The sequence below is a fragment of the Catenovulum agarivorans DS-2 genome (genome assembly GCF_000568405.1).
GTDB classification, from domain to species: domain Bacteria; phylum Pseudomonadota; class Gammaproteobacteria; order Enterobacterales; family Alteromonadaceae; genus Catenovulum; species Catenovulum agarivorans_A.
Genome location: NZ_ARZY01000012.1, coordinates 1 through 57,671, shown reverse-complemented (window position 1 = coordinate 57,671; position 57,671 = coordinate 1). Strand labels below are relative to the sequence as shown.

Annotated in this window: 48 protein-coding genes and 1 tRNA gene; 32 read left to right on the top strand and 17 right to left on the bottom strand. The window is 40.2% G+C overall.

The genetic code is table 11. The features are described from left to right. Nucleotides 1–257: 257 nt before the first annotated feature. The 3 genes from DS2_RS19795 (at nt 258) to DS2_RS08130 (ending at nt 4,911) form a co-directional block, all read left to right on the top strand. Nucleotides 258–3,029 carry an SIR2 family protein gene (locus DS2_RS19795; protein WP_051479730.1) on the top strand — a complete coding sequence of 924 codons (2,772 nt, stop codon included), beginning with the start codon at nt 258–260 and terminating at the stop codon, nt 3,027–3,029. Nucleotides 3,030–3,083: 54 nt separating this feature from the next. Beyond that, nucleotides 3,084–4,226: a hypothetical protein gene (locus DS2_RS08135; protein ID WP_035014230.1), complete on the top strand. Its 1,143-nt coding sequence runs from the start codon at nt 3,084–3,086 to the stop codon at nt 4,224–4,226. Between the two features lie 190 nt (nt 4,227–4,416). Then, on the top strand, nt 4,417–4,911 hold the full coding sequence (locus tag DS2_RS08130; protein ID WP_035014229.1) for an REP-associated tyrosine transposase: 495 nt from the start codon (nt 4,417–4,419) through the stop codon (nt 4,909–4,911). A gap of 19 nt (nt 4,912–4,930) precedes the next feature. Here DS2_RS08130 and DS2_RS08125 read toward each other — a convergent pair whose 3' ends face one another. From DS2_RS08125 to DS2_RS08110, 4 genes are all read right to left on the bottom strand, one after another. Further along, on the bottom strand, nt 4,931–5,581 hold the full coding sequence (locus DS2_RS08125; RefSeq protein WP_035014228.1) for a zeta toxin family protein: 651 nt from the start codon (nt 5,579–5,581) through the stop codon (nt 4,931–4,933). Between the two features lie 2 nt (nt 5,582–5,583). After that, nucleotides 5,584–5,841: a hypothetical protein gene (locus DS2_RS08120; protein WP_016955354.1), complete on the bottom strand. Its 258-nt coding sequence runs from the start codon at nt 5,839–5,841 to the stop codon at nt 5,584–5,586. 116 nt (nt 5,842–5,957) lie between these two features. Continuing rightward, a complete protein-coding gene (locus tag DS2_RS08115; RefSeq protein WP_035014227.1) occupies nt 5,958–6,413 on the bottom strand; it encodes an RES family NAD+ phosphorylase in 456 nt (151 codons plus the stop codon). Further along, nucleotides 6,410–6,847, bottom strand: coding sequence for an antitoxin Xre/MbcA/ParS toxin-binding domain-containing protein (locus DS2_RS08110; RefSeq protein WP_035014226.1), 438 nt, complete (start codon nt 6,845–6,847; stop codon nt 6,410–6,412). Before DS2_RS08110 ends, DS2_RS08115 begins: the two co-directional genes overlap by 4 nt. A 134-nt stretch (nt 6,848–6,981) precedes the next feature. On the opposite strand from DS2_RS08110, the gene yeiP reads away from it, so the two are divergent. Next, nucleotides 6,982–7,548, top strand: a complete 567-nt coding sequence (gene yeiP, locus DS2_RS08105) for an elongation factor P-like protein YeiP (protein WP_035014224.1) — start codon at nt 6,982–6,984, stop codon at nt 7,546–7,548. 114 nt (nt 7,549–7,662) lie between these two features. Here yeiP and DS2_RS20420 read toward each other — a convergent pair whose 3' ends face one another. Then, entirely contained in the window at nt 7,663–7,839 is a 177-nt protein-coding gene (locus DS2_RS20420) for a DUF6435 family protein (protein WP_152537571.1), read from the bottom strand. Between the two features lie 320 nt (nt 7,840–8,159). Here DS2_RS20420 and DS2_RS08100 point away from each other — a divergent pair, with 320 nt between their 5' ends. The 3 genes from DS2_RS08100 to DS2_RS19790 all read left to right on the top strand — a co-directional run bounded on the left by DS2_RS08100 (nt 8,160) and on the right by DS2_RS19790 (nt 15,431). Beyond that, nucleotides 8,160–9,194, top strand: coding sequence for a response regulator (locus DS2_RS08100; RefSeq protein ID WP_035014223.1), 1,035 nt, complete (start codon nt 8,160–8,162; stop codon nt 9,192–9,194). A gap of 61 nt (nt 9,195–9,255) precedes the next feature. Continuing rightward, a complete protein-coding gene (locus DS2_RS08095) occupies nt 9,256–10,050 on the top strand; it encodes a substrate-binding periplasmic protein (RefSeq protein WP_035014222.1) in 795 nt (264 codons plus the stop codon). Further along, on the top strand, nt 10,047–15,431 hold the full coding sequence (locus DS2_RS19790; RefSeq protein WP_051479729.1) for a response regulator: 5,385 nt from the start codon (nt 10,047–10,049) through the stop codon (nt 15,429–15,431). Before DS2_RS08095 ends, DS2_RS19790 begins: the two co-directional genes overlap by 4 nt. Here DS2_RS19790 and DS2_RS19785 read toward each other — a convergent pair. Further along, a complete protein-coding gene (locus DS2_RS19785) occupies nt 15,428–16,552 on the bottom strand; it encodes a peptidylprolyl isomerase (RefSeq protein ID WP_051479728.1) in 1,125 nt (374 codons plus the stop codon). The two genes, DS2_RS19790 and DS2_RS19785, sit on opposite strands and share 4 nt — an antisense overlap. Before the next feature lie 127 nt (nt 16,553–16,679). Beyond that, nucleotides 16,680–17,276, bottom strand: coding sequence for a nucleotidyltransferase family protein (locus tag DS2_RS08080; RefSeq protein WP_035014221.1), 597 nt, complete (start codon nt 17,274–17,276; stop codon nt 16,680–16,682). A gap of 158 nt (nt 17,277–17,434) precedes the next feature. Here DS2_RS08080 and DS2_RS08075 point away from each other — a divergent pair, with 158 nt between their 5' ends. Further along, the gene (locus DS2_RS08075) at nt 17,435–18,115 is read left to right on the top strand and encodes a PilZ domain-containing protein (RefSeq protein WP_035014220.1); all 681 of its coding nucleotides are present in this window, start codon (nt 17,435–17,437) and stop codon (nt 18,113–18,115) included. Nucleotides 18,116–18,146: 31 nt separating this feature from the next. On the opposite strand, the gene DS2_RS19780 is transcribed toward DS2_RS08075, so the two are convergent. Continuing rightward, nucleotides 18,147–19,001 carry an inositol monophosphatase family protein gene (locus DS2_RS19780; RefSeq protein ID WP_160168550.1) on the bottom strand — a complete coding sequence of 285 codons (855 nt, stop codon included), beginning with the start codon at nt 18,999–19,001 and terminating at the stop codon, nt 18,147–18,149. A 174-nt stretch (nt 19,002–19,175) separates the two neighbouring features. Between DS2_RS19780 and DS2_RS08065 the strand changes: the two genes are divergently transcribed. The 13 genes from DS2_RS08065 to wecB all read left to right on the top strand — a co-directional run bounded on the left by DS2_RS08065 (nt 19,176) and on the right by wecB (nt 37,514). Further along, on the top strand, nt 19,176–19,955 hold the full coding sequence (locus tag DS2_RS08065; RefSeq protein ID WP_035014219.1) for a hypothetical protein: 780 nt from the start codon (nt 19,176–19,178) through the stop codon (nt 19,953–19,955). Between the two features lie 89 nt (nt 19,956–20,044). Continuing rightward, entirely contained in the window at nt 20,045–21,235 is a 1,191-nt protein-coding gene (locus tag DS2_RS08060) for a DUF3095 domain-containing protein (RefSeq protein WP_035014218.1), read from the top strand. A gap of 73 nt (nt 21,236–21,308) precedes the next feature. Beyond that, a complete protein-coding gene (locus DS2_RS08055) occupies nt 21,309–21,746 on the top strand; it encodes a hypothetical protein (RefSeq protein WP_152537570.1) in 438 nt (145 codons plus the stop codon). A 106-nt stretch (nt 21,747–21,852) separates the two neighbouring features. After that, a complete protein-coding gene (locus DS2_RS08050) occupies nt 21,853–23,190 on the top strand; it encodes a TolC family protein (protein ID WP_035014268.1) in 1,338 nt (445 codons plus the stop codon). Beyond that, nucleotides 23,190–24,734 carry an efflux RND transporter periplasmic adaptor subunit gene (locus tag DS2_RS08045; RefSeq protein WP_035014216.1) on the top strand — a complete coding sequence of 515 codons (1,545 nt, stop codon included), beginning with the start codon at nt 23,190–23,192 and terminating at the stop codon, nt 24,732–24,734. The genes DS2_RS08050 and DS2_RS08045 overlap by 1 nt, the downstream gene beginning before the upstream one ends. Continuing rightward, entirely contained in the window at nt 24,734–27,847 is a 3,114-nt protein-coding gene (locus tag DS2_RS08040) for an efflux RND transporter permease subunit (RefSeq protein WP_035014215.1), read from the top strand. The genes DS2_RS08045 and DS2_RS08040 overlap by 1 nt, the downstream gene beginning before the upstream one ends. 56 nt (nt 27,848–27,903) lie before the next feature. After that, entirely contained in the window at nt 27,904–28,308 is a 405-nt protein-coding gene (locus DS2_RS08035; protein ID WP_035014214.1) for a MerR family DNA-binding protein, read from the top strand. Nucleotides 28,309–28,323: 15 nt separating this feature from the next. Continuing rightward, entirely contained in the window at nt 28,324–30,549 is a 2,226-nt protein-coding gene (locus tag DS2_RS08030) for a heavy metal translocating P-type ATPase (RefSeq protein WP_035014213.1), read from the top strand. Nucleotides 30,550–30,668: 119 nt separating this feature from the next. Further along, nucleotides 30,669–31,499 carry an ion transporter gene (locus tag DS2_RS08025; RefSeq protein WP_035014267.1) on the top strand — a complete coding sequence of 277 codons (831 nt, stop codon included), beginning with the start codon at nt 30,669–30,671 and terminating at the stop codon, nt 31,497–31,499. Nucleotides 31,500–31,564: 65 nt separating this feature from the next. After that, entirely contained in the window at nt 31,565–33,724 is a 2,160-nt protein-coding gene (locus tag DS2_RS08020) for a multiheme c-type cytochrome (protein WP_035014212.1), read from the top strand. A 74-nt stretch (nt 33,725–33,798) separates the two neighbouring features. Continuing rightward, nucleotides 33,799–35,685, top strand: coding sequence for a diguanylate cyclase (locus DS2_RS08015; protein WP_035014211.1), 1,887 nt, complete (start codon nt 33,799–33,801; stop codon nt 35,683–35,685). A 69-nt stretch (nt 35,686–35,754) separates the two neighbouring features. Then, a complete protein-coding gene (locus DS2_RS08010; protein WP_035014210.1) occupies nt 35,755–36,216 on the top strand; it encodes a hypothetical protein in 462 nt (153 codons plus the stop codon). 179 nt (nt 36,217–36,395) lie between these two features. Then, a complete protein-coding gene (gene wecB / locus DS2_RS08005) occupies nt 36,396–37,514 on the top strand; it encodes a non-hydrolyzing UDP-N-acetylglucosamine 2-epimerase (protein ID WP_035014209.1) in 1,119 nt (372 codons plus the stop codon). A 47-nt stretch (nt 37,515–37,561) separates the two neighbouring features. Here wecB and DS2_RS08000 read toward each other — a convergent pair whose 3' ends face one another. Then, nucleotides 37,562–39,211 (bottom strand): glycosyltransferase family 2 protein, encoded by a 1,650-nt coding sequence (locus tag DS2_RS08000; RefSeq protein ID WP_152537569.1) that lies wholly within the window; start codon nt 39,209–39,211, stop codon nt 37,562–37,564. Nucleotides 39,212–39,414: 203 nt separating this feature from the next. Next, nucleotides 39,415–40,482, bottom strand: a complete 1,068-nt coding sequence (gene ald, locus DS2_RS07995) for an alanine dehydrogenase (RefSeq protein WP_035014207.1) — start codon at nt 40,480–40,482, stop codon at nt 39,415–39,417. A 140-nt stretch (nt 40,483–40,622) separates the two neighbouring features. On the opposite strand from ald, the gene DS2_RS07990 reads away from it, so the two are divergent. From DS2_RS07990 to DS2_RS20550, 6 genes are read left to right on the top strand one after another with little or no spacing between them, the layout of a single operon-like run. Then, nucleotides 40,623–43,337 carry a DNA translocase FtsK gene (locus DS2_RS07990; RefSeq protein WP_035014206.1) on the top strand — a complete coding sequence of 905 codons (2,715 nt, stop codon included), beginning with the start codon at nt 40,623–40,625 and terminating at the stop codon, nt 43,335–43,337. 2 nt (nt 43,338–43,339) lie between these two features. Beyond that, nucleotides 43,340–43,966 (top strand): outer membrane lipoprotein chaperone LolA, encoded by a 627-nt coding sequence (lolA, locus tag DS2_RS07985; RefSeq protein WP_035014205.1) that lies wholly within the window; start codon nt 43,340–43,342, stop codon nt 43,964–43,966. Nucleotides 43,967–43,988: 22 nt separating this feature from the next. Beyond that, entirely contained in the window at nt 43,989–45,317 is a 1,329-nt protein-coding gene (locus DS2_RS07980) for a replication-associated recombination protein A (RefSeq protein ID WP_035014204.1), read from the top strand. A gap of 2 nt (nt 45,318–45,319) precedes the next feature. Beyond that, entirely contained in the window at nt 45,320–45,694 is a 375-nt protein-coding gene (gene crcB, locus DS2_RS07975) for a fluoride efflux transporter CrcB (protein ID WP_081754226.1), read from the top strand. Between the two features lie 18 nt (nt 45,695–45,712). Next, nucleotides 45,713–47,005 carry a serine--tRNA ligase gene (gene serS, locus DS2_RS07970; protein WP_035014202.1) on the top strand — a complete coding sequence of 431 codons (1,293 nt, stop codon included), beginning with the start codon at nt 45,713–45,715 and terminating at the stop codon, nt 47,003–47,005. Between the two features lie 18 nt (nt 47,006–47,023). Next, on the top strand, nt 47,024–47,161 hold the full coding sequence (locus DS2_RS20550; protein WP_160168549.1) for a hypothetical protein: 138 nt from the start codon (nt 47,024–47,026) through the stop codon (nt 47,159–47,161). A gap of 16 nt (nt 47,162–47,177) precedes the next feature. Here the strand turns inward: DS2_RS20550 and DS2_RS07965 are convergent, their stop codons facing one another. The 6 genes from DS2_RS07965 to DS2_RS07940 form a co-directional block, all read right to left on the bottom strand. Continuing rightward, entirely contained in the window at nt 47,178–47,513 is a 336-nt protein-coding gene (locus DS2_RS07965) for a TusE/DsrC/DsvC family sulfur relay protein (RefSeq protein ID WP_035014201.1), read from the bottom strand. A 76-nt stretch (nt 47,514–47,589) separates the two neighbouring features. Next, entirely contained in the window at nt 47,590–47,877 is a 288-nt protein-coding gene (locus DS2_RS07960; protein ID WP_035014199.1) for a DsrH/TusB family sulfur metabolism protein, read from the bottom strand. A gap of 9 nt (nt 47,878–47,886) precedes the next feature. Then, nucleotides 47,887–48,249: a sulfurtransferase complex subunit TusC gene (gene tusC, locus DS2_RS07955; protein WP_035014198.1), complete on the bottom strand. Its 363-nt coding sequence runs from the start codon at nt 48,247–48,249 to the stop codon at nt 47,887–47,889. Next, on the bottom strand, nt 48,249–48,632 hold the full coding sequence (tusD, locus tag DS2_RS07950; RefSeq protein WP_035014197.1) for a sulfurtransferase complex subunit TusD: 384 nt from the start codon (nt 48,630–48,632) through the stop codon (nt 48,249–48,251). The genes tusC and tusD overlap by 1 nt, the downstream gene beginning before the upstream one ends. 79 nt (nt 48,633–48,711) lie before the next feature. Then, nucleotides 48,712–49,380 (bottom strand): Bax inhibitor-1/YccA family protein, encoded by a 669-nt coding sequence (locus DS2_RS07945; RefSeq protein WP_035014196.1) that lies wholly within the window; start codon nt 49,378–49,380, stop codon nt 48,712–48,714. Nucleotides 49,381–49,813: 433 nt separating this feature from the next. After that, nucleotides 49,814–50,014: a hypothetical protein gene (locus tag DS2_RS07940; protein WP_035014195.1), complete on the bottom strand. Its 201-nt coding sequence runs from the start codon at nt 50,012–50,014 to the stop codon at nt 49,814–49,816. 341 nt (nt 50,015–50,355) lie between these two features. Between DS2_RS07940 and DS2_RS07935 the strand changes: the two genes are divergently transcribed. Next, nucleotides 50,356–50,446, top strand: a tRNA-Ser gene (locus tag DS2_RS07935). A 389-nt stretch (nt 50,447–50,835) separates the two neighbouring features. Here the strand turns inward: DS2_RS07935 and asnB are convergent. Then, nucleotides 50,836–52,506, bottom strand: coding sequence for an asparagine synthase B (gene asnB, locus DS2_RS07930; RefSeq protein WP_035014194.1), 1,671 nt, complete (start codon nt 52,504–52,506; stop codon nt 50,836–50,838). Nucleotides 52,507–52,926: 420 nt separating this feature from the next. Between asnB and DS2_RS07925 the strand changes: the two genes are divergently transcribed. From DS2_RS07925 to DS2_RS07915, 4 genes are all read left to right on the top strand, one after another. Then, nucleotides 52,927–56,799, top strand: coding sequence for an immunoglobulin-like domain-containing protein (locus DS2_RS07925; protein WP_035014193.1), 3,873 nt, complete (start codon nt 52,927–52,929; stop codon nt 56,797–56,799). Beyond that, entirely contained in the window at nt 56,796–56,963 is a 168-nt protein-coding gene (locus DS2_RS20545) for an immunoglobulin-like domain-containing protein (protein WP_160168548.1), read from the top strand. The genes DS2_RS07925 and DS2_RS20545 overlap by 4 nt, the downstream gene beginning before the upstream one ends. After that, nucleotides 56,905–57,432 (top strand): immunoglobulin-like domain-containing protein, encoded by a 528-nt coding sequence (locus tag DS2_RS07920; protein WP_160168547.1) that lies wholly within the window; start codon nt 56,905–56,907, stop codon nt 57,430–57,432. Before DS2_RS20545 ends, DS2_RS07920 begins: the two co-directional genes overlap by 59 nt. After that, on the top strand, nt 57,317–57,671 hold a 355-nt coding region (locus DS2_RS07915), incomplete at its 3' end, for an immunoglobulin-like domain-containing protein (protein WP_419177438.1). The genes DS2_RS07920 and DS2_RS07915, both read left to right, overlap by 116 nt.

Genomic DNA, 57,671 nt, shown 5'->3' with positions numbered 1-57,671 from the left:
GAGTTGCCTTCAATTTTGTTTGCGCGTCGACCAACTCGAAAAATAGCGTCCGATAAATGAAGCTAATGTAGGTTAGATAAACTAAAGGCGCATCTAACGTTTTTTGTTTATGGGTCGTTTGTCTCTATCAAACTCGCAGTTATATTGAACTTGTAGATACAAAAAAACGTCAGTTCAATGTGCTGTTTTTATTGGAATTTTTACGGTTGTGGTATATGGTTTGTTGTGTGCAAAAATAAATTCATCAAGGATGAAATATGTCATCAGCTAAAAAACATCAATTCCCTAAATCTATACTTGCCCACTTAAATAAAATTGCTGAGAGGTTATATGCTGGCAGAGCATCTGTATTGGTTGGCTCCGGGTTTAGCCGTAATGCAAGCAACAATTTCCCTCTCTGGGGAGAATTGGGAGATCGGTTGTATGAGCAAGCACATGGATGCGAGCCAAACGAAGATGCTAAAAGATATTCGAGTTTATTGCGTATTGCAGAAGAAGCTGAAGCGACTATCGGCCGTCCAGCGTTAGATGATTTACTTAGAAAATTGATCCCTGATGAGAGTGTTGAACCGTCTGAATTACACTCAAAACTGCTTGAGTTACCTTGGGTTGATGTATTCACGACCAACTATGATACATTGTTGGAGCGTGCTACTGATAACGTTACAAAACGAAAATATACACCAGTCCACAATAAGCTTGATTTAGCGTCTGCCTGTTCTCCACGAATCGTTAAACTTCATGGTAGTTTCCCGTCACAAAGACCTTTTATTTTAACCGAAGAAGATTATCGTACTTACCCTGAAAAATTTGCGCCATTTGTTAATACAGTTAGGCAATCATTTATGGAAAATACGATTTGTTTAATTGGATTTTCTGGGGACGACCCCAATTTTCTGCAATGGATTGGGTGGCTGAGAGATCAACTAGAGAGCCAAAATACCCAAAAAATTTATTTGATAGGTGTATTTAATTTGACGTCGGCTAGGCAGAGCATGTTAGCGAAACAAAATATTAATATTGTTAACATTGGACTTTGTAGCGGAGAAGACTATAAAGATCATGGCCTTGCTTTAAACAAAGTTATTGAATACTTAAACGATCAAAATGTTTACCACCTCGATTGGCCTCATTCCGATAGCATGACTTTTCCTGAACATCAGAAAATGAATCCAACTGATTCACCTCAAGAGTTTAAAAAATTATTGTCAGTTTGGCAGGAAGCGCGAAAGAATTATCCAGGGTGGTTAATCTTACCAAATGCCAACAGGGAAACACTTTGGTTTCAAACAAATCACTGGGTTCAATTTTTCGAGAGTAAAGAAGGCGATTCTAATTATTTTACGGATGATGAATTAGATATTTTATTAATGGCTGAATTATTGTGGCGTTTAGATAGATGCTTAGTTCCACTCATCTCTGATTTATTGGCCAATACATGCGAGGAATTATTGAAAAAATATGAACCTTTTGAGCAAAAGGTTAGCAAGGCATCAACTAATGGCCGGCCGAATAATATTCATAACAGGGGTTTTAACTGGAAGTTAATTCAAAAAGCATGGTTAGAAGTTTTTCTGTCATTATTTCGATTTTATCGTGAAGATGGGAAACTCGAAGAATGGGAAAAACTTAATGCACAAACAAATGTCTTTTTTGCTTTTTTAAGTGAAGAACAAAAACAATTTGTGTATTACGAAAGATATTTATTTGCTGTTTTCACTTTTGACATCAAAAAAGTTCACGAAGCAATTAAAAGTTGGCAGTCTGCACCAACATTACCTTATTGGCAAAGCAAACGAATTATGGCGCTGGCTGAGTGTGGTGTTCTTGACGATGCAGATAAAAAAGCAAAGTTAGCATTAGCTGCAACAAGAAAAAAGGCGATTTCAGATATTAATGGTTTGAGTTGCTTGTACGCAAGTCATGAGGCCTACCAAATTCTAATCTACAGAAGTTTAAGAGATATTAATCACGATTCATTCAGGGATCCATCGCCAGAAACACCAGAAGAACGTAATCAAATCAAAGAGCTGTTTGTTACACAGCGGCAAAATTCAAGAGATAGTGTTTCCGCGATAGGCGCGTCCACAATAAAGTACGAGCACGAACCTGTCGCTCTTAATCCTGAAGATGATTGGGAAGATTTGTTAGCAAATAAAGAAAAGGGTAATAGTCGTTGTGAAGAATGGAGGCGATTATTGACGGAGGTTCGGCAGAATAATAAAAATCTTGAAAATAAAATACTGCGGGAACGGTGGGATGAGTTACTGGATAAAAGGGTTGATCCTTGGGGGGAAATTAAATTATTCGAATTTAAACTATCTATTTCTGTTGATTCGCCAAGCACAAATACAATTAAACCAAGTTTCGATATTGGTAGGCAAACATCAAGCTCTCATCATAATAATGGTTACGGTTCTCTGGTAAAGGCTACTTCAATCCTACGTTTTTCTGAAGAAATAGGTTTACCCTTTGCTGTTAAAAATTGGCATTTGAACACTAAAAAAAGCGCAGAAAATAGTTTGAAATTCATTCAAAAAGATTTGCCGTTTTGGACTATTGCAACTTTAGTGCGAACAGGTGAATTAAAGGTTGTAGATAATTTATTCAGTCGAGAGTTTATATTCGCCTTTCCAACGGGTGAAATTGATTTGCTCATTAACCAATGTATACAAGCACTGAATGATTCGGCAGCAGAGCTCAGTTTGTTGGTCGATTACAGCCAGTCCAATTTAGCATCTCGTTTGGCAAAAATTTTACCAGAGGTAGTTTCAAGGCTGTGCTGTAAAGCGAGTTACAATACGAGAATTGAAGTGTTAGATTTTGTGGTAAAAACGTATAAATCTTCCCACAAACGAAGATATATGAACTTTGGACATTTGGTTAGGCGTTTAATTGAATCTTTTACGGATATTGAACAATATCAATTGATTCCGAAGCTACTGGAAATCGATTTTCCAGAAGATATAAATCCAAGAACCGAAGACGATTTTTTCAATCCGTTTTTGAGATTGAATATTAAAAAGTAGGCCCTATCAGATGAAAGCTCGTTAGGGCTTGATAGAGATAAAATTCGCACATTATTGGATAATTTAACTACAAAAAATCAAGCAAAGCGTGAATGGGCAATAGCAAGCTGTGACACTTTAATTTCGCTTGATTTACTTAATAGTGAAGAGCAGAACAAATTTGCAGATGGTTTATACCAACAAACTGATAAATTTGGTTTGCCTGAAAAATCTATTTACTACAGATTTGCATATTTAAACTTACCTAAACCTCAAGATGTCGATACTTTGGCAAATTTTAAAAAGTATATTTATACCGAGACTTTTCCCATTAGAGGTAAGGAAAATGGGTTTAGTTTGTTAGGTGGCAAAATTAGTTTGTTAGATGAGATAGCTGGTGCAAGTCGCCCTCATATAAACATCTGGGGGCAAGACGATATCAAATATTTTGCGCATAAATTGATTGAGTGGTGGGATACAGACAAACAATGGGTCGAACAAGAAAAAAATGAGCCAAAAGAACGGTATTTGTTTTTTGGGGGTGACAAAGAGTTTAATCTGAGATTCAACGAAGTAGTCAAAATTCTTAGCTCGGTAGTCTTACCAAAATTAGATAATAATGAGCAAGCAATAATTCTAGAATTAACCCGCATAATAGTAGGAATGGAAGAGCTAGGTATAAATACCTTAAAGGCTGAAGCTGCGTTTTGTGATTTAAAACCAGAAAGTGTTGATATTGTTTTAAATAAAATTGAAACAAATATGCTGTCATGTGATATCGAAGTTCAAAGAGATGCACTTCTAGCGATTCCAGTTATGTTAAAAACTCAAAGCGGTAAGGAATACCAAACAGACTTAACTGAAATGTTGGGGCAATTTATTACTTGGAATAATACAAACATGCTTACGCAAGCTCTTTGGGTTGTAATTGATATCGTAAAAAATAATCCTCAATCGTTTACCTCAAATTTAGATAAAAAAGTTCAAAATAGATTGTTGAGATTATTGACCGAGACGAATCCGAGTACTCAAGAGTTAAATATCGAGTTTGAATTTAAAATAAATTTAAGAAGCTGTGCCGTAAGGTTGGCTTCTGCGTTGAAAGACTATTATTCACTCAAAAATATGACTATACCGAACGTTGTTAATGATTGGTTTGATATATCTAAATCTGACATTGAATTTTCGGAAGTTAGGAATGCCTGGGAGAAATATTAAATTTCGCTCAAGGGGAGCTGGGCCAAGCAGTTACAAGTGGTGTTTTGTTCTAAGTGGGAAGTGAGCTCAAGATAAGACGGCTGTTCAGTGAACGGATGCCAATCTTCGACTCACCTCAAAATTGTCAGGTGCGCCTCTGGCTTACCAGACCTACAATAGGATGTGGCAAAGATAAAAATGGAGGGCAGGGATGCGGTATAGAAGGATGTATGTGGAAGGTGGGTCATATTTTTTTACGGTGAGTTTGCAGGATAAAAAGAGTCAGTTGCTGGTTGAGCAAGTGGATTTATTGCGTGAGGCGGTACGTCGAGTAAAGCAGCAGAGGCCGTTTACAATTGAAGCTTGGGTGGTGTTGCCAAATCATTTACATGCAGTCTGGACTTTGCCTGAAGGGGATTGTGATTATTCTGGGCGTTGGCGCGAAATCAAAAAACGATTTCGCTATCTTTTATCTAAATCGGAAATGTCATCTGGCACAAGATCACATTTTACTGATAGCCCAATCTGGCAAAAGCGGTTCTGGGAACATACCATTCGTAATGAGGCTGATTTGATCAACCATATCAATTATGTACATATTAATCCGCTAAAACATGGTTTGGTTTGTCAGGTAAAAGACTGGCCCTATTCGAGTTTTCATCGTGCTGTGGCTGATGGGTATTATTCAATAAATTGGTGCGGTTAAACATCAGGCCACCATAGATTTACGAATACTCAATCAACCTCAGTAAATCCTTATCCCACTTGCTTAGTACATATTCTTGAAACCAAATTGGGGCAATTTGGTTGTATCTCGATTGGTCTATTTTTAATAGGTTATTTTCTGATTTTTCGGCAAATAATTCTTGGGTAAACGAGTTGTCAAAAAAGTAAGCTCTGTGGCAAATTGAAGCCATTTCAAATAGCTGCTCTAGGCTAGCAAAATAGCGCTTTACAATTTTGTCGGTTGGTACAGGGTGGCCTCCTGTTTTAACTCGTGCAGAAACACGCTCAATATTGACGTCAGGGTCGTTAATGCAAGTGTAGTACAGGTAAGTTTTAAAGCCTTTGGAGTTTGCCGTTTTAATATAGTCGAGGTGGCTCGCATGGCTCATCACAGATTCATAGGTTAAAGATAAACCCTGTTCTAAATACTTGTCACGCAACCCTACACATATATTTTGTGCTGCTTTATATCTATCATCGTCAATAAGTGGCTTGGCAGAATTTGTTGGTTTGAAGCCTTTTAAAGTGTCTGCGACGTCATCTGGGTTTATATATTGGCCAAAATGTACGTCTTGGTGTTGTTGAAGCGTTTTGAAAAGGGTCGTTTTACCAGAACCATTCGGCCCTGCAATTAATCTTACTCTAGGCATGTTTAGCCAAGTTGAAGAGGATGGAAGGTTGCAGGTGTTGAAGTTGATTTGCGTTCAACCTTTGTTTTACTGCCATCTGGCGCAATTTTTACCACACTACCGTTCTCAATTACAGTTATTGCAACACCTTGTTGTTTAGCCAGTTTTTGTGCGGCTACAGAGCCGTAATGGGCATAGGTACTAAGTTTTTTCCAATCACCTAACGCATTTTTTTGACTGCGGCTTACCTTAGCTTTTTTATTCACAATTACGTTTGGCATTGAGACACCCTCAGTGTTTAACTTTGAATTGATTTTAACACAACTTCCATTTAGTACTAGGCTAAAGTTTATTCAGTTTTCAGAGGTGTCTGGAGAGGCGTATCAGTAGCTATGGCTCAAACCAATCTTGAATCTATACTAATTTCAATTTCTTCAACTGACGCTAACACAGTTTTCATTGCTGGATGTAAGGGGTTTATTAAATAGTTATATTCACGCGGTACGATTACGCTTGGTACTTGTAAGGCTAAACTCTTTCCACTTTTGAGCCACTGATCACCAATTACGGCTGTTTGTGCTGGTGCAGGCTCTGCTTGCCAATTTTTAGGTAGTGTACCTAATGTCATTATTTCTGTAGTTGGAAGTTTTGATTTTAGCAGGGTGTATGAGTTTAAAATTGCATCTGATTCCAAGTGAACCAGAATTTCCAACAAGGCTAAAGATTCACTGCTTGCAGCATAAATACAGGCTTTGCCTTTGTTATTCCAACGGCCGCCAAATAAACGTGCGCCTTCACCATCAAAAGCTGAAGCTGCCCATTTCTTTTTAACAATTCTATAGATGGCTATCACGCAAATACGCCGTGTTCTAGTCGTCCGATTAGGTCTAACACAGCTTCGCTCTCAGCGCTGGTGCCTAACATTTCAATCGGCTTTTTTCCACCTAAGCCTTTAACTGGGCGTTTAAGCCATTGATTAGCGGCCGTAAGGTCACCTTCAAATAATTCAACCGCGGCGTTCACCACTTCGGTGAAGCGGTAAAACTTATCGCTTTCTTCACGATTAAAATGTCCCGCTTTTGCCCGCCTTGCCAATGTAGCAGGTGCCAAATGAATAACATTGGCAATTTCTTTTTTATCTAACTGAGTTAACTCTGATATTTGTCGAAAAACATCAAATGATAATCCTTTGTTGAGTGCTGCGTACAATTCATTCCCACGTGGTGGAATACCTACACTGTCCCAAACGCTCGTTGTTTCTTCAATAATTGGATTAAATTGATTCATAGATGCACTCCTATCAAATGATAGATTTTAATATATCACATGATGTAAAAAAATCTAACTAAACTCTACTTGGCGACGCTTACGCTTTCTGCTAAATTCGCGAAAATTTTCTATAAGCGTTTAAGGGCTTAGTTATGCCAAAGGCAAGTGAAATTAAAAAAAATATGGCCATCGAGTTTGATGGTGGTGTGGTAATTGTTCGAGATATTGAGCGCTCTGTGCCACAAGGTAGAGCTGGTGGAAGTTTGTACCGTATGCGCATGTACAATGTGGTTACGGGTGGCAAAATTGACCATACATTTAAAGCCGAAGATATGCTGAATGTGGCTGATTTAGCGCGTCGTCCTGTGACTTTCTCTTATATGGATGGTGATGAGTTTGTATTTATGGACAGCGAAGACTATACGCCGTACCACTTAAATAAAGAGACCATTGAAGAAGAAGCTAAATTTATTGCTGACGATACCCAAGGTTTGGTTGTGGTATTGGTTGAAGGCAACCCAGTAATGGTTGAATTACCACCGAGTGTTGAGCTAGTGATTACTGAAACCGCACCATCAATTAAAGGTGCATCTGCTAGTGCACGTACTAAACCTGCTACTTTGACCACAGGTTTGGTTATTCAAGTACCAGAGCATATTTCTACTGGTGACCGGGTAAAAGTGAACACTGAAGAAGTTCGTTTTATGGGTCGAGCATAAAGTTTGCTAAAACTAAAGCGACGCAATGTTGCTTTAGTTGTTTTCCCGCATATTTTATATTGCGTTTTATTTATTTCACACAAAAGTCTACTTTGCTTGTTTAACGGTTTATACTTACTGGCTCGAATTTTTTAGCTGTTCAATTTCTTCAGCTATTTTCTCTGCCTCTGCGGTTAGCATGGCATAAGACCTGATGTCCCCATTTCTTTGCGCCCACATCGCTTGTTCAAGTTTAGCTGCATATAGTTTATTCAGTTTTTTGATTGGATCTTTTTTGAAAAATGACAACATATTTAATGTCCTGCTTATAATTTGTTAGTTGTTATTAGTACGGTGTGCAGGTGGTTTAGGTTTAATTGTTATAAGCGAAAGTGTCGCAATGTGACTTTCGTTCTGTTTGTAACTACCCATGGTCATTTTATCGTCATATCCATCAGTTAGAAGATTACTATAATCTACAAAATCTGCTAATCTTTGTGTGGGCAGGGTGAAAATTGCACTTTAAATAGAGATGTATAGCTCGAATTAAAGTTCAAGCACCGCTTCGCTGTGTTGGGCCCAACTGACTTAACTAATTGCTTTAGTTAGTGGTTTTTGTATGGAGACGCATTATGACAGAACAAACCAAAGCAACCATATTAGTGGTAGACGATACACCTGACAATATTGCAATACTCTCAGGTATACTTAAGCATGAATATAAGATAAAAGCCGCCTTAACTGGCAAACTAGCGCTACAAATTGCCCAAGGACAAGACAAACCCGACTTAATATTACTTGATGTCATGATGCCAGAGATGGATGGTTACCAAGTATGTCAAGCGTTAAAGTCAAACCCTGCTACCGCGCATATTCCAATTATTTTTGTTACTGCAAAAACTGAAACGCAAGACGAGCAACATGGATTCGAATTAGGAGCAGTCGACTACATCACTAAGCCTGTTAGCCCAGCAATTGTATTAGCGCGCGTTCACTCGCAATTGTCGTTATATAATCAATCTCGCCATTTAGAAGCTTTAGTTAAAGAACGAACCCGTGAATTAAATGAATCTCGTATCGAAATTATTCGTAGGCTTGGTCGCGCTGCCGAATATAAAGACAACGAAACTGGTACACATGTTATTCGTATGAGTTGGTTTGCACGTTTTCTGGCTGAAGCAATGGGTCAACCAGAAGAGTGGTGCGAACTTTTGTACAATGCAGCGCCGATGCACGATATTGGCAAAATAGGTATTCCTGATCGCGTTTTATTAAAGCCAGGAAAATTAGATGCCGAAGAGTGGGCCATTATGCAAAAACACACGCAATATGGCGTTGATATTATCGGAGACCACCCGTCACCCATACTGCAACTAGCACGAGAAGTTGCTTTAACCCATCATGAAAAATGGAATGGCAAAGGTTATCCATCTGGCTTGGTTGGAGAAGATATTCCATTGTCTGGTCGTATTGTCGCAATTGCTGATGTATTTGATGCATTAACCAGTGAGCGTCCCTACAAAAAAGCTTGGTCAGAAGAACAAGCTATCGCTTTGTTGCAAGAGGAAGCTGGCCAGCATTTTGACCCTCAACTTGTTCCATTATTTATTGAATGTTTGCCTAGAGTTCGTGAAATTCAGCAAAAGTATAAAGATCAAATAGACTAATTTGTTTAATTAACTAAGCATTAAACGTGGTTAAACAAATAGCAAAAACAAGGTGAAGACAATGCGTTACTGGGTTAGCTTTTCACTAAAGCTTGTAATGATTTTTTCAGTACATTTGGCCGTTGCAAATGATAAGGTTAAAACCCTGCGTGTTGGGGCACCGCAAGACTTCCCACCTTTTTATTACGTGGATAACAACGGCGTATTCAAAGGGGTATCGTACGAGGTATTTAGTTTAATTGCTAACCAATTGAATTACCAAATTGAGCTGACTCGATATCCGAATATGCGTTTGCTGCTGGCTGAATTAGAAGCTGGCCAGCAAGATGTGGTGATGAATTTGTCGGCTACCGATGAACGCAACAAAATAGCGCTGTTCACGAAAACGCCACACATTTATGAAACTCAAGACTTAATTGTTCGTGCGGACAGTTCGGTGGCATACACAGGCCAATTATTGCAGCTTGCGCCCTATAAACTAGGTGTTATATACGGCTGGACTTATGGTGACCAGTTTGACACCGCCAAATATCTTAAAAAGCGATTTGTAAACGATTCGCAAGAGCAGCTAAGAGGTTTATTTGCAGGCCGTTATGATATTGCCCTTAATAATCAACATTTCTTTCGCAAGCTGTCGGATAAATTGGGGTTGAATAGTGCATTTAAAGTATTAACGCCCAGCATTTATAAGTTGCCCGTTTCTATCGCAGTTTCTAAAAAACATCCACAGGCAGAGGCGTTAATCAAACAAATTGAACAACAAGTGCAAGTTTTAATAAAAACGGATGCTTATAAACAAATTTTACAGCGCAATGGCTTTAAGTATGAGTCTGTGATTTTGGGAGATGCGCTATGACTGGAAAAAATAGCCACTTGTGTAAATTTTTAGGGTTTATTGGATTAACCGTCTCTGTGTTGTTAGTTGGTTTAACCAAGGTAGCTGCGGTACAAAAAAACCAAACTCAAGACTATATTCATTTTGTTGAATTAACTTCAGAAGTTAAATTGCAAGAAGAGGTTCTAACCAGCTCATTAGTCACCTACGCTTACACAGGCGATGAAAAATGGCAGGAAAAATATGCTGGTGCCGTACAAAAGCTAGCGCAATCTTTGGTTGATTTAAAGCTCATTCTTAACAATCAATACGCTGGGTTGTATCAGTCTTTGCTCGATGTGAATCAAGCTTTATATAACCACGAGCACTTGGTTATTGCTCAAGTGAAACAACAACAATTGACTGTTGCACGTGGCTTGTTAAATCAAGCTAATTACAAAGCTGATAAACAAGCGTTTTCTCAAATACTGAGTCAGTTGGTGGAGCAATTTGAGAACGCCTTTAGTGTAATTGAGCCAAACAAAAAATTAAATTTAACCGTACAGCAAAAAAATTGGTTGTTGCAAAACAAGCATATGCGAATTGGCGTTGATCCAGATTGGCGACCTTTTGAGTTTGTTGATCTTGCTGGACAACATCAGGGCATTATCAGTGACTATCGAAAGATAATAGAACAAAAACTCAATATTAACTTTCAGGTTGTTGACGCTGATTCGTGGGAAGATGTTATGAGCATGGCCAATGCTCGTCAGATTGATGTCATACCTGGATTAGCTAAAACGCCACAGCGGAGTGAAAACTTACTTTTTTCTGATCCTTATTTAAAAATTCCGACTGTGTTGGTTACTCGCCGAGAGGTTCCAAAGATTAAAGGGTTGGCCAATGTTAGAGCACTTAAAGTTGGCGTTGTAAAGGGCTATGCCAATACCGAGTGGGCGCAAGCGCAATACCCTGATATTAACTACGTATTTGTTGATTCGATAAGCAAGGGTTTAAAAGCCGTTTCTGAATCGCAGTTAGACGGGATGCTTGCCAACAAACTCAGTGCAATCGAAAGAGTAAATGCATTGGCGTTAACAAATTTAAAAGTTAATTTTGATACTGAATTTGTTTTTGAAGTAGCTATGGGGGTGCGTAAAGACTGGCCTGAGCTAGTTGAAATTCTCAATTTAGTGTTGGCTACAATCACGCCTGTTCAACGCGAGCAAATCCGCAGAACTTGGCTAACTAAGCAATTAGAAGAGCAAGTCGTTTTATCAGACATTAAAAATATTCAACAAGGTCATGAATTTCCACTCGTGCAGTTGGTTGTTATCACCCTAGGTTTAGCAGTGGCGTTTCTTGTTCTAGCTTTGTATTTAAGCAAAAACAGTGGTGAGGTTTTGTCGTTTTTTCAGTCGGGCAGGTTGCGAATGTTTGCTATGTTGTCTCTGGCTGCAGTGTTGGTGGTGGTATTTGCTCTGACTTGGAACTCGCTGCAGCGCGAGGAAAGTATTGCCAAACAACGAACAGGACAAACATTAACAACTGTACTTAGGTCTACACATGCGACTTTAGATAACTGGGTTAAAGATAGGCTTAGATTAATATCTTTAATTGCCAGTGAATCTTCATTGAATACCTTGTTTTCTGAGGCTACTCGAGCGAGTGAAGAACCAAGCGCATTATCCGATTATCGCTCTTTACTTGAGCTGGATGATTTAAACGCCAAAAATTGGAAGATTTATATGCTGTTAACAGATGGAACAGCCGTATTTAAAGGCACGCCATCATTTACGCATATTCAAAGCCAAATAAACAAGGTTGTGTTTGGTGGCCGCCCGTTATTTTTACCTCCTACTCGGCGTTCACCACAAGACCCTGCTTATTTATACTTTGCAGCACCTGTATTGGACTATTCTGGCAAAGCCATAGCGGCTGTGGTGGCTGAAATTGATCCGAATGAAGAGTTTTCAAACATTTTTAAAAACGGGCGGATAGGTCAAACTGGTGAAACCTATGCGATAAATCAAGCTGGTTATTTAATTAGCGAAAGCCGCTTTAATGATGAATTGATTGCTAGATCACAGCTCCAACCTGCTCAATCGAGTTTACTGAATGTCAGAGTTGCCAACAACTCGGAACTGACTGTCGCGGCTCAACAGGTTTTATATGGCACTAGCAATGTTCGAACTGAAACTTATGTAGATTTTAGAGGAAAACCCGTCTTTGGTGCATGGGTGTGGAATGATGAACTTAAGTTAGGGGTTATCTCTGAAATAGATGAGCAGGAGGCAATGCAAGCCTTTAGCATTTCGCGTAATACCCTGTATTCAGTGTTAGGCGTTACGCTATTTTTGTCATTTAGTTTAATGGCGATCAACGCATGGGTTGCAGAGCGTGCTAACCGTTCTTTATTGAAAGCCCGCGATGAATTAGAAGAAAAAGTTAATGAACGCACTGCTGATTTAACTAAAAGTCAAACGCAACTGTATAACTTAATTGAGTCTGCGCCTGATCCTATGGTAGTCACCAATGCCAAGGGGGCGATATCTATTGTGAATCGGCGAGCCGAAGAAATGTTCGGCTATGAGCGCGCTGAATTGTTGGGGCAAAACGTTGAAATACTAATGCCAGCAGAATACCGCCAAGCGCATGTAAGCTATAGAGCAAGCTATTTAAAACGTCCCGAATTCAGAGGGATGCGGCAAAACCGCAACTTAGAAGCATTGACTAAAACAGGTCGGTTGATTCCAGTTGAGATTAGCCTTAGCCCGATTGAATCGGACGAAGGTTTATTGGTTGCAAGCTCTCTTCGCGACATTACCGACCGTAAAGCGGCTGAAAAAGCCATTGCTGAAAGTAGACAGCTATTGCAAACCGTTATTGATAATTCGCCGGCGCTTATCTATTTAAAAGATTTACAGGGCCGTTATATGCTGGTGAATAAAGAATGGAGAAAGATAACTAAGTTAGATTTAGATGATTTAGTCGGCCTTACCGACAAACAGCTCTTCCCAGCAAAAATAGCGGATAAATTCATCGAAAATGACCTTAAAGTTGCACAAAGTTTAGAAACATTGCAAACAGAAGAGACGTTGACGCGTGAAGATGGACGAGTGGAAATATTTATGTCGTATAAATTTCCTGTGCATGATGCCGATGGAAATTTAATGGCGGTAGGCGGAATTTCGACCGACATTACCGAGTTAGTGCAAGCCCGAGAATATGCGAATCAGGCGAATCAAGCAAAGAGTGACTTTTTGGCGAATATGTCACATGAAATTCGTACACCAATGAATGCGATAATAGGTATGAGTCATCTCGCATTGCAAACTGATTTAGATCAAAAACAACGAAGTTACATTGATAAGGTCCACCGCAGCGCCGAAGCGCTATTGGGCATTATTAACGATATTTTAGATTTTTCAAAAATCGAAGCTGGCAAACTCAACATCGAAAAAGTTCCGTTTAGGCTAGAGGATGTCCTTGATGATTTAACCAATTTAGTTGGTTTAAAAGCAGAAGAAAAAGGCATTGAATTACACTACAGTGTTGCAGCTGATATGCCATTAGCATTAATTGGTGATCCGCTAAGGTTAGGGCAGATACTGGTCAATTTGGGTAATAACGCGGTCAAATTTACCGAAACTGGCGGTGAAGTGGTTGTCAGCTTGTGGGCAGAAGACGTTGAACAAGAGCAAATTGTATTAAATTGCTGTGTAAAGGACACAGGTATCGGCATGAGTGCCGAGCATCAAAACAAACTGTTTCAATCGTTTTCACAAGCTGATAGCTCGACTACCCGTAAATACGGTGGTACTGGCCTAGGCCTAACAATTTGCAAAAAACTTACTGAAATGATGAATGGCGAAATTTGGGTTGAAAGTGAGTTAGGCCACGGTAGTGAATTTTGCTTTAAAGTGTTAATAGACAAACAAAAAAATGCACAAAATAATTATAGTGTTGATTCTGCTCGGTTGGGAGCGTTACGTATTCTAGTAGTTGATGATAATGCAACTGCACGTGATATTTTTACCACCATGCTTACAGGGTTCGGTTTTAGAGCGGAACAAGCGCAAGATGGTCATGATGCGTTAGCGATATTGCTAAATACAAGTGAAGCAGACCCATTCCATTTGGTTATTATGGATTGGAAAATGCCAGGGATGGATGGCGTTGCAACCGCGCAACAAATTCAAGCCAAGCTTAGTTATGTACCTTCAATTATTATGGTGACGGCATATGGCAAAGAAGATGCGATTGATGCGGCATCAGAGCTAGATATCAAGGGCTTTTTAACTAAACCCATCACGCCTTCAAGCATGTTAGATGAAATTTTATTGGCAATGGGTAAAGAGGTCGCTCGCCCTGCCAACACAGACACAACCGATGAGTTGGCAAAACAAGCCGCTGAAAGTTTACAAGGTGCGAAAATTTTATTGGTAGAAGACAATGAAATGAACCAAGAGCTAGCGGTTGAGCTATTAAATCAAAACCATATATCGGTAGAGTTGGCAAACAATGGCCAAGAAGCCGTCGATATGTTGGATAAACAAGTTTATGACGGTGTATTAATGGATTGCCAAATGCCGATAATGGATGGCTATACTGCAACGCGAATCATTCGTGAAAAAGCGAAATTCAAAGACTTCCCAATTATCGCAATGACTGCGAATGCAATGGCAGGCGATAGGGAAAAAGTGATTGATGCAGGCATGAATGATCATATCGCTAAGCCTATCAATGTTGATGATATGTTTATTGTGATGGCCAAGTGGATAAAGCCGGCTAAGCCAATCAAAGGGCAGGGGCCAGTTGTTATTGAAAATGACGACAGCATCAGCGTGCCCGAAATAGAGGGGATTGATAGCACCAAAGGGTTAGCCACTACTCAAGGCAATAAGAAATTATATTTGAAGCTATTACAGAGCTTTTACAACAACAGCAAAAACTTTGAACAAGAGCTAACACAAGCGATTGACGCGGATAATGTTGATTTAGCTAAAAGGTTAGTGCATACGCTCAAAGGTACTTCAGGCAATATTGGTGCAGAACAAACTCACCGAGCAGCAAAAAGCTTAGAAGAGGCAATATCCAGTTCTGATGCAGCGCTTGAGGTACATAAGCAAACGCTTTTACAAGCACTTAATAAAGTATTGACTGCTATATCTGCTGCTGATTTGACGACTGAAAAACAAGTGCAAAACTTTGATGAAGAAAAAGTTGCAGAGTTAATGGCGGAGTTAGAGTCGGCTATCGCTGATTTTGACACTTCAGCGGTCGATGTTGTAGAACAGTTGCTTCCAATGTTTGCTGGAAGCAACCAAGAGGCTTTGTTAGCAGAGTTGGCACAAGCAATAAATCAATTTGACTTTACCGCAGCACAAGCTTTGCTGGCCGAGTTTAATCAGGGGGACTAATTAAACTTTTTTCTAAAACCCAACAAGCCAAGTGCGGCTAAAATAAAACCAAATGAGAATGAGCCGCCAGAGCTTTCTTTTTTCGCTGCACTTTCTGCTATGCTTAATTGACTGCTAATGGTCGTTGCTTCACTTAATACTTCTTGATAGGTGTCAACCATTTGGTTGCGGTAATCAATAATCGTTAGTACTGATTCACCATTGGTTTGGCCATTTTTAGCATCGGTTAAAATGTCTTCCGCTTTTGTTTGAAGCGTGTCTAAAGCGCTTAATGCTACTTCAATTTTTACCACTGCGGCTGAAGCTGTTTCACCTTTTTCATCAGAAATCGCTGCGGCTGCAGTTTGTGCTGTTTTGGCTAATGCTAGGTTATTTTCAGATGTCTCAATAAGCGTTTCAATTGCTGCTATACCGTCTTCAATGGTATCGATATTTTCTTGATAAATTAATGTGTTCGCAACAGGTTGCAAGTCATCAGCTGTATCTTCTGCAGAATCTAACACTTCAATATCACTAATAATAACTAGATATTCAGTTTCAATAGAGTTTGCATCGTCTGGTACATTATCTAATGGAATTGTGTCAAACGGACTGCCTGCATTATAAATTTCTAGCGCATTAATTTTTTCAACAATATCCATACCTTCAGTAACTTGACCAAAAACGGTAAAACCGCTGGCTTGAAGGTCTAGGTTTTCTACGTTGTCGTCATTTAGGTTGATAAACCAGCCTGAAGTTGCACTGTGCTCCTGGCCTGTTTTCGCCATCGCAATTGTGCCTTTAACGTTTGACCATAAAGGTTCGTTCTCAACTACCTCGCCTGATTCAATCGAATTAAACTGAGGTTTAGTTTGTTCACCTTGCATGCTCCACGAGTAGCTGCCGGCTTGTACAATAAAGTCTTTTACTGAACGATGAAATACTGAGTTATCGTAAGAATCGTCATTTACATATTGCAGGAAATTTTCGACCGTTTTAGGAGTAGTTTGGTCAAATAAATTTACTGTGATATCACCTTGGTTGGTTTTTATTTTGACTATGGTTGCGAATGCTGAGGTAGATAAAATAGAAGCGCTTAACAAAGATATTTTGGCAAAGTTTACGATTGATTTGTAATTCATAAGTAAAAACTAAGTTATTAAAATTAAAGAACGGCTAGATTAGAGCATCTGTAGTAGAAAGGCCAGTAAAAAGCCACTTTGTTAACAATTGATAACAAATGGGTACATTTAAACTTTATTATGTCGGTTAACCCATTTTGTGCGCTAGGTATTGGCGTAACTGTTGTTGAGTATCTATATCAATAGCTGCACTGTCGAGCGTACAGGTTACCGAGTTAAATTGTCTGCTATTCAATAGCTTTTTGGCTCCTTTGTCGCCAGCTAATTTACACAACTCTGCAAAAGTGGTGTGACGAAATATTGCAGGAACCCCCTTAGTATGATTGTATTGGGCACAGCTAATATCGGCCTGTTGATTGGTAAAAGTATCGAGCAGTTGTTGGTATTCTGCACCCGTGATTGCGACTTGGTCGGCAAGGGTAATCAAAATCGCATTGTATTTGTCTGTTAGCTTCGACACCGCAAATGCAATGGAATTGCCTATGCCCGCTTGCCAGTTGGGGTTGTATAGTATGTTGATGTGTTGATTTGTATGCTGTGCAAAGTATTGACTGATTTGCTGGTGCCAATGGCCGGTGATGATATATATATCGTCAATATTGGTTTGCTGGAGTGACTTATATACAAGGCGCAGCAGGCAGCTTTCGCCAATTTGGGCGAGGTGTTTACAATCTTTAAATCGGCTGGATTGCCCCGCGGCCATGATTACAGCTGCAATTTTCATAACTTGCCGTTAATTAAGTGTAATTTTGCCTATTATACCCAATCAAGTATATGCATGTTACTTAAAACCAATGTTTTTGTTAACTTATTGAAATCGCTTGCGCATTTGCTGTGCCTATGCCTTAATTAGTGCTAGTGCAGTGAGGCGGAGACTAAATATTGAGTTTATTGTTGGAACTTAAACCGGGTGCACCGATTAGTGTGACTTATTTAGATACTGGTCATAAAATGCAAACGGTACAAATGATCTACGTTGGTTTGATCGACCAGGAATATTTAATTTTAAAGTTTCCAGACAAACGTGCGCTGGTCAATCATAAATTTGGCTTAGTTCCTGGCACGCATTTAACCCTGCGTACTATGGTTGCAAAAGACATGCTTCACGCCATTTCATTTAAAGCACCATCATTAGGTGTATCCAAACTAAGAGAGCCTCTGTTATTGGTTGCGTTTCCTTCACAGACTCACAGTCAGCAACTGAGGTCTAAACCAAGATTGAAAGTTGAGGCTATGGCTGGGGTTAGATTGCTTAATAAAGATTTTGAGTTTCTAACTATGGTGAGTGATTTTTCGTTAACTGGTTTGAAGTGTGAATTTAATCTAACTGAAGCGCAAGAAAGCCAGCTAAACAAAAACACTATCTCTGAGCTGGTTGATGAACGAGTGAGCATTGATTTTGGGGTAAATGATGATTTTGAATCAGATTTCCAGCTGTATGGCATGATCAAAAATGCACGTATTCAAGATAAAGCTTTGTTAGGAATACAGTTTGAGAATAACGATGAATCTATGGTTAAGTCGGTATTTGCCATTCTATTAATGCGATTACATGGTTTGTAATCGCATTAGAATATTAGGCCGCAGCAGGTATTTATTTAATACATGTAACAAGCGCTTGGCTAAACTGTTGGTCTTTAGAGGCAATCATCATTTGCCTTGAGCGCGCTTGGCCTTGCTTGAATTTAGAAAAGTCATAGTCTTGGGTTATATTAAAGCTCAGTGGCGTTCCATCGATAAAACTTTGGTAAAACCCTAAATTACGCAAAATTGCACTGCCAGCTGCAGCATCCCAAATATTTAATCCTGCACAAATTCCTGCCATTCGACCTTGTGCCAAATAAACGTAAGGAAAAACAATACTGTAGTATGTTGTAACCCCACGGGTTAACCCTTCTACTTGTTTTGTTTTTGCGATTAATTGGTTAATAACCAATACACGTGATGGGTGGTCGCAGTTATTCTTAAGCTCTGGAGACAATTCAACCAATTGTTCAAATTTAGGCAGTTCACCAACGCCTTTTCCGTACAATACCTTACCTTGGTGAGTGATAATGGCTTCAAACGTGCCCGGCAATATGATACAGCCTTCGGCCAACTCGCCTTTGTCAGCAAAACCAATGGATATACCCCATAAAGGTGTTAAAGAAGCATACGGCACTGTACCGTCTATTGGGTCGATAATGTAGCAGCTGCCTGCCAGTGCTTGGTCTAATTGAGCTTGACTAAGCTCTTTAATGGTTTCTTCGCCAATTACGTAAGTATCATTGTCTGGGTTTGCCAAAGCCGCAATTGCTGTGTCTTCTACAAGTTTGTCAGCTTGAGTAACAATCGAATTGTCTGGTTTAATTTCTGTGGTGAGTTTTTGTTGCTCGGCAACTGCGATATTCGCCAGCTTGCAAGCTGTTGAATATACAAATTGTGCGTCCCAAATTGAGTTTGTTGGCAAAACAGCGTCCTTTAAATAATTAACCTTGGTTTTTATTGTAAAGCTTTTAACTACAACATCAAAGTTCAACTGGTTTAGCAATAAAACTGGAAAAATTTTTAGACATAAACCAAACTATTTAAACTAACAATGAATGAGTGAGCGGTCCATTCGATACAAAAAGGATTAAGGGCTATGTTTAAATATTCTCAAGCAATTTTACTCTCTTCGATTGTGTTACTTTCTGCCTGTAAGTTAGATATATCATCTGACGGCGACGATGATATGGATGATGACTCTGGTGGTGATCCTATTGTTACTTTACCCTCTGAAGTTATGGGTGTAGAGGCAAACATGCAATTTACCCATGCGAACGCGGGTGCGCCCTATAACTTAGACCAACTTGCTGATTTTACCTTTTCGAGCTCAGGTACCTTGTTTATTGATACGAACCCTGAAGCTGATGATGGTGATGAATTGCAACTAGACAAAGTTGAAATGATTGGCAGTGAATATGTTTGGATGGACGAAACTAATGGCTTCAACTACGCCGTTTCGCTCACTGGTAGTGGTATTCATGAAATTAATGTTAGCGGCTCTGCAGGTAGTTTTTTGGGCCAGTTTACCCATTATGTTGAGCCAGGGTCTGATATACCCAATGCAGACTTAGTGGTTAAGTACGCGGGTAGTTATAATGTCACGGCCAGTTCTGGCACACATTCTAGGGGCACAGTTAGCATAGGCACCGATTTAACGATTGATTTTGATACAGACGTCGCCTTTACTGAAGACGATATTCAAAATATTTCAGATCGAACTTTTATCCAAGATGAACCTAGAGTGCAGCTCAGTTATGGGGCAGATGATGACGCAGATGTCATTAATCTGTATTTAAACGCTGATCTCACTGCGGTTATTCAAATTCAATATCGTAATCGTAATCAGTCGATTGATGTGCGAGCCGACGTTCAATAAAAATTTATTTAGGATAAAGTTTATTTGCTTGCATCATACTGGTTATATTTTGTATGGTGCAAGTCTCTGATGTATAAGTGAACTTATCCATGCAAAATGACTTGTTTTATCAAGAGTTAGACCAGTTCAATTTATTTAGCGAATTTGCCGAACCACAACATTATCAGCCTGTTCCGAATGATTGGTTTGTTGTTATTACCGATGTGGTAAATTCAACTCAAGCTATTCAAGACGGGCGATACCGCCAAGTGAATGCTCTTGGTGTTGCATCTATTGTTGCGATTATGAACAGCATTAAACCATTGAAAGTACCTTATATTTTTGGCGGTGACGGTGCTAGCGTTTGTGTGCCTAGCTCGGTGCTACAGCAAGTTAAACAAGCTTTGCAAGCAACAGTGATACTCGCAAAACAGCAATTTTCATTAGAAATCAGGGCCGGGGTTGTTCCGGTATCAGATATTCGTCAGCTGGGTAAAGATATCCGTGTTGCTAAGTTTCAACCTAAAGATCATTTTTCGCAGGCTATGTTTGATGGGAATGGATTGTCAGCGGCAGATAGCCTAATTAAACAAGCGAACTCTCAGTATTTAATTGAGCCAGTTGAATCGGATTCTTTGGACAATAATGACCTGTTTGAAGGGTTTGAATGCCGCTGGAACGAAATTCCGAGCCGTTCGAAAGAGCATATTGCATTATTGGTTCAAGCACTACCCAATGAACAATTCTCTTCTGACCAAATTTATCAAATTGTATTAATGGCAATTAATGGCTGTTATGGTGATGAACTGGCATATCATCCAATTACCCCAAAGCAAATGTCGTTGTCGTCCAAAGTGGCTGATTTACAAAACGAAGCAAAAATTCGTAGTGGTTTTGTTGGCAAATTAACAAAATATAAATACATAGCTAAATTAAAACTGCTCAGGCATGTTGGCAATTATTTGATGAAAAATAAAGTTAAAACTGATGCAACAGAGTGGGGGGGTTACAAACAACGTTTAGTCGAAAATACTGATTTTCAAAAGTTTGACGATATGTTGCGCATGGTAATTTCTGGCAACGAAGAACAAAGGGTACAGCTAGAAAATAAGCTTAAGCAATTGCAGCAAAGTGGTTTGTTGGCTTATGGCATTCACTCGGCACCGAGTGCACTAATTACTTGTATGGTGAATGATTATAATCATGACCATGTACATTTTTTAGATACCACTAGAGGTGGTTATGCGATGGCGGCGAAACAGCTTAAAAGCCAGTTAGCGACTTTAAAATCAGTAGAATAAGCGCTAGACTTAATATGCCTAAACCTCAGGTGAACTAACTTCCATATGGGACTTAAACAAGAGTATGCTGCAATTGGCTAATTTAAAATCAAAACTACTGGCTTGTTTTGCTTTACTAACTATGTTGGTAGGCCAAGCCGCAGCTGTTGATATGCAAAACTGCCAAATGCATATGTCATCCAGTTTAACCGCGGATACACCGACTAAATCAATACCGTACTCTAAACATCAAGTTTCAGAATATCAAGGCCATGGCCATACAATACATGCTGGGCATGATATGCAGATGATGAAAGATGCACACCAAGGTATGGATAGTAGTGCTCATGACTGCTGTAAAACGGCTAAAGCTGAATGCCAATGCCCTCACCAGATTTGTCACAACACTGGTATTGTCTTAAATGAATTAGCAATCAGCCAGCTAGTGGCCATGCCCAATAAAATTACTAACTCTATTAACCACTTTATTTCACAACCTTCAGCTAGTTTATATCGCCCACCGATAACTTAATAGCCTAGGATAGATCTATCCAAAATTTACTTTAACTGCCAAGCATTTTATTTATCTAACTAAATGATGTTTGTGCTATGTGTTATTTAAATATGCGATTTTTCAAATGGTTAACAAGTTATTTATTTATCCCGTTTTATTACTGTGCTTATCGGTTCTTGCAAGTGTGCCGACGGCTGATGCAAATCAAACGAATCTCACTTCTATTCATCAACATAAATTGTCATTAGACGCTTTAATTACCAAAGCGGTCAAACAAGACTTATGGCTTAAGAGTAATCAATTGTCAGAGCAGGCCGCTAATGCACAAAGTGTTGCGGTGGATAATTGGGCCGACCCAAATTTTTCGATTGCTTTAGCGAATGTGCCAATTGATAGTTTGTCACTTAATCAAGAGGGCATGACTCAAGTTAAGTTTGGCGTTAGCCAAATGTTGCCACGTGGCGACTCACAACAAATTCAGCAACAGCAGTGGCAAAATGTTGCTGCACTGCACCCAATTCAGCGCCAGCTCCGCCAGCTACAACTTACCCAGCAAATCAGTTTACTTTGGCTTGAATACGCACTGGCACAACAAATTGAACAGCGCATTAACCAAGACCAAGTGTTGTTTGAACAAATGGTTGAATTAGCCAAAGCGCGTTATGCCAGTGCAATAGGGCAAACCCGTCAACAAGACATTATTCGCGCTGAATTAGAGTTATCACAGTTGCATGAAAAACGTTTATTGCAGCAACAAAAACAACAAAATATACAGGCGCAATTAGCTCAATGGCTGCCAGATATTTTTAGCTATCAGCTTGATACTACAGCAGCTGAAATTGTGTTAAACCAACCTGACATGAGCACAAATTGGCGTTTTCAGCAAATGTCAGTGATTAAAAAATTGATGCAGCATCCGCAAGTACAACTATTGGATAATCAATTTAAAAGCCGCGCATTGGATGTGCAATTAAGCGAACAAGCGTATAAACCGCAGTGGATGGTGAATGCGAGTTATGCTTACCGTGCCGATGGTGCACAAATGGATAGAGCGGACTTTGTTTCAGTGGGCGTGAGTTTTGATTGGCCAATTTTTGCTAGCAATAAACAAGATCAAAACAACAAAGCCGCCATAGCTAAAGCTGAAGCGGTAAAAACCGATAAGCAATTCTTGTTACAAACTATGTATGGACAAGCATTAGCAGCAGCTGAATCTTATTTGCTATTACAGCAGCGCCATCAGCTCTATCAAGATACCTTACTCGACCAAAGCAAACAGCAAGCACAAGCCGCCATTACCGCATATACAAATGATGATGGTGACTTTGCTGAAGTAGTGCGCGCTCGTATTGGCGAACTCAATACGCATATCCAAAGCTTGCAATTACACACCCAAAAGCTGCAACAAATTGTCCAGCTTAATTATTTCTTCCCAGTATTATCAATTCAGGAGGCTAACTAATGGCTAGCATCTTTTCTCGACCGTTTTTATTTGGCCTCACTTTAGGTGGGCTTGCTGCATTTTTGCTTGCTTCTATTGTTATGCAAACTACATCTGAGTCACATTCAGATATGGCACCAACCTCAAATGCTGAAACAAGCACTGAAAAAAAGCCTTTGTATTGGGTTGCGCCAATGGATGCAAATTATCGCCGTGACAAACCGGGTAAATCACCTATGGGGATGGATTTAGTCCCAGTATATGAAGAAAACGCCAACAACCAATTTGGCGAAGGGGTTGTGAGTATCTCGCCCGAAGTGGTGAATAATTTAGCGGTTAAAACCACCCAAGCTAAGTTGGATGTTTTAACTTTACCCATTACTGCATCCGCTGTGGTGGAATATGACCAAAATTCAATTGTGCATGTGCACCCCAGAGTAGAAGGTTGGTTAGATAAACTTTATGTTAAAGCACAAGGTGAACCAGTTGAAAAAGGTCAGCCGCTTTATACTTTGTATTCGCCGCAATTGGTTAATGCCCAAGAAGAATATTTAATTGCGTTAAAACGTGGGCAAAACCCATTAATAAAAGCTGCTAAAGAGCGTTTGCTTGCATTGCAATTGCCAAAAGAACTCATCGAAAAGCTGAATAACACTCAAGCTGTGCAAGCTTATATTACCTTTAGTGCGCCGCAAACCGGTGTGGTAAATCAACTGCCGATTCGCGAAGGTTTTTATGTCCAGCCGGGTACCACCATCATGAGCATAGCGACCTTAGATAAGGTATGGGTAGAAGCGCAATTTTCAGCGAAGCAGAGTCCATTGGTTAAAAATAATCTAGCCATTAACTTTGTAGCTGATGCACTGCCACAGCAGCAATTTAGTGGGCTTGTTGATTATATTTACCCGCAGGTGGATGAAAAAACGCGTTTAGTTCGCGCGCGTATTATATTGGATAATGCTAAACATCAATTAAAAGCAGGCATGTATGGCAGGGTAGCAGCTCAAATAAAGAGTGAACAAGCGCAAATATTAGTGCCGTTACAAGCGGTTATTCAAACCGGTAAACAAAATCGTGTTGTGCTTGAATTAGCCAAAGGTCAGTTTAAGTCAGTCGAAGTAGAGTTAGGTCATCAATCAAATCAGTTTGTTGAAGTCTTATCTGGTGTAATGGAAGGGGATAAGGTTGTTACTTCTGCACAGTTTTTATTGGACTCTGAATCTAGCAAAAGCTCTGATTTTTTACGTATGCAGCCTAGTGAAAATGAGCATTCGGCTCACTCTATGCCAGCTGAACAACAGGTTGCTCACCAAGCCGTGCAATCGGCAACTGTTATGGGCGTGATTAACTCAATAGATGCTCAAAGCCGAATATTAAATATCAGTCGCGATGCAATTGAAAAATGGAACAGACCGCCAGCAACTATGGATTTTATTGCTGCCGATTCGATAGATTTACACCAATTCAACTCTGGTATGTCAGTGCATTTTACCTTTGAAATTCACGATGATTTCGTTATTACCAGTATGATGGAAATGGATATTATGCAGCATGGAGGCCACTAATGATTAGCGCAATTATCCATTGGTCAGTACACAATCGATTTTTAGTGTTGTTGTGTACCTTTATCATTATTGGTGCTGGGATATTCTCGTTAAAAAATACCCCAGTTGATGCTATCCCAGATTTATCCGATGTGCAGGTTATTGTTAAAACTAGTTATCCGGGGCAGTCGCCACAAGTAGTGCAAGACCAAATAACCTTTCCGTTAACCTCGGCATTTTTAGCAGTGCCTGGGGCAAAAACAGTTAGGGGGTATTCATTTTTTGGTGATTCGTACGTATACATCATTTTTGATGATGACACTGATTTATATTGGGCGCGCAGCCGAGTGCTGGAATATTTAAGCCAAGTTGCGCCCAATTTACCCGACAGTGCCAAAGCGCAACTAGGGCCAGATGCCACAGGTGTTGGTTGGATTTATTTATATGCTTTGCAAGATAAAACTGGCCAACACGATTTAGCCGAATTGCGCTCAATTCAAGATTGGTTCTTAAAATATGAATTACAAACAGTTGCTGGTGTTGCCGAAGTTGCGCCAATTGGCGGCATGGTGAAACAGTACCAAGTAGAAGTAGATCCAATCAAACTCGCCAATTACGGCATACCGCTACAACATGTGCAAATGGCGATAAAACGTGGCAATGGTGAAACGGGCGCTTCGGTTATTGAAATGGCTGAAGCCGAATACATGGTCACCACCACAGGTTACATTCAATCAATTGGTGATTTAAAAGCCATACCATTAGGCATAAACAGCAATGGCCAACAGTTAACCATTGCAGATGTGGCAAATGTGCAGTTTGGCCCACAAATGCGCCGAGGTATTGCTGAGCTAAATGGTGAAGGTGAAGTGGTTGGCGGTGTTGTAGTGATGCGTTTTGGCGAAAACGCGCAAAAAACCATTGAAGGGGTAAAAGCCAAACTTGCCGCGCTAGCACAAAGCTTACCCGCTGGAGTGGAGATAGTGCCTGTTTACGATAGATCGCAACTTATCAATAACGCAGTGGATAATTTATGGCACAAATTGATGGAAGAGCTGGCTGTGGTTGCCATTATCTGTGCGGTATTTTTATTTCATTTGCGTTCGTCTATTGTCGCAGTGGTCAGTTTGCCTCTTGGCATTTTAGTCGCTTTTATCATTATGTATTTTCAGGGGATTAACGCCAACATCATGTCGTTAGGTGGCATTGCGATTGCCATTGGTGCAATGACAGATGGTGCTATTGTTATGATTGAAAATATGCACAAACATATGGAAAAAACACCGCTGACAGAGCAAAACCGCTGGCAAATTGTTGCGCAATCAGCCAGTGAAGTAGGGCCTGCACTCTTTTTTAGTTTATTGATAATCACAGTCAGTTTTCTGCCAGTGTTTATTTTAGAAGCCCAAGAAGGCCGGTTATTTGCGCCATTGGCTTACACCAAAACCTATGCAATGGCTGCAGCCGCTGGTTTGGCGATTACCCTTATTCCTGTGTTAATGGGTTATTTTGTGCGCGGTAAAATATTGCCAGAAAAGAAAAATCCACTAAACCGCTTGCTTATCGCCATCTATATGCCGGTGTTAAAACAAGTAGTGACTTATCCTAAAACTACTTTGCTGTTAGCGTTGCTGATAACTGTGGTTGGTTTTTATCCCATCAACAAAATTGGCAGTGAGTTTATGCCACCTTTAGATGAAGGTGATTTAATGTATATGCCAACTACATATCCGGGCATCTCTATTGGTAAAGCAAGGCAAGTTTTACAACAAACCGACAAGCTTATTCGCACCATTCCTGAAGTGCAAAACGTATTTGGCAAAATTGGGCGGGCTGAAACCGCAACAGATCCTGCACCACTGACTATGATAGAAACCTTTATTCAGCTTAAACCTCGTAGCGAATGGCGAGCAGGAATGACTACGGATAAGTTGATAAAAGAGCTTGATCAAGTGGTTAAATTACCGGGTTTAACTAATGCTTGGGTGATGCCAATTAAAACTCGTATAGATATGTTGGCCACGGGTATTAAAACCCCTGTTGGGATTAAAGTTGCTGGACCTGAGCTTGAACAAATACAACAAATTGGCCAGCAAATAGAGCAAATTCTAAAACCTGTTGCAGGCACTGCATCTGTATATTCTGAGCGAGTAGCGGGTGGCCGATATTTAAAATTGGATATTCGCCGCCAAGATGCAGCGCGTTATGGGTTAAATATTCAAGATGTGCAGCAAATTGTTGCAAGTGCAATTGGCGGGATGAACTTAAGTTATAGCGTAGAAGGACAAGAGCGTTATCCAATTAATTTGCGTTTACCACAAGATTATCGCGATTCCCCTTACCAATTGGCGAATATGCCAATTGTCACTGAGCAAGGCAAACAACTAATCTTATCTGATATTGCAGATATTAAAGTTGAAGATGGCCCACCTGGGATAAAAAGCGAAAACGCTCGTATAAATGGTTGGACATTTATTGATATAGAAAATATAGATATTGGCAGTTATGTTAACCATGCGCAGCAAGTATTGGCCGAGCAACTTAAATTACCAGCTGGTTATTCGATAACTTGGGCTGGCCAATACGAGTATATGCAGCGTGCGCAACAAAAACTAAGTTATGTATTGCCGCTTACCCTAGGCATTATCTTAGTTTTGTTATATCTCAATTTCAGAAATGTCACAGATGTATTATTGATAATAGGTACTTTACCTATGGCTATGATAGGAGGCTTATGGCTGCTGTATTTAGAAGGTTTTAACTTCTCTGTCGCCGTTGGGGTTGGCTTTATCGCACTTGCTGGGGTGGCGGTCGAAATCGGCGTTATTATGCTTGTTTACTTAAATCAAGCTGTTGCACAGTTAAAACAAGATACAGCCGCTATATCTGCTGAGCAATTCCAACAAGCTGTTATGCAAGGCGCTGGCTTACGTGTTCGCCCTGTCATGATGACAGTTGCGACCATAGTAATTGGCTTAATCCCTATTTTATATGGAACTGGTACAGGCTCAGAGGTGATGAGTCGCATAGCCGCACCCATGGTTGGTGGCATGACCAGCGCAGTTGTTTTAGCTCTGTTGGTATTACCGGCAATTTATACTTTAGTTAAACAAAAATCCTTGACCTGTGTGTAACACGCAGGTCTAAGCTGGTGTTAGTTTAAAAAGTTACAATTGTATTAGGAGTGACTATGTTACAGGTTAACGAACTAGCGAAAGTGCTAAACACCACGGCGGATACAGTTAGATATTATGCTCGTTTGGGTTTAATAACTGCGACTAAATCGACCAATGGTTATAAATTGTTTAATAGCGAACAGCAGGCAAGATTAAGTTTTATTTTATCGGCTCGGCAGTTAGGGTTTTCGGTAGCTGATATTAGTGAAATTTTAGACAAAGCTGATTGTGGGCAGTCAGCTTGTCCAACAGTACGCAAACTCATAGAGCAACGTTTGTTAGAGGTTGAAGAAAAAATTAAGCAGATGCAGCAATTGCATCAAAAAATGACGCTGGCGCTGGAAAGCTGGCAAGACCAACAAGATCAATTACCTGACGGTGAACATATTTGTCATTTAATTGGCTCGTTTGAACAATAAACTATGGGGCGGATGATGACTAAATACAATTTAGCAATTGATGGTGCATCTTGTGCTTCTTGCGTCAATAAAATTGAAACAACTCTGAATAAACAAGCAGGTGTTGCGCTAGCAAAAATGAATTTTGCTGATCGCACAGTTGAAGTTGAAGCTAACGGTCATGTTGATGAGTTAATTAAAGTAGTCACACAATTAGGTTACGGTGCCAAATTAATTGCCAGCGAAAACCAAGCTGAGCAACTTGCACAAAATCAGCAGCAAACTATAGAAGATTATCGAAAAAAATATATACAAGCGGCTACTGCTTTGGCTTTTGGTGCTGGCTTAATGCTGTATGAATGGTTTGGTGGCAGTATGCAAATAACCAATAGCTTGCAGCAAATAATATGGTTCGTGGTTGCTGTGACTATTGCGTTAGTCATGTTTATCTCAGGCAAACATTTCTACCTAAGTGCATGGCAAAACCTTAAGCATAAACAGGCTAATATGCACACTTTAGTGTCGTTGGGCACGTTAACCGCTTGGGGTTACTCATTTTTAGTTGTCGTTTTGCCAGAGCTTTTTCCGCAAAATGCTAAATTTATGTATTTTGAAGCAGCCGTGGTTATTATTGGTTTAGTTAATTTAGGTTTAGCTTTAGAGCTAAAAGCACGCAGTAATGCATCTGATGCCATTAGCCAACTGATTCAATTGCAAAGTAAAACAGCTTGGGTTGAAAGAAATGGTAACACGCAAGCCATAGCACTCGAGCAGGTACAACAGGGCGACTGTGTTTTGGTTAAACCCGGCGAAAAAATACCTGTTGATGGTGAAGTGCAAAGTGGTGCCAGTTATGTGGATGAGTCTATGTTAACTGGCGAGCCAATCGCAGTTAGTAAAATGGCTGGCGACAACTTAGTTGCTGGCAGTATTAATCAAACCGGCACACTTAAATTTATTGCCAAACGAGTCGGGCAAGACACTTTACTTGCACAAATTATTGCAACAGTAAAACAAGCACAAAACACCAAACCTCAAATAAGTCGGCTGGTGGACAAAATAGCCAGCGTATTTGTACCAGTGGTGATGTTAATTGCCATTGTTAGCGGTATTGTTTGGTGGCTGATAGGGCCTGATCCCCAGCTAGCATATGCTCTAGTTATAACAACTTCGGTATTAATCATAGCTTGCCCCTGCGCTTTAGGTTTGGCTACACCTATGTCAATTATGGTGGGGGTAGGGCACGCGGCTAAATTAGGTGTCTTGTATAAAAATGGCGATGCTATTGAGCGTGCTGGCAAAATTACCACTTTGGTTTTAGACAAAACTGGCACTATTACCCAAGGCAAACCGCAAGTTAGCCAAGTGCATTTTATGAAAAGTGATATTGATGTAGATGATTTACAGCGTATTGCGAGTGTGGAGGCTTTATCCGAACATCCATTAGCTCAAGCTATGGTTAATTATTTAACTGGCGAATATGCAATTAAACCAATAGATGTAAGTGAATTTTCAGCAACTGTTGGCAAAGGTGTGGTCGGTATATGTCAGGGCAAGCAGGTGTTAATTGGTAATATTAGTTGGTTGCAAAATAATGGGGTAGCAACTGACTCCCTTCTTCTGCCTGACAAGATTCAGCAACAAGCAAATACGCTGGTGTATGTTGCGATAAATAAGCAATTACACAGCGCATTTTGTATAGAAGATAAAATTAGGGACGACAGCTTAACTAGCATTCAAAGCTTGCAACAACGAGGTATCGAAATTGTGATGTTAACTGGCGACAACCGAGCCGTTGCCAATAAAGTTGCTAGTTCTTTGGGGATTGACAAGGTTTATGCAGAATTAAGCCCTGTAGATAAGCGCGATATAATTGCTCAAATTAAACAACAACAGCCACAATCAATAATCGCTATGGTGGGGGACGGCATTAACGATGCCCCCGCACTGGCAACCGCAGATATTGGTTTTGCTATGGGGCAAGGTACAGACATCGCAATGCAAAGTGCTGATATAGTGTTGATGCGCGGCTCACTAAGCACAGTGATAGGGGCAATTGATGTTAGCCAAGCTACTTATACAAACATCAAACAAAATTTATTTGCGGCATTTGCCTACAACAGTGCGGCAATACCGATTGCTGCAGGTGTGTTATACCCAAGTTTAGGCTTTATCTTAAACCCAATGATAGCTGGGCTTGCAATGGCTTTGTCGTCGGTAACTGTGGTGTTAAATGCCAATAGATTGAGGGTGAAGAGCTAGATTAAAATTTTTGTAAAGAGCACAGGTTTTTCTATTGAATATGCTAAAATCGCCGCAATTTTTATGACCAACCTTGTTCATTTTTGGAGCATATGTAAGTGGAAAACACCTGTGCAAATATGAGTCGATTTGAGATTATTCAGAATCGTTTTGAGCAGATTAAAAGCAATAAAGCTTTTGAGATTTTTGTTATATCCGTCATTGTTATTTCCGCACTGTTAATTGGTGCAAAAACCTACCCATTACCTGATAGTGTTCATCAACTTACGACCATTTTAGATTATTTTATTACAGTATTTTTCTTAATTGAGATTTCTATCCGCTTTATTGCTGACAAAAACAAAAAGCGCTTTTTTACCTCGTTTTGGAATTGCTTCGACACTTTAATTGTAGTTATTAGTTTGGTGCCTATCGATAATTCAGAAATGGCAGTAATAGGCCGATTAATTCGGGTATTCCGAGTACTGCGTATGGTATCGATTATTCCTGAGCTACGCATACTACTAACCTCATTGGTCAAAGCTTTGCCGCAGTTAGGTTATGTTATGCTGCTGATGTTTATAATATTTTATATTTACGCAGCAATTGGCAGCACTTTGTTTGAAAACATCAATCCTGTGTTGTGGGGTGACATTACAATCTCTTTATTAACCTTGTTTAGGGTTATGACCTTTGAAGATTGGACCGATGTAATGTACGAAACCATGGAAGTTTACCCTCTAAGTTGGGTGTATTATTTAACCTTTATCTTTTTATCTGCTTTCGCCTTTTTGAATATGGTAATTGGCATAGTGGTGAGTGTTATGGAGCAAGAGCATGCCAAAGCGCGCTCTGAAAAATATAAAGAACAAGGTAAGGTTGAACCAACATTAGACGATGTACAAAATGAACTTCGTATCGTTAAAGAAATGTTGCAGCAACATATACAAGCGCAGAATAAATCTTCATAATGCGCATAAATGGTTGGGTACATTTGCTTACCCAACCTAGAATTTTAAAATGAGCGTTGGTTGTTATGTGGTTAAAAACCTTAAATAAAATAATTCTTTGTGGCACCTTTTTTTTAGCCCTGTATGGTAAAACGTTTGCATCTGAAAACTGTGTCAGTTGTCATAAACAAGTTGCGGATAATTGGCTTGAATCGGATCATGCCAAGGCGATGGATATCGCAACTGGTAAAACTGTATTGGGCGATTTTAACAACACCACATTGGAATATTTTCAGCAAACGGTAGAGTTTTATAAAGATAACAACAAATTTAAAGCGAAAATTACCGATAAATCTAAAACACCAGCACAGGTAAACGAATACCAAATGGATTATGTGTTTGGTCATTATCCACTGCAACAATATTTGGTTGATATGCCTGACGGTAAAAAGCAAGTATTTCCATTTACTTGGGACAGCCGAGGTAAGGATGAAGGCGGGCAACGCTGGTATCACATCCATAGCGAAGAATTTATTCAAGAGCAAGATCGACTTCACTGGTTGCAACCATTACAAAATTGGAATGGTATGTGTGCTGACTGTCATTCAGATGGTTTAGAACGTAATTATGATCCAGTAAAGAATAGTTTTGAAACCGAGTGGGATAACATAAACGTTGGCTGTGTTTCTTGTCACACGGTTGAAAAAAATCATGGTGCTGACAACTATCAAAGTGCAGAGCAGGTTAAAGGCAGCTGGAAATTTGCTGAAGACAGTAAAATTGCCCATTGGCATAGCCAAGATGGTACGCCTCGTGATAATGAGTTTATGGACAACTGTTATGCATGCCATGCTTTAAGAAGCCCACTGACCGATGGTATAACGGCGAACAATCCATTTTTAGATCAGTTTTTACCCGAGTTTTTAGTGCCACCTTTGTATCATGCGGATGGCCAAATTAAAGAAGAAGTATATGTTCATGGCTCTTTCAAACAAAGTAAAATGTTTGAAGCAGGGGTGAACTGTATAGATTGTCACGACCCTCATACCTACAAGATAAAATCTGACACCAATGGCTTATGTTTACAATGCCATGAAGCGAATACCTACAATGTTGAACAGCACCATAAACACCCAATTGGCAGTGAAGGTGCAGAGTGTGTTAGCTGTCATATGCCAACCAACACTTATATGGGGGTAGACGCTAGACGAGATCACAGCTTTAGCATTCCGCGCCCACACCTATCAGATAGGTTTGATACGCCAAATGCTTGTGTGCAATGTCATGCCGATGATAGCGATGAAAAAAATAACCAATGGGCGGCTGCGCAAATTAAACAATGGTTTGGTCGAGATGCTGATACTCCAAATGAACTTTTGCAATATATGCAAATTCACGCGGGCCAGCCAATTAGTTTGGATAAACATTTAAAACTTGCTGCCAATCACAATTTAGATGTGATGAAGCGGGCAACACTTGTACGTATGTTGGCTTATTATTTTCAGCAGGTGAGTGCAAAGCAATTATCACCTTTTATTAATCATAGCGATGCGCTCATTCGGATTGCGGCTGCACAAGTCGCTAGTTTAGTGCCAGCCAATGAGCGTGCAAACTTGGTGAGCCCATTATTGGCAGATAAACTGAAGGCTGTACGAGTGGCTGCTGCACAGGCCCTGATTGATGCAAAATTAGACAGCAAAACGTTTAAACTCGCATTCGATGAGTACAATCAGTTTATGCAAATAAACAGCTGGCGAGCTGAAGGGCGGTTAAACTATGCAAACGATTTATACCGCAAGGGTGAAGTGAATCAAGCGATAGAGGAATTCAAACGCACGACAGAAGTTGAGCCTTATTTCGCTCCTGCTTATGTGAACTTAGCTGATATTTATCGCAGTATGCAACAAAACCACTTGGTCGAAAATGTGCTTAAACAAGGTTTAACACATAATCCGCAATCAGCTGATATCCATTATAGTTATGCACTGCACTTAATTCGCATTAAACAGTATCAACAAGCTCTTAAACATGCAGAAATGGCATATACCAACGCGTTTAATCCTACACAGTATTTGTATACTTATACTTTGCTTATGGATAATTTAGGCCAAACCAATCAAGCTTTGCAAAAACTCTGGCAGCACAAAGGCGATTTAGCAATAAATCGAGAGTTGAAAGACTTGGCCTTATATATGGCGCAAAAGCTGAATAATCGGATGATGTACCAAAGAATTAATGCGTTATAAATAGCGTAATTTTTCTAGCGGATAAAACATTTTGAACTAACCTTAAATGAGGTTAGTTCATATATGTATATTAGATGGTCAAACGTCAACGAATTGGTTTAATTATCACTGAGATTGTTCGCAATAATAACTTGCGAATATTTAAGTCGCTTAAACAGGAATGTGCAAGAAATAATGCTCTGTTGGTGGTGTTTGAAGGGCGATGTTTGACCTCTCAAAATTACGGCCATCAACAACAAAATTTTATCTATCGTTTTGTGTCGAAACAATCAGTTGATGGCTTAATTGTAACAACCGCAGCAGCACCAGATGAATATTCAGGTGAGCACTTTAATCGGCATTTTTTGGCGCCTTTAAATAATAATGTGGTTAACTATTATTTTGAACGACCAATGTGCCATTCCATTCGCTTGCGCAGCGGAGGAGGTGCAGCACTGATGACAGAGCATCTGGTAAAAGACCATGGTTATAAAACTTTTGCGCTAATGCGCGGGCCAGTAAATTCTATTGAAGCAAACCAGCGGTTTGATGCGTCAATGCAAGTGTTGCGGCAACACGGGTTAGCTGAGCATACTCAGGTCTATCAACTGACTTGGAATTCAGCTGAAGCATTGCAGGTGGCTAAAAAAATACTCGCTCAAGATACATTGCCACAAGCGATGATATTCCCAAATGACGAATCAGCAATAGCTGTGCTTGATTATATTAACAATTTTAAACCTGAGTTGACTGGCAAAATTGCCATCGTTGGTTTTGACAACTCAACCAATTCAAAATTGATATCACCTCAATTAACCACAGTCGAGCACCCGCATGAAAAAATGTCAGCGGATGCGGTGCGGTTATTAACCCAAGCTAATCCGAAAGAGCCTCAGGCTATTTTACACGATACACCGCTCATCTATCGTCAGTCATGTGGGTGTAATATTCAGACAAGTGTCGAGAGCTCAGCACAAACCCTATTTACCGAAGACTTTAATTTATACGACAATACTCAATCACTTAATTATTCAGACTTTTTTGCAAAACTCACGACTGCGCTGGAGTTACGAGGAATAACTGGGTGTTATATTAGTTGTTATTTGGACGATGCGTTTGAAGTTTGCGAGACGACCGAGCCACCACAATATTCAGAGCTTATATATTGTTTTCATAAAGGACAGCGCAGAGCATTTGAATCTCGCTGCATGTTTCCAACGTTAGAATTGCTGCCTGATGAGCATTTCAAGGCGGATGATTTTTCGTGTTTGGTTGTACGGAATTTGTTTTATGCCAATAGCCATTTTGGATTTGTGGTGTTTGATATCGAGCAAGGTCGATTACAGGATCTACAAGAGCTCAGTGTCACTATTGCAACAACGTTAAATACCATACGTATGTTGGACAAGATGCAAAAACTGGCGCATAAAAATCAGTATTTACTCGATGTGCTGCAACAAAAAAATGCTCAGCTAGCTTCGCACAATAAGTCGCTTGAACGTATGTCTACAATTGATGATATGACCCAAGTGAACAACCGACGGGGCTTTTATCAAAACTTTGACTACTTGTTTAAAAATTCCGATTCGAGTCAATTTACCTTTTTCTATGCCGATTTAGATAATTTGAAAAAAATAAACGATAGCTTTAGCCATGCGGCTGGAGATACTGCAATTAAACTTGCAGCTGATTGTTTAAAAAAGGTGTTTAGAGATACTGATATTGTTGCGCGTATGGGAGGAGATGAGTTTGTGATTGCAGCTGATATAGATGCATTTACCGCACAAAATATTATTAACCGCCTGCAACAGAAAGTAGAAACCATCAACCTTCAACAAAACCTAGTTTATCACTTTGGCATTAGCATTGGGTACTACAGCTTTGCACGCAACGATTTTGTTGATATTGAATATGCTATAAAACGGGCAGATGAAGTGTTATATGACAACAAACGCAAGCGTAAAGCGAAAAAAGCACAATAAACAAAACTTGGATTTTGCACTAAAGTTTGTTAGAAACTAGATCCTCATTCAATAATTGGATAAATGGATATGAAAAAACTTATAACAACATTGGTACTAGCAAACGGACTATTGTTTTCAACTTCAAGCTTAAACGCAGCTCCTAGTCAAGGTTACAGCGCAACTCAGCAACTAGGCACATGTTTGGTAGATTCTCTAAATGGTAAAGAGCGCAAGGACTTAGCTAAGTGGATATTCTTTGCTATGTCAGCACACCCAGAAATTCAACCTTTTGCTAAAGTAACTAACAAAGACTTAGACGGTACGAACCGTTTTGTTGGTGGACTTATTACTCGTTTGTTAACCAGTGATTGCCCAAGCCAAGCAAAAGCAGCGCTACAAGAAAGTGGCTCGTTAGCCATTCAAAATGCATTCAGATTGGTGGGCGAAGTAGCGATGCAAGAACTGATGACCAATCAACAAGTCACCGCAACTATAGGCGCTTTTGAAAAGTATGTTGACCAAGCAAAAATGGCTGAGCTTAGTCAATAGAAACACTTATTGCGTTTTTAAACAAGCAGTCGGAAACTTATTTTTGGCTGCTGAGTAGTTTCTTTCCTATGGCTATCCGCTAGAGCAGAATCTTACACTATATCAGTCGTATAAGTTTTGGTGAGTAGTTTAGTATTCTAGTAAATTTATTTTATGTTTTATAGAGAGCACAGATCTATATGAAGGTTTTAACCGTTTTCGGTACCAGACCCGAAGCCATAAAAATGGCTCCGTTAGTCCATGCTTTAGCAAATCACCAGCAAATTGATGCAAAGGTATGTGTAACAGCGCAACATCGAGAAATGTTAGATCAAGTTCTCGAGCTATTTGAAATTGAGCCTGATTTTGATCTTAACCTCATGAAGTCAGGTCAAACCCTGAATGATGTAACGGCTAAAATTTTATTGAATTTAAAGCCCGTACTAGAGAGCTTTGAACCGGATGTTGTGTTAGTTCATGGGGATACAGCAACCACATTCGCAGCAAGTTTGGCTGCTTACTATCAACAGATTCCAGTTGGCCATGTTGAAGCAGGATTGCGTACTGGCAATATTTATTCTCCCTGGCCAGAAGAGGCAAACAGGAAATTGACTGGCGCTTTGACGCGCTATCACTTTGCACCAACTTCTACATCAAAAGAGAATTTGCTTCGCGAGAATTATGATGAATCAAATGTATTTGTTACAGGCAATACAGTAATTGATGCATTGCTGATGGTTAAAGATAAAATAGCGGAGGATTCGTCCCTTCAAGCTGACATGGAAAATCGCTTTCCGATGTTGGATAGTTCTAAAAAGTTAATATTGGTTACAGGCCATAGGCGAGAAAGTTTTGGAGGGGGCTTCGAGCGTATTTGCCAAGCGCTAAAAAATGTTGCACAAATATACCCAGAAGCGCAAATTTTATATCCAATGCATTTAAATCCGAATGTAAGAGAACCTGTTAATAGGATTTTAACTGATGTTGACAACATTTTCCTGATAGAACCTCAGCAATATTTACCCTTTGTCTATCTTATGAATAGAGCTCATATTATTTTAACTGACTCAGGCGGTATTCAAGAAGAAGCACCATCATTAGGTAAACCCGTTTTAGTAATGAGAGACACAACTGAGCGGCCGGAAGCTGTTGAAGCTGGAACGGTTAAACTCGTTGGAACCGACGTTAACTTAATAGTTTCAAGTATCAGCGAGTTGATGGATAGTGAGGATGCATACCGTGCGATGAGTTTTGCACACAACCCATATGGAGATGGAAAAGCATGCCAGAGAATTATTGACGTGCTAATGGGTAATTAGTTAAGTTTGGCACAACATTTAAAGATGTTGTGCCAAATTATTAGTCGCTACCAAACACAAACTTTTTTTAATCGTTTTTTACTGCCTTTGAGATATTTTCTTGTTTGACCCAATTCCATAATATCGTCAAAAACTGACCCAACATCTAAGTAGGTATTATTAGGGAATTGCTTAGACAATTGATAAATAACCATATTACTTAAAACACCAGCACAAAATATAAATACTTGATTTTCAATGGCGTTGGATTCGATGTATTGCTGTATCGCAGATAAAGTTTGGTCGTAGTCATTGGTCCAAGCGTTTTTACCAATGCGAAAATCTTCAATTACTTCGAACGGTAACTTACTAATATTCGCTTTCTCGTGACAAATAATGTTTACTTTCGAACCTTGCAGTGCTTGAACTGTGTCTTCAAGAAATACTGGGTAGTTCGAGTTCACAAAAATGTTTGCCCAAGTTAGTTGTTTGTCTGGTTGCTTGGATTGAGCCCTCAAGTCATCACAATGTTGGTCTCCAACACAACAACGGCATGGTAGGCCGACGATGTAGTTTTCGCTTTGATATAGCAGAGATTGCTCTAAAATTTCCCTAAACTTTTCATCAGTTTTATCATTAGGTGTATATTTATGCTCACCATTGTCTTTGTTAGAGTAGTCGATAGCTTGACCATTAATAACAGCCAATTCACCATCACCAAACCTTACAAGTGCAAAATTTTCTTTGTTATATAGCTTTTGATTAATCTCCTGCAAAGCGTTGGCAAATGAGCGTTCCATTGGAATTGTGTACTCAGGCTGCGTTTCAACAATTTTCCAGCCATTGTTTCTGTAAGCATCAACAATCTCACTTCTAGTATTTTTGTGACCTGAAGTTTGATAAGTCGCAACTTTTAATCGTCCGACAACTTTACCAAAATCAGGGCGGCAGCTCCAAACATCTGGCGTATTGGTTGGGTGAGGTGGCACGTAAGTTTTGATTCCACCATACTTTAATGCCATATAGCTCAGATGAATATCTTCCCCGTTGTCCCATGAATGTGGCTCTTCGCGCCACATATAATTCACATACTCTTTTCGCATGAACCAAGAATGACCAACTAAATCAACTTGAGTTGGGAAAGATAGTTGTTTTCCGTTCCACCCAGCTTTGTGTTTGCTTGAATAGCCACCTTCTTTGGGCAAGATAACACCTGAGCCACCAAGAATACCATCAAAACCATCTTTAATAGTTTTTAGGCAGCTTTCGAACCATTTGGGCTGAGGTAAAATGTCATCGTCGAAAAAGGCTACGTATTCAGTTCGAGCGAGATTAGCTAAAGCAAACCTACCCCAAAATAAGAAGTTAGTGTTTGATGCGACAACACGATCAGCTAGTTTAGAAACGTCTACCAAATCATCCTCACTGCGGTTTGACCAAACCCAAATCTCTTTCGGTGGCACTGTTTGAGCGCGTAAAGCTTTAATTTGTTCGGGTAGATATTGAGCCCTTCGATAAGCCGTTAAAATAACAGTTATGTCACCTTTACTAGGGGAAGGCATCGGTTCAGCATCTTTGTTGAATTGGATAATATCTGGCTTCTCTGATAGCGATTGTTTAATTTTTCCACCAACTTTAATCCGCCAGTATCCTAGTATTCTGGTTGTCCACCACCACTTAATTGCTTGGCCTACGGTCTTTTTTTGCTTTTTTGACATTTCATTCACTATTGCTAGTTTTAGGTAAGTTAGCTCTGTGCGCACTAACAAGAAGATTTGGTTCCCAATTATAACTACAAAGCAATTTTTATCTAGTCATTCAAGTGTTTGAAGATTTCGAGTTGATTAAGGTTATCCGCTCTGAACTATCGTTTTGCTGAATCATTGGGAAGATAATTTGCGGTTACTTCATGAAACTAGTGTCACAATATTCCCTTATAAACCACCTCTCCATGCAAAATATTCACCCCATTATTTAACCCCGCATCTTTAGCCAAAGCGTGATCTAAACCCAGCTCTGCGATGCGTTTTACATAGGGCAGGGTGGCATTGTTTAATGCCATGGTTGAGGTTACAGGTACAGCGCCAGGCATATTGGTTACACAGTAATGGACTATTCCATCAACTTCATAAGTTGGTTCATCATGAGTTGTTGGTCGAGATGTTTCAAAGCAGCCACCTTGGTCTATTGCAACATCTACTAATACAGAGTGTTGCTCCATCTCTTTTAACCATTGTTGTTTGACTAATTTGGGGGAGCTTGCGCCAGCAACCAACACTGCTCCAATAACTAAATCAGCGTCTAAAACCGCTGCCTTTATGGTGTTTTCTGACGCAATGACACAGTTAATTTGCCCTGCATATTTGCTTTTTAACTGGTCAAGGCGGTCGATATTGGTATCCAATAGGGTTACTTTAGCTTGCATGCCCATTGCAATAATAGCTGCTTGTTCGCCTACATTACCGGCACCAATTACCACCACATGAGCCGGCGCGACCCCAGGTAAACCACTGAGTAATTTACCTTTGCCACCTTGTGATTTTAATAAACACTGTGCACCAACTTGTGTGGCTAAGCGGCCAGCTATTTGAGACATTGGCTGCAATAATGGCAGTTTTCCATTTGGGTTGGTTACTGTTTCGTATGCTATATAGGTGGCGCCTGTTTCGGCCAATGCTTGGGTAAGCTGTTTGTTTGCTGCAAGGTGTAAGTAGGTAAACAAGGTGTGGTGCGGTTTAAACAAACCTACCTCCTGCATCAATGGCTCTTTAACTTTTACAATAAGGTTGGCGTGTTCAAACACTTGTTCTTTAGTGCCAACAATTGCGCCCGCTTGTTGATACATTTGGTCAGTAAAATTGGCACCTAAACCTGCGCCTGATTCAATCCAAACCCAATGGTTCTGTTTAACTAACTCAGCAACACTTGCAGGGGTTAAACCAACTCTGTATTCATGAACTTTTATTTCTTTTATTACACCAATATTCATATTAAGCTGCCTACCTTCATATTTGAGCAGATTTGAAATTTAATATTGAGTATAGGTGTTAATTAGTACTCAAGCTAATAGATGAGAATTAACTTAATTCACGTTAGAATACCACGCGGAAATAACTATAACAGGTGAGTATGATTTTGACCGAAAACACCCAAGCTAAATCGTTAACGGGTATTCAACGCCTTCTTGAAGTTGGATTATTAGCCTGTGGCTGTTGTGCTTTGTATCTTATGTTGGCTTTGGTCTCTTTTGACCCTCTCGACCCTAGTTGGAGTCAGTCAGGGTATGACATGCCAGTTCGCAATATGGCGGGTGCTATAGGCGCTTGGCTAGCGGATATTCTTCTTTTCTTTTTTGGTGCGGTTGCTTATTTAGTGCCAGTCGCTATTAGTTATCTCGGTTGGGTGCTCTTTCAAAAGAAACCTAATTTTTTCGAAGTAGATTTTCTTGCGCTAGGTCTACGCATTATTGGCTTTATTTTATTGCTGGTTTCGACCACAGCGCTGTCAAGTATGAATTTCGCCGATGTATTTGTTTATTCGTCTGGCGGATTATTAGGCGATGTCGTTAGCCAGTCTATGTTGCCGTACTTCAATTTTGTCGGCTCTACTTTATTGTTGCTATGCTTTTTTTGTACCGGTGTGACATTGTTATTTGGTGTTTCTTGGCTGTTTTTAATCGATAAAACTGGCGAGTACGTTATCTTTGCTGCAAATTTGCTATGGCAAAAGCTAGCGGCATTAAAATCGCGATTTAGCAAAGATAGCGCATCTGAAACCGATGAAGCTAACCTCAACGTTGCTCAGGCGCAATCAAGCAGTGAAAAGCAAGCGACTGAAGAAGCGGCTGAGGAGCCAAAAACTCGCTTGCTAGGCACCAATAAGTTGCCCTGGCAAAAAGATGAGGCTGAACAAACGGAAACCAAGCCGGAAGCACAAGACGCTCAGCAATCGGAATCTGCTAAAAAACGTTTGATGCCAAGTTTAGATGCTATTTTCGGTTCAAGTGAAAGCGAAATTCCGCCAGAGCAAACAAATAAACAACAAGCAGCTACAGACTCTAAGTTAGCAATACCACCAATAGTAGAGACCACTGAACAGCTTGACATTGGCGACCGAAAAGAGCCGGTAATTGGTGAGATAGATGAGTTTAAAGAAATTGCTGAAATGGATGAAGACACATTACAAACGCTTTTACCATTACCAGAGCAGCAAACTCAAGCTAAAGATGAAGTCAAAGATAAGCCGAAAAAAGCGCATATTCGTGTTTCTTCTGATCAAACTTCGTATGCAGATTTTATGGCCGAGCAAGAAAAAATTGCAGCAGAAGAAGCAGAACGAGCTCCGCTTACACCATTGCCTTCATTTGAATTGTTAGACAGAGCAGATAAAAAAGAAAATCCAATTACTCAAGAGCAAATGGATGCTGTTGCGCGTCTAGTTGAAGCTAAGCTGCTTGAATACAAAATTAAAGCCGACGTAGTTGGAGTATATCCAGGCCCTGTTATTACAATGCTAGAGCTTGATTTAGCGCCAGGTGTTAAAGTTTCAGCTATTACCAACTTGTCAAAAGATTTAGCGCGTTCATTGTCAACCGCTTCTGTGCGTGTTGTTGAAGTGATCCCTGGCAAACCTTATATCGGTTTAGAGCTACCAAATAAAAACCGTGAAACCGTGCGGTTAAGTGAAGTTATTGAGACTGAAGCATTTGAAAAGTCGAAATCACCACTGACTATGGTATTAGGATGCGACACCATGGGTAAGCCAGTTATTGCCGATTTAGCTAAAATGCCACATGTTTTGGTTGCTGGTACGACAGGCTCGGGTAAATCTGTATTGGTGAATACCATGATTTTAAGTTTCTTATACAAAGCGACACCTGCAGAACTGCGCTTGATTATGATAGACCCAAAAATGCTTGAGTTGGCGATTTACGAAGATATTCCTCATTTATTATGTGAAGTCGTGACCGACATGAAAGACGCATCGAATGCACTGCGCTGGTGTGTTGGTGAAATGGAACGTCGTTATAAACTTATGGCTGCAGTTGGGGTACGTAATCTAAAAGGTTTTAATGCTAAAGTAGAAGAAAACATTGAAGCGGGTACGCCATTGGCTGATCCATTGTGGAAACCTGGTGACAGCATGGCAGAAAGTGCTCCAGAGCTTGAAAAGTTACCCAGTATCGTTGTGGTGATCGACGAATTTGCCGATATGATGATGATAGTTGGTAAAAAAGTCGAAGAACTTATTGCGCGTATAGCACAAAAAGCGCGTGCTGCTGGTATTCACTTAATTTTAGCGACACAAAGACCGTCAGTAGATGTTATTACCGGCTTAATTAAAGCGAATATTCCAACTCGTATTGGTTTGTCGGTTTCCTCAAAAATTGACTCTCGAACTATTTTAGACCAACAAGGTGCGGAAAGTTTGTTAGGTATGGGTGATATGCTTTATCAACCTTCAGGTACGAATATACCAACACGTGCTCATGGTGCATTTGTCGATGATCATGAAGTGCACGCGGTTGTTGCTGATTGGAAACTGCGTGGTAAACCTAATTACATTGATGAGGTGTTAAGCGGGGAAGAAGAAATTTTATTGCCAGGTGAACAACCAGAAATGGCTGAAGGCGAAGAAACGGATGCTTTATATGACGAAGCGGTTGCTTTTGTAACAGAAACACGCAAAGTGTCGGTTTCTAGCGTTCAACGTAAATTTAGAATTGGCTATAATCGCGCAGCTCGAATTGTGGAACAAATGGAAATGGCAGGAGTCGTATCTACTGCTGGCCATAATGGGGCTCGCGAAGTATTGGCGGCAGCGCCACCAAAATTGGATGATTAATAATGCAGTTTATAAAAAAAATAGTTTTAGGGGCCGCGATAGCGGTGATGTCGAATGTTACATATGCCAATGAGCTTGTGGCTGAATTACAACAAAAACTTCAATCTTTGGCTGGTTTTAGTGCACAGTTTTCGCAGAAGGTGACTGATAGTCAAGGCAAAGTGGTACAAACCACCCAAGGGCAAGTAGACATAGTGCAACCAAATAAATTTCGTTGGCAAACTTATGAACCCAATGAAAATTTATTAGTATCAGACGGTCAAAGTGTGTGGTTTTTTGACCCTTTTGTTGAGCAAGTATCAATTTATAACTACATCAGTTTAGTTGATTCGAACCCAATTTTATTACTGTTGCAGCCAACATCAGATGCGTGGCAAGCATATGAAATTGCAAAAGTAGCGGATAAAACGTATCGGATTAAAGCTAAATCGCAAGAGCAGCAAATCGATTTTGTTGACTTAGCTTTTTCGGAAACTGACCAAGTGACAGCAATTAATATTAAAGACAGGCAAAATCAATTAAGTGAATATGCGTTTTCAGCCTTTGTTGAAAAAAATAGCGGCGATTATGCAGCTAACTTCTTTAAATTTGCAATAACTGATGGTATTGAAGTCGATGACCAAAGATAACAAGCTAGGATAATTCACCAGCATGTTATTTGATGAATTAAACAAGCCATTAGCCGCGCGCATGCGTGCACAAACTATTGAACAGTACATTGGTCAGTCGCATATATTGGGGCCAGATAAACCTTTATTTAAAGCGATAAAGTCTGGCCGAGTGCATTCGCTGATTTTGTGGGGGCCCCCAGGGACTGGCAAAACCACATTAGCCGAATTAATTGCTCAATATGCCAATGCACATATTGAGCGAATTTCTGCTGTGACTTCAGGCGTGAAAGATATTCGCCAAGCAATCGAAAATGCAAAAAGTGTTGCGCAAGCGCAAGGGCAAAAAACCGTGTTGTTTGTTGACGAGGTCCATAGGTTCAACAAATCTCAGCAAGATGCTTTTTTGCCATATATTGAAGATGGCACGGTTATCTTTGTTGGTGCAACCACTGAAAATCCGGGTTTTGAGTTAAATAGAGCCTTGTTATCACGTGCTCGGGTATACTTACTTAAAAAACATACCAAAGAAGATTTAGTTCAATTAATTGCTCAGGTCAAGGCACGTCCTCAGCACAGTGGGGAGTCAGCAACTTTACAAATACCGACTGATATTCAAAATGCGCTCATCGACTATAGCGACGGAGATGCTCGCAAATTGCTCAATTTGTTGGAAATTCTGACAGATATGTCTGATGCCGATGAAAACGGCCAACGGCTGATAACACAAGAACATGTGCAAACTTTATTAGAGCATAAAGTTGTGGCAGGTGATAAAGGTGGTGATTTGTTTTATGACATGATTTCTGCCTTTCATAAATCGGTCCGCGGCTCATCTCCAGACGGAGCATTATATTGGTACGCGCGTATGTTGAAGTCGGGTGTTGACCCTTTATATGTTGCGCGTCGATTATTAGCGATTGCCTCTGAAGATATTGGCAATGCCGATCCTAGAGCTATGCAAGTTGCGTTAAATGCGTGGGATTGTTACACCCGAGTTGGACCCGCTGAAGGCGAAAGAGCGATTGCTCAAGCAGCGGTTTATCTCGCATGTGCAGCAAAAAGTAATGCGGTTTATACAGCATTTAAAGCTGCATTACGCGATGCTGAGCAGCTACCCAGTTATGATGTACCAATTCACTTGCGTAACGCGCCGACACAAATTAATAAAGCACTAGGGCACGGTGCCGAATATCGATATGCACACAACGAAGTTAACGCATACGCGGCAGGCGAGTGTTATATGCCAGTAGAAATTAAGGATACAAAATATTATTTCCCAACCGAGCGAGGCATTGAAAGTAAAATCCAACAAAAATTAGATTACCTAGCAAATCTCGACCAACAGAGCACAAATAAGAGGTATGAATAACCGTGACTTATGTGTTTATTGCCATTGGTGGTGCTTTAGGGGCGTGTTTAAGATATTTTCTTTCGCAACAAGCGTTAATCTGGTTTGGTAAAGAGTTTCCTTTTGGTACACTGCTGGTCAATGTTTTAGGCTCGTTGATTATTGGCTTCTTTTATACCTTAATCGCCCAAGGATACGTTCAATTAATTCCTTGGCGCACTTTTGTTGGTATTGGCTTTTTGGGGGCGTTAACAACCTTCTCGACATTTTCTATGGACTCTTTGTTGTTGCTACAGCAGGGCGCATGGATTAAAGCGAGCCTAAATATATTATTAAACGTTTTTGTTTGTCTGTTTGCTGCTTGGATAGGCAGTAAATTAGTCGGGTTTAAATTTTAAAAAATAATTGGTTATAGAATGTTAGATCCTAAAATTTTACGTAGTGACTTAGAGCAAGTTGCCACACGATTGAATACTCGTGGTTTTAAGTTAGATGTTGACGCACTAACGCAATTAGAAGAAAAGCGCAAAGCGATTCAGGTTAAAACCGAAAATTTGCAAAATGAGCGAAACGCACGCTCAAAAAATATCGGTAAAGCTAAAGCCGCAGGCGAAGATATAGCGCCTTTGTTAGCAGAAGTTGGTGAGCTGGGCTCGGCATTAGATGCTGCCAAAGCAGAACTTGCTGACGTGATGAAACAATGGGATAGTTTGACTTTAGGCATTCCTAACCTGCCTGATGAGTCAGTGCCTGTTGGTGAAGATGAAGCGGATAATGTTGAAGTTCGTAAATGGGGTACTGTACCTAGCTTTGATTTTGCGGTTAAAGATCATGTCGATCTAGCTGAAGCTTTAGGCAAAGGTTTAGACTTCGAAAGTGGTGTTAAATTATCTGCTGCGCGTTTTGTTGTGATGCGTGGCCAAATCGCGCGTATGCATCGAGCTTTGTCGCAGTTTATGCTTGATTTACATACTCAAGAGCATGGTTACAACGAAACTTATGTGCCTTATATCGTCAACTCTGATAGTTTGTACGGCACAGGCCAGCTGCCAAAATTTGGTGAAGATTTATTCCATACCCAACCTTTATCAGCTGATGGGGCTGGTATGTCGCTTATTCCGACTGCGGAAGTGCCATTGACCAATTTAGCTCGCGATGAAATTTTTGATGAAGAACAGTTACCAGTCAAACTAACTGCGCACACCCCGTGCTTCCGCTCTGAGGCCGGTTCATCTGGTCGTGATACGCGTGGATTAATTCGTCAACATCAGTTTGATAAAGTTGAGTTAGTCCAATTGGTTAAACCGGAAGATTCAATGCAGGCTCTTGAAGATTTAACTGGCCATGCTGAAAAAGTTTTACAACTACTTGAACTACCATATCGTGTAATGGCGTTATGCACAGGCGATATGGGCTTTGGTGCAGCTAAAACTTATGACTTGGAAGTTTGGTTGCCAGCGCAAAATTGTTATCGAGAAATCTCTTCTTGTTCTAACATGCAAGACTTCCAAGCGCGCCGTATGCAGGCTAGATTACGTAGAAAAGGTGCGAAAAAGCCAGAGTTGTTACATACTTTAAATGGATCTGGTTTAGCTGTGGGCCGCACGCTAGTGGCAATCTTAGAGAATTATCAGCAAGCTGATGGTTCTATTAAGGTGCCAGCAGTATTACAGCCTTATATGGGTGGTTTAACAGTTATTTCTAGCTAATTTAGTATTGGAGTTTTTATGGCGAAAAAAACACAACCCTCACCGGTTAAATTATTCTTAAAAGTGGTTTATTGGCTGCTTATTGTCGCCATATTTGGCTCCGTATTGGTTTTAGCATTTGATGCTTATTTAACCTGGGAATCAGCTAATACTTAGCTGATTTTATTGAGGTTTAGATGCATTTAGCGGGTTTGGGTAAACCCGCTATTTTGGTCGCCTGTTTCGCAGGGCCTTTTGGAAACAGTTTGTATAAATATGGACTATTGCCTTTTTCTTTGCCAAGCTTTTGTGCAATGGCTTTAACTAATATTCTAATCGCAGGACTGGTTTTAAACTCTAAATAGAAGTTGCGGACAAAATAGATTACTTCCCAATGTGCTGCAGTTAACTCTATGTTTTCTTGCTCTGCCAATATAGGTGCAAGCGCTTCATCCCAATCTAAATAGTTTTGCAAATATCCGTGCTTGTCTAAAGCAATTGGCTGACCATTAAAATTTACTTCGTTCATCTATAATCTCTAAAACTGCTCGTCCAAACTTAATTAAATAACCTAAATCGTGAATAGAAAATTATTCTATGCGTTGTCATTCAGAGTTTAAATTATATTGGATGATAGGCTGGTGTTTAACGGTTAATTCTACCCATTCGAGTGTTGATAACCAAGTTTGATTGGCCTGTTGGTATACTGATAAACCTCTAGCTTGTGCATCATCCGCTAGGATATAACATTGCTTTAATTGGCTCATTTCTGCCTTGAGCAAATTATAGCAACCGTCTTGCTGAAATAGAATCGTGTAGTTGTTCAGTGAGGCCAGCTTAACGAGCTCTGGCACTCTTAACACCTGTTTAACCGTTAGTAGTGGACTTGGCATAGTATCCCCTTAAAACTGCAAGACGACGTCGAAATGACTCAATTTAGCGACAAATTCTTCTGTTGATAATACTTGCGCTGCTATCGACAGGTCTCGCTGGTTTAACTGCAATTCATCTAATGATTGTGCGTTGATATACACCTGTTCGATGTCGTATAAATCAAGCGCGTTAAAACCTTGGGTATAGTTTTTACGCTGTAATAAATCGGAATTTATATTTTTGGCTAATTGAAGTGGTGCTTGTCCTGTAAAGAATAACGCAATAGGCTGTTCGTACGTGGCCAACGTTAGAGCAAGCTCAAGCCCTTCTTTGCCTTTGTCAGTTGCAAATGGTGATTGGGTAAAAACGATAGCGTGTTTGTGATTATGCATTAAAACTGTACCACTCTGTCTGCGTACATTTGTAACTCAACATATTCGCCGAGTCCGCCAATACGAAAATGCTCTGCAAGACTGTCTCCGGATATGCCGTGATATTCTGCTTCGCTGGCGTCTAAAACCCCTCGTCTTTGGGCGGCAGCAGAGCATACAATTAATTCTACGCCATGTTTTTTATGTAAGCTTTGCCAGCCCTCAAGAAAGTTTAATTCATCTGATGGTGGTTTACGGAGCTTGTTAGCAACATATACTGCATCTGAATAAAAGAATACAGCTGATAACTTATTGTGTTTCAACGCATGCCGAGCGTAACTCAATGCACTTTGACCATCATCTGTCTCGGGCCCACTGGTTACAAATATTAAAATTTTAGCCATATTTCAATCTGATTGTTAAACAGTACAAATAAAAAAGGCCTCATATGAGGCCTTAATCTTTAGGCAATTTTAGTGGAGATTAATCATCACCGCCAGCAAATGCCATTAATAATTGCAACAAGCTTACAAAAATGTTGTAGATAGAAACGTATAAGCTAATTGTTGCTAATATATAGTTGCGTTCGCCGCCATGAATAATTGCACTGGTTTGCATTAAAATTGCGCCAGATGAGAACAAGATGAACATTGCGCTAATTGCCAACGATACTGCTGGTATTTGTAAAAATAGGTTTGCGATAACGGCTACAATTAGTACAACAAAACCAGCCATCATCATGCCACCTAGGAATGACATATCTTTTTTGGTTGTTAATACATAGGCAGATAAACCAAAGAAGGTTAGTGCTGTGCCGCCCAGTGCTAATACAATCAGATCACTAGCACCAGCTGCGACCACCATAGACAACATTGGCCCTAAGGTATAACCCATAAAACCAGTAAACGCGAAACAGCTTAAAATACCAGCTGAAGAGTTTGCTGTTTTATGTACCAAAAACATTAAACCATATGCGCCGACTAAGAAAACAATCCAGTGCGGAGCAGGTAAATTCATAGCACCTGTGATGCCGGCAACGGCAGCACTAAAGGCTAATGTCATTGCTAATAAAGAATAGGTATTACGCAATACCTTGTTGGTTTCAAGTACGGATGAACTGGCATGATCAACGTAAGTTGTGCGGTTTTCCATATTACACCTCTTTGCTAAGTAAATTGACTCGTTTGTTAGAACGGTTATTTTTAATTTGGTTGCAATTAATGTTACAGAATATTGTGGTGCAGTCTAGTTTTTTCAAGGGAATTTTTGACATATTTTGTCAAAAGAAGGTTTTGTGGCTGGGTAGAGGCTTGCTTGGTGGTAATAGCTGTATAAATAGAGCCTAAAGAATTTCAGCAAAAATTTTTATCAAAAATTCTTAAGGCTCTGTTTCAGAAATTACTTAGCTTTTTTCAAAGCTTTTTTAAGTTTCTTGATTTTTGATTGTTGTTTAGCAACTTTAGCTTTTCTTGCCTTCAACTCTTTTTTTAGTGCTTTTACTTTTTTAGCCATAGTTTTAGTCCTCTATGTTTAAGTTAATTCAGCCCAGAAAATAGGGCCTTCAGTTACCAATTGTTATTGGCTGTTAATTAGCGTCACTATCATTTGTTAGTTCAGCTGAATGCTTTTGCAAAAATTTACGAATAAATTTTCTAACCTCTCTTGCAGCAGAGGTATCAAGTTGATCACACAGGTCTATAAAAGCATCACGCTCTTCACTGTTTATTCGAATGAGCAACTGACTATCTTTTTTATTGCTTTTTTTCCGAGCGGATTTATTCGTCATAATTATTGATATACTAATGATATGCAATGTATATACAAAATAGCGAAAGAACGTTTATTTGTCAAATAGAAATCACTGAGTCAATCTAGCGTTATTTTTAAGGAGGAAATTGATTAGCCTGAGCGCTAAATATGAGTTTAGCTCAAGTGTGTATTGGAAAATATTTACCAATTGATTGTTTTAAACGATTAATTTACTGCGTTTTGCCGATTATTTGCTCTGATTGGTTGATATATAACCGAACGATCAAAAAAATTAAAAAAAGTTTGTTTTAATGCTTTACAAAGCTCGGAGAAGTCCTTAATATTCGCCGCGTTCCCAAGGGAACAGTCCAGAACTGCGGTGAGGTGGCTGAGTGGTTGAAAGCACCGGTCTTGAAAACCGGCGTACGTTAATAGCGTACCCAGGGTTCAAATCCCTGCCTCACCGCCACTCTCTGCTCCGAGTTAAGCAACTCATATTTCAAAATTTAAATCCCATTTAATACAAACTTCCATTTAAACTAAATCTAAGTACCAGATCTCTGACATTCGTCATCATTTATTTTCGTTTTGCAATGCCGTTAGTCTGAAGCAATACTCTTCTTTCTTTGTTAGTCTCAGCACCCCCTAAATTTGTTGCTTGTATGCATTTTAAGGTGAAAGCTTGAGTGCGGTAGAATTGAGTCTAGCGTGCTGCTGACTATAAGTCACAAGAATGGGATTTTTAGGGCTCAGGTAAGGGCGGTATTCACGCTAAATACGAGTAGGGGAACTTTTGAGTAGCTACAAAAAAGCCCTCGATGGAGGGCTTTAGAAGCTATATAACTAACTGGTGCTCAATTAGCTTTTATATGAGTCGTTGTGTACAGCAGAAACCGCACGACCAGAAGGGTCAGCCATTTTACTAAAGCTCTCATCCCAAGCAAGTGCTTCAGGCGTGCTACAGGCAACTGACTTACCGCCAGGCACACACTCTGCACAGCTAGGGTGTGGGAAGAACTCTTCAAAGATACTTCTGTAGTAGTATGCTTCTTTAGTGTCCGGAGTATTGTAAGCGAATTTGTGTTCAGCATTTGCTAATTGGTCATCTGAAACTTGCGCTGCAGCATGCTCTTTTAAGCTGTCGATCCAGCTATAACCTACACCGTCGCTAAATTGTTCTTTCTGACGCCACAATACTTCTTCTGGTAAATAACCATCAAATGCTTCACGTAAAATATGTTTTTCGATTTTACCATCTTTACACATTTTTGCTTCAGGATTGATAGACATAGCAATGTCCATAAAGTCTTTGTCCAAGAATGGAACCCGAGACTCAACACCCCAAGCTGACATAGCTTTGTTTGCACGCGCACAGTCAAACATGTGAAGTTTATTTAGTTTACGCAAAGTTTCTTCATGGAATTCTTTAGCGTTAGGTGCCTTATGGAAATATAGGTAACCGCCAAAGACTTCATCAGAACCTTCACCAGACAACACCATTTTAATGCCCATGGCTTTGATCTTACGCGCCATTAAGTACATTGGGGTAGATGCACGAATAGTTGTAACGTCATAAGTTTCTAAGTGATAGATAACATCACGTACCGCATCAATACCATCTTGTACTGTGTAATGAATTTCGTGGTGAACAGTACCAATTGCATCCGCAACTTTTTTCGCTGCGATTAAATCAGGTGCACCTTCTAAACCAACTGCAAATGAATGAAGTTTTGGCCACCAAGCATCAGATTGGTCGTTATCTTCTATGCGTTTTGCAGCAAATTTTTGCGTAATCGCAGAAATAACCGATGAATCTAAACCACCAGACAATAACACACCGTAAGGTACGTCAGACATTAAGTGAGTTTTCACTGCTTTTTCTAATGCATCGTGGATGTCTTTAGGATTAGCTTCTGCATCTTTTACCGCATCGTAACTCATCCAGTCACGAGCATAGTATTTAGTAAATTCACCTGTTGAACTATGCAAATAGTGTCCTGGAGGGAATTCTTTAATTGAACGACACACAGGTACTAAAGCTTTCATTTCTGAAGCAACGTAGAAGTTACCGTGCTCATCCCAACCCATATATAGCGGGATAATACCCATATGGTCACGAGCAATTAGATATTCGTTTTTAGTTTCATCATATAGGATGAACGCAAACATACCTTTTAGCTCGTCTATGAAATCGATGCCTTTCTCTTCGTATTTAGCTAAGATTACTTCACAGTCTGATTTAGTCTGAAGTTTGTAATCAATTGTTAAACCCGCTTCTAATTCTTTGTGGTTGTAGATTTCACCATTTACAGCCAATATGTGATTTCGATTTTGATTAAAGAGTGGCTGAGCACCAGTGTCTACATCGACAATAGCAAGTCTTTCATGAGCAAGAATAGCGTTTTCACCAGCGTAGATACCTGACCAATCAGGACCACGGTGACGTAATAATTTAGACAGCTCTAAAGCTTGCTGTCTAAGTTCAGCTCGATCTGTTTTTAAATCGAGAATACCAAAAATTGAGCACATAGAGTTAATTACTCCCTCTTCAACCTTAATCTAACTTTTAATTCGAAATCACAAATGGGTTTTAACCCAAAAATAGGGTAAGCCAGCATATTCATTATTTTGCAGAATACAAGTATCACGCACTAGAATTATTCATTTTTGTACAAGTTGATGTGATTCTGATGACAATTTTACGACGCTGAGCCCGTCAAGGCGACGGATTATATCAAAGCAATGGGCTTGTGAATACAACAAGTGTTCGCAAGATGAGATTTTATTATGGCTTGTAGGGATACTTTTATGTCGAATGGCTAACAATTCGCGCACAAACTGGCCGATTATAGCTTGGTACATCTTTGAAATGTTATACCTTTAGGCTAGACTCAGTCTATAAGTTGTCAAGTTTGTAGTTTGGGAAGCATTGCTCCAAGTGAGGGTTGTATGGCTAGCGAAGTAGTATTAAAAGAATCAGGGCGAATTTCAGATATACAGGGGTTAGTATATCGTATGGCTGATGGTCAGTTAATTCCAGTTTCTGTCGGTGAATCTGTTTTTGCAGGGCAAATTCTAGTTTTAGAAGCGGGTGCAAAAATTAAGTTTATTAAAGCTGATGGGGAAGAAGCTGAAATAGTGGCCGCTGAGAACCAAGCTAGTGAAGTTGAGATCACGGGCAATTTTGATAATGCAAACGAAGATTTAGACGACGACACTCTTTCTGAAATTGAGCAAATCCAACAAGCGGTCGCTGAAGGCGATTTATCTAATGTAGGCGCAACAGCAGCTGGTGGTTCAAGTGGTAGTGAAGGTGGTTCAACGGTTACCTCTGTTGAACGTAATGAGCAACAAACTATTGCAGGTGCTGGCTTTGAAACCTCTTCTTCTACGGTGGCCACTAGTAATGGTGGAACATTTACACCACCACAACCTGTAACTTCAATTTTAATTGATACAACCGCGCCGAATGGCTCGTTTGACGACTTATTAACTAATACTTTAAACCCTACATTGACTGGCACGATAGATGACCCTAACGCAGTTATCACAGCAACGATTAATGGCACAGAGGTAACCGTTACTAATAATGGCGACGGCACCTTTACTGTTACGGGGGATTTCACCCTAGTTGAAGGTAGTAATGATATTGATTTCACTTTTACTGACCAAAGTGGGAACCAAACCTTTGTTGATGCAACTATTACAGCTGATGTATCTCTGCCTCAAGGTACGGTTGACTCATTTGTAACGGATGATGTCACTCCAGCAATTACAGGTACGGTTGATGATCCCGAAGCTTTAATTTTAGTTTCTATAAACGGTCAAACATTTGAAGCAACTAATAATGGTAACGGTACCTGGACACTCGCCGATGATGTTGTAGCTGAGCTTGCGGAGCAACAGCATGATGTGTCCGTTACTTTTTTCGATTTGGCAGGTAATACCAACAATGCTCAGGGTACAGTCACGGTTGAAATAAATGAAGCCCCGTTGGTTGACCTACAAAGCGTTAACTTATCTGAAAATAACGTTTTTGTCGGTCAGGCGGTTGCGACATTTGAGGCTAACGATCCTGATGGTGATACGCTCAGTTTTGAGTTGCTTGGTAATGAAAACGGTTTTTTCGAAATATCAGGCAGCCAGATCATTTTAACCCAAGCGGGTGTTGATGCTATTCAAAATGAAGATCTTTCATTAACGAGCATTGGTTATTCTGTTGCTGTATCAGATCAAGAATTTACTACTGTAGCAAACGGCGACAGTCTAATTGCACGTGGCGACAATTCTGCTGTATTGTCGATTCAGGTCGATGGTGATTTGAATGAGCTTGGCGGTCCAGTTCAGTATACAGCTTTATTAACTCAAGCGACTGAGTCAGATGTTACCGTTACGTTGGCAAGTGGCCTCAATATCGTTATTCAAGCGGGACAAAATTTTGGCACAGCACAGAGAGTAATTGACGCCGATGAAGATGTATATTTAGACGCTGAGACAATATCAGATTCCATTTTAGCGGTTTCCGGCGGCAGTTTTGATAATCTAGTTATTGATTCAACGCCAGTATCTATAAACGTAGAAGATACTATCAATGAAACTACCTTGACTCTATCTGCTTCAGAGTCGGTTTCTGAAGCTGGCGGGCAAATTGTATACACTGCGACGCTGTCAAATCCAGCGCAAACAGATGTAACCGTAACCTTGGCTTCAGGTGTGGAAATTTTAATTGCAGCAAATGAGTCTCAAGGTCAAGTAGAGGTTGATTTTTCTCCATCTGATGATGTTTATACCGAAGAAGACTCGGTAAGTGACAGTATTAGCCTTGTAAGTGGTGGTAATTTTGAGCGCTTATCGTTTGCCCTAGATCCCGTTTCTACACAAGTGACTGATACCCTTGATGTTACTCAATTATCATTATTTGCAGATGCTCGTGTGAATGAAGGTGATGAGATTGAATACACTGCGGTTCTTTCTAACCCAGCCGCCACAGATATGACGATTAGTTTAGTTAATGGGGAAACTATCTTAATCAATGCGGGCCAGACTACAGGTAGTGTTTTTGTCGCTACCGAAAATACCCCAACGTTAGATGCCGATCAGTTAACTAATCAAATTGAACCGAGTTCAGTGATTGGTGGTGGGTTCGAACAATTAGAGATATCAACTGAAGTTGTAACGACAGAAATAAATGATGTAGTTGAAACGACAACTTTATCTTTATCAGCTGATAGTCAGGTAGATGAAGGTGACGGTATTAATTATACAGTGTCTACCTCTTCACCTGCGGCAACAGATTTAACAGTTCAGCTTACCAATGGTTTAACCCTGACAATTTTAGCTGGCCAGACATCAGCTTCAGCGGTATTTACAACACAAGATACTGTTTATCAGGATGCTCGTGTATTTAATGTCTCTATTGACTCAGGCTCAGTAATTGGTGGTGGTTTTGAAGATCTGCAAATTGATACGTCGAGTGTTGTCACTAGCGTTGCTGACGTTAGTTCCGAAGTAATCTTAACCCTTTCTGCTAGCGAGCAAGTAGAAGCTGGTGAAAATATTCGTTATGAAGTTACTCTAGCTGAACCAGCAGCAACTGATTTATCTGTACCTTTGTCCAATGGGCAAACGGTGATTGTGTTAGCAGGGTCTACCTCTGGGTTTGTTGACGTTGCAGCGCCTTCTGGTGAAAGCTCATTAATAGTTTCTATTGATGAACTAAATATCACTGGCGGCAACTTCGAAAACTTGGTGCTCGGAAATAGTTCTGTGACGACAAGTGTTTCGGACACAGTGTCAGATGTAACGCTGTCTCTCACCGGTACCCCAAGTGTGGCCGAAGGCGGCAGCATTACTTATACCGCAAGCTTAAGTGCTGCAGCTGAAACAGATATGAGCATCACCTTAAGCAATGGTGAAGTGATTAATATTGCAGCAGGCCAAAGCAGCGGCACAGTCAGTGTTGATGTCAGTGATGATGTTTATGTGGGTGCGGATGATATCACTGCCAGCATTGCGCTAAATGAAGATCAAACCCCAGCAATAACGGGCGGCAACTTCGAAAATCTTGTGCTTGGCAGCAGTGAAGTCACGACAGTTGTGTCGGACACAGTTTCAGATGTAACGCTATCACTCACTGGTACACCAAGTGTGGCCGAAGGTGGCAGCATTACTTATACCGCGAGCTTAAGTGCAGCCGCGGAAACAGATATGAGCATCACCCTAAGCAATGGTGAAGTCATTAGTATTGCAGCGGGTCAAAGTACAGGCACAGTCAGTGTAGATGTCAGTGATGATGTTTATATTGGCGCGGATGATATCACTGCCAGCATTGCACTAAATGAAGATCAAAGCCCAGCAATAACGGGTGGTAACTTCGAAAACTTGGTGCTTGGCAATAGTTCTGTGACGACAACGGTTACTGACACAGTGTCAGATGTGACCTTGAACTTATCTGCTACCCCAAGTGTGGCCGAAGGTGGCAGCATTACTTATACCGCAAGCTTAAGTGCGGCCGCGGAAACAGATATGAGCATCACCCTAAGCAATGGTGAAGTCATTAGTATTGCAGCGGGTCAAAGTACAGGCACAGTCAGTGTAGATGTCAGTGATGATGTTTATGTTGGTGCGGATGATATTAGCGCAAGCCTGTCATTAGATAATGTGACTGGCGGCAACTTCGAAAACTTGGTGCTTGGCAGCAGTGAAGTCACGACAGTTGTGTCGGACACAGTTTCAGATGTAACGCTATCACTCACTGGTACACCAAGTGTGGCCGAAGGTGGCAGCATTACTTATACCGCGAGCTTAAGTGCACAGATGTGACGCTGTCTCTGACTGGTACACCAAGTGTAGCCGAAGGCGGCAGCATTACTTATACCGCAAGCTTAAGCGCTGCAGCCGAAACAGATATGAGTATCACCCTAAGCAATGGTGAAGTCATTAGTATTGCAGCGGGTCAAAGTACAGGCAACCTTAAGCAATGGTGAAGTGATTAATATTGCGGCAGGCCAAAGCAGCGGTTCAGTCAGTGTTGATGTCAGTGATGATGTTTATATTGGCGCGGATGATATCACTGCCAGCATTGCACTAAATGAAGATCAAAGCCCAGCAATAACGGGTGGTAACTTCGAAAACTTGGTGCTTGGCGTCAGTGTTGATGTCAGTGATGATGTTTATGTTGGCGCGGATGATATAACCGCAAGCCTGTCATTAGATAATGTGACTGGCGGCAACTTCGAAAATCTTGTGCTTGGTAATAGTTCTGTGACGACAACGGTTACTGACACAGTGTCAGGTGTGACCCTCAGTCACGACAGTTGTTTCGGACACAGTTTCAGATGTGACGCTGTCTCTGACTGGTACACCAAGTGTAGCCGAAGGCGGCAGCATTACTTATACCGCAAGCTTAAGTGCGGCAGCCGAAACGGATATGAGCATCACCTTAAGCAATGGTGAAGTGATTAATATTGCAGCAGGTCAAAGTACTGGCTCAGTTAATGTTAACGTGGGTGATGATGTTTATGTTGGTGCGGATGATATTACCGCAAACCTGTCATTAGATAATGTGACTGGCGGTAACTTCGAAAACTTAGTGCTTGGCACTAGCTCAGTCACGACAGTTGTTTCGGACACAGTTTCAGATGTGACTCTGTCTCTGACTGGCACACCAAGTGTGGCCGAAGGTGGCAGCATTA

Excerpts from the sequence above, each read along its gene's own strand:
- DS2_RS08050 (WP_035014268.1), top strand. The coding sequence starts at position 21,853 with ATGGTTAACAAGTTATTTATTTATCCCGTTTTATTACTGTGCTTATCG.
- DS2_RS08110 (WP_035014226.1), bottom strand. The coding sequence starts at position 6,847 with ATGAATCAATTTAATCCAATTATTGAAGAAACAACGAGCGTTTGGGAC.
- DS2_RS08000 (WP_152537569.1), bottom strand. The coding sequence starts at position 39,211 with ATGTCAAAAAAGCAAAAAAAGACCGTAGGCCAAGCAATTAAGTGGTGG.
- DS2_RS08130 (WP_035014229.1), top strand. The coding sequence starts at position 4,417 with ATGCGGTATAGAAGGATGTATGTGGAAGGTGGGTCATATTTTTTTACG.
- DS2_RS08035 (WP_035014214.1), top strand. The coding sequence starts at position 27,904 with ATGTTACAGGTTAACGAACTAGCGAAAGTGCTAAACACCACGGCGGAT.
- DS2_RS19795 (WP_051479730.1), top strand. The coding sequence starts at position 258 with ATGTCATCAGCTAAAAAACATCAATTCCCTAAATCTATACTTGCCCAC.
- DS2_RS07925 (WP_035014193.1), top strand. The coding sequence starts at position 52,927 with ATGGCTAGCGAAGTAGTATTAAAAGAATCAGGGCGAATTTCAGATATA.
- DS2_RS19790 (WP_051479729.1), top strand. The coding sequence starts at position 10,047 with ATGACTGGAAAAAATAGCCACTTGTGTAAATTTTTAGGGTTTATTGGA.
- DS2_RS07960 (WP_035014199.1), bottom strand. The coding sequence starts at position 47,877 with ATGCCAAGTCCACTACTAACGGTTAAACAGGTGTTAAGAGTGCCAGAG.
- DS2_RS08095 (WP_035014222.1), top strand. The coding sequence starts at position 9,256 with ATGCGTTACTGGGTTAGCTTTTCACTAAAGCTTGTAATGATTTTTTCA.
- DS2_RS07945 (WP_035014196.1), bottom strand. The coding sequence starts at position 49,380 with ATGGAAAACCGCACAACTTACGTTGATCATGCCAGTTCATCCGTACTT.
- DS2_RS08060 (WP_035014218.1), top strand. The coding sequence starts at position 20,045 with ATGCAAAATGACTTGTTTTATCAAGAGTTAGACCAGTTCAATTTATTT.
- DS2_RS07920 (WP_160168547.1), top strand. The coding sequence starts at position 56,905 with ATGGTGAAGTCATTAGTATTGCAGCGGGTCAAAGTACAGGCAACCTTA.
- tusC (WP_035014198.1), bottom strand. The coding sequence starts at position 48,249 with ATGCATAATCACAAACACGCTATCGTTTTTACCCAATCACCATTTGCA.
- DS2_RS20550 (WP_160168549.1), top strand. The coding sequence starts at position 47,024 with ATGGCGAAAAAAACACAACCCTCACCGGTTAAATTATTCTTAAAAGTG.
- DS2_RS08080 (WP_035014221.1), bottom strand. The coding sequence starts at position 17,276 with ATGAAAATTGCAGCTGTAATCATGGCCGCGGGGCAATCCAGCCGATTT.
- DS2_RS08010 (WP_035014210.1), top strand. The coding sequence starts at position 35,755 with ATGAAAAAACTTATAACAACATTGGTACTAGCAAACGGACTATTGTTT.
- DS2_RS08065 (WP_035014219.1), top strand. The coding sequence starts at position 19,176 with ATGTTTAAATATTCTCAAGCAATTTTACTCTCTTCGATTGTGTTACTT.
- DS2_RS07990 (WP_035014206.1), top strand. The coding sequence starts at position 40,623 with ATGATTTTGACCGAAAACACCCAAGCTAAATCGTTAACGGGTATTCAA.
- serS (WP_035014202.1), top strand. The coding sequence starts at position 45,713 with ATGTTAGATCCTAAAATTTTACGTAGTGACTTAGAGCAAGTTGCCACA.
- DS2_RS19785 (WP_051479728.1), bottom strand. The coding sequence starts at position 16,552 with ATGAATTACAAATCAATCGTAAACTTTGCCAAAATATCTTTGTTAAGC.
- ald (WP_035014207.1), bottom strand. The coding sequence starts at position 40,482 with ATGAATATTGGTGTAATAAAAGAAATAAAAGTTCATGAATACAGAGTT.
- lolA (WP_035014205.1), top strand. The coding sequence starts at position 43,340 with ATGCAGTTTATAAAAAAAATAGTTTTAGGGGCCGCGATAGCGGTGATG.
- DS2_RS08015 (WP_035014211.1), top strand. The coding sequence starts at position 33,799 with ATGGTCAAACGTCAACGAATTGGTTTAATTATCACTGAGATTGTTCGC.
- DS2_RS08125 (WP_035014228.1), bottom strand. The coding sequence starts at position 5,581 with ATGCCTAGAGTAAGATTAATTGCAGGGCCGAATGGTTCTGGTAAAACG.
- DS2_RS08045 (WP_035014216.1), top strand. The coding sequence starts at position 23,190 with ATGGCTAGCATCTTTTCTCGACCGTTTTTATTTGGCCTCACTTTAGGT.
- DS2_RS07940 (WP_035014195.1), bottom strand. The coding sequence starts at position 50,014 with ATGACGAATAAATCCGCTCGGAAAAAAAGCAATAAAAAAGATAGTCAG.
- yeiP (WP_035014224.1), top strand. The coding sequence starts at position 6,982 with ATGCCAAAGGCAAGTGAAATTAAAAAAAATATGGCCATCGAGTTTGAT.
- asnB (WP_035014194.1), bottom strand. The coding sequence starts at position 52,506 with ATGTGCTCAATTTTTGGTATTCTCGATTTAAAAACAGATCGAGCTGAA.
- DS2_RS07965 (WP_035014201.1), bottom strand. The coding sequence starts at position 47,513 with ATGAACGAAGTAAATTTTAATGGTCAGCCAATTGCTTTAGACAAGCAC.
- DS2_RS08120 (WP_016955354.1), bottom strand. The coding sequence starts at position 5,841 with ATGCCAAACGTAATTGTGAATAAAAAAGCTAAGGTAAGCCGCAGTCAA.
- DS2_RS08030 (WP_035014213.1), top strand. The coding sequence starts at position 28,324 with ATGACTAAATACAATTTAGCAATTGATGGTGCATCTTGTGCTTCTTGC.
- DS2_RS08020 (WP_035014212.1), top strand. The coding sequence starts at position 31,565 with ATGTGGTTAAAAACCTTAAATAAAATAATTCTTTGTGGCACCTTTTTT.
- DS2_RS07980 (WP_035014204.1), top strand. The coding sequence starts at position 43,989 with ATGTTATTTGATGAATTAAACAAGCCATTAGCCGCGCGCATGCGTGCA.
- DS2_RS08100 (WP_035014223.1), top strand. The coding sequence starts at position 8,160 with ATGACAGAACAAACCAAAGCAACCATATTAGTGGTAGACGATACACCT.
- DS2_RS20420 (WP_152537571.1), bottom strand. The coding sequence starts at position 7,839 with ATGTTGTCATTTTTCAAAAAAGATCCAATCAAAAAACTGAATAAACTA.
- tusD (WP_035014197.1), bottom strand. The coding sequence starts at position 48,632 with ATGGCTAAAATTTTAATATTTGTAACCAGTGGGCCCGAGACAGATGAT.
- DS2_RS08040 (WP_035014215.1), top strand. The coding sequence starts at position 24,734 with ATGATTAGCGCAATTATCCATTGGTCAGTACACAATCGATTTTTAGTG.
- wecB (WP_035014209.1), top strand. The coding sequence starts at position 36,396 with ATGAAGGTTTTAACCGTTTTCGGTACCAGACCCGAAGCCATAAAAATG.
- DS2_RS08025 (WP_035014267.1), top strand. The coding sequence starts at position 30,669 with ATGAGTCGATTTGAGATTATTCAGAATCGTTTTGAGCAGATTAAAAGC.